Source organism: Mesorhizobium sp. M1348 (assembly GCF_040317925.1).
GTDB lineage: Bacteria > Pseudomonadota > Alphaproteobacteria > Rhizobiales > Rhizobiaceae > Mesorhizobium.
The window spans coordinates 169971-216282 of the sequence record NZ_JAMYLH010000010.1 but is presented as its reverse complement, the minus strand read 5'-3'; the positions used below and the strand labels follow the sequence as shown (position 1 = coordinate 216282).

Genomic DNA, 46312 nt, shown 5'->3' with positions numbered 1-46312 from the left:
TTCTGGCGCGAAGGCGAGGCATCGGGTATCAACCGCATCTACCGGCTATACCGCGAAGAAGGACTGGCCGTGCGCAAGCGACGCTCCAGGCGCCGAGCGGTAGGAACGCGGGCACCGATCCTGGTTCAGGCGAAGCCGAACGCGCGCTGGTCGCTGGATTTCGTCCATGATCAGTTCGCCTGCGGCCGGCGCTTCCGCGTCCTCAACATCGTCGACGACGTGACGCGCGAATGCCTGGCTGCGATCCCGGACACCTCGATCTCCGGCCGCCGGGTGGCGCGTGAACTGACGGAACTGATCGCCCGGCGCGGCAAGCCGGGCATGATCGTCTCCGACCACGGCACCGAGTTCACCTCGAACGCGATCCTCGCCTGGTCGAAGGATCATCAGGTGGAATGGCACTTCATCGCGCCGGGCAAGCCGATGCAGAACGGCTTCTGCGAAAGCTTCAACGGGCGGATGCAGGACGAGTTGCTGAACGAAACCCTGTTCTTCGGCCTCGACCATGCCCGAACAACCATCGCCGAATGGGCAGACGACTACAACCGATCGCGCCCACATTCGGCGCTCGGATACATCACGCCTGCGGCTTATGCCGCCAATCTCACCGCAACGACGATCGGCTGCGCAACCCCGACCAGCTCCGCCGATCACCCGTTGCTCAATCCGCGCCATACGGCGTAAAACCCGCCGAGGCTCTAACTGCAGCCGGATGAAAATTCAGTGGCAGGTCAAGCTCGGGCACGTCGCGCTCGATGGCACCACGATCAAGGCGAACGCGTCGAAACACAAAGCGATGAGCTATGAGCGCATGAAGAAGCGGGAAGCGGAGCTCACGGCCGAAGTCGACCGCTGGCTGGCCGCCGCCGAGGCCGCCGATGCGGAGGAGGACGAGCTGCACGGCACGAAGCGCGGCGATGAGATGCCCGATTGGGGGCCGACAAGGAGACGCGGCTTGCCAAGATCCGCGCGACAAGGCCGAGTTGGAGGCAGAAGCGAAAGCCGCCGCCGCGGCGGAGGAGCGGCGCCGAGCCGAGGCCGAGAAAAGGCGCATCACCGAAGGTCGCAAGAAGAACGGCAAGACACCAGTGCCACCCTCCGCCGCGCCCGACGCCAAAGCACAACGCAACTTTACCGATGCGGCAGCCGCATTCTTCTGACCAAGGACGGTTATATCCAGGGCTACAACGCGCAAGCCGCTGTCGACGCCAAGGCCCAGGTCATCGTCGCGCCCCGGCTCACCACCAGCATGAGCGACCACCGTCAACTGGTCGGCCTGATCGACGGCATTGAGGCCAATCTCGGCGCCAAACCGAAGAAAGCATCGGCCGATAGCGGTTATCTGAGCGAGCTGAACCTCCAGGCCTTGGCCGATCGCGAGACCAGCGCTTACATCGCAGCCGGACGAGCCAAACACCCCGCCGAAGGCAAACGAAAGATCAAGGAACCGCTCACCCAGGCCATGCGGGACAAGCTCAAGCGGGCGGGATGGCGAAGCAGGTACAGGCTCAGAAAGCAAATCGTCGAGCCAGTGTTCGGACAGATCAAGCAAGCAAGGGGGTTCAGGCAGTTCTTGTTGCGGGCATCGAGAAGGTGAGCGCCGAATGGGCGATAATCTGCACCGCCCACAACCTCACAGAGCTCGCCAACGCCGTCTAAGCCGGTTATCGTTCATGAAACGGCCCGACGCCAGGACTAACTGGACAGGCTCCTAGTCTAGCCCATCGCGGGATGCGCGCCGGGGCTCACGCACCCAAACTTCAACCTCTCCAAGATCCCAGGCCACACATCGGCTAGTCAGATGGAAACGGCGAGGAAAAGGTAGTAAGCATTCGGATGCGTCAGACAGTGGAGCCGGATCTTGAGTAAGTCATCCGAGATCACCTCGAAATCGCTTTCTGCTCGATCACTTTCCGGGCTTGCCTGGGTGTCGTCAGGGACTCTGATCTCTTCTTTCCTGCGGGTAGGGGTCGTCGCCATCTTGGCGCGCCTGCTGGCGCCGGAAAGCTTTGGTGTGGTCGCCGCGGTGCTGGTCGTTTGTGCTTTTGTCGAAGTGTTTGGACAGATCGGAGTCGCTCCCGCTCTGGTGCAGATGGACGAAGTCGGGCAGGAGGACGTTGCGACCGCGCTCGCCATCAGCCTAAGCCTTGGCCTTGCCGCCGCGGGAGCGATCATCTTCAGCGCTGCCTTGATAGGGCAAGGGTTCAATATGCCGGAGATCGTAAAGCCGCTGCGGTTGGTCGCACTGATCTTTCCGCTGCGAGCACTGGGCATGGTCTCGAGTGCGCTGGTCCAGCGTGCGCTTAAGTTCCGAGCGATGTCATTGATCGATCTTAACGGCTACGTCTTCGGCTATACGCCAGTGTCGATTGCGCTCGCCTATTATGGTTTTGGCTATTGGGCGATGATCTGGGGTTATATCGCGCAGACCGCGGTGTCGAATGTCGGCTACATCTTGAACAGCCCGCACTCCTTTCGCCTTTCCTACAGCCACGAGTCGGCGCGAAAGTTGTTGCGTTTTGGTGGCGGCATCACCCTTGCACGCATCGCCAGTTATATAGGAATGAACGTGGATTATTTCGTGGTCGGCCGTTTTCTGGGCCCCGCTGCGCTGGGCTACTATTCGCGTGCATTCTACCTAATGCAGCAGCCGACCAAGCTTATTGGCAACGCCGCTGACCAGGTTCTGTTTCCCATTTTCTCGTCGATCAAGAAGGAGGAGGCGCGGATCGTTCGCGTCTATTATCTCTGTACGGCCGTAGTCTTCGTGCTGTCTTCCCTCGCCTCGTTCAATTTGTTCTTACTCTCCAGCGAGTTTGTCAATGTATTGCTCGGTAATGCTTGGGCGAGCGTCGTACTCCCATTTCAGCTCTTCTGCCTGTCAATGCCTTTCCGCATCGCCTGGAAGACAAGTTCGACGCTCATCAGGTCCAAGGGCGCCATCCTGCAACTTGTTCTATGGCAGTTGTTTTACGCTTTTTCCGTCTTGGTCGCAGCGCTCATTGGGAGTTCTTGGGGCATCAATGGTGTCGCGATGGCAGTCAGTATCGCTATGGTACTCAACTATTGGGCGAGCGCGGCTGTACTGGCGACGCTCTATCCAGTCCGCCTCGTCAAAGAGGCCTTTGTGGTCATGAAGGCGTTGGGTGTAGCAGCTTTGGCAGCTTCCTGCACTTGGGCCATACTTTTACTGCCGGGTATTCGCGAAGCCGATGGGCTCTATCGCCTTGTCATTGGCGGGATTATGTGTGGCTTGGAATTGGTCATCGTCATGCTCTCCCTGGAACTGGTGTTTCCTGAGGAGGGACGTTGGCTCAAGGAGAGGCTCGGTATCACGAAGTACTTGCCAGCATCGCTTCGCTCTCTTGGCCTACAAAGGCGCTCTCGCTGATGGCCTCCTACCGTCGTCCCCGACAACATTTGTTTGGCTGGAACGAAAGATTTCTGACAAGATCAAAGAGGATATCCGCTTCTTGAGGTCTGATCGGCGCCCTTGCAACAATAGTGTGAGCGAGGCCTAAAGGCCGCCTTGCGCACCTCTCTAGTTGGGCAGGATGATTGCCACTCTTTCAGCGAGGTAGCCGGTGTCGTAACCTGGCGGTGCTGACCCAGAAAATCCTGGAGCAAAGCTGGCATTCTGGTGCGTTGTTTGCCTTTCGAGGCAAGCGCGGCGATCTGGTGAAGTTGCTCTGGCAGCGCGGGATCGTGCGGTATAGGCGCCTTTCGATTTGCCTTTGACGGGCTGCAGGCGATGATCTTGCGGTCTGCCAGGGCGGTTCGGAACCGGTCGGCGTCGTAGCCCCTGTCGCCGAGCAGGGCTTTGGACCTGGGCAAGGCATCGAAACGGCATGATCGGAGAGGACCACAAGATCGACGGCAGCATGGGGCCTATTTCCTGGGAAGGCTCACCGGAACCAGTATCTCACTAACCAGCATTGTCGACGAATATCGGGGCGCTCAACGCTAGTACCGGGAATCCCTAATGACTGTATGAGGACACCGTCGGGCAGCGACTTAATTTTCCCTTCCCCTTGTGCGGCTGTTTGGACTGGAAACATCGCGAACAGATGTGCGAGGACATCGCGAATAGTTTTGCGCGTTTTGCGCGAGGGGGTCGGGACGCCATTCGGAGACAACAGCGCGATGGAAAAGAAACTGGAATCGAAGCGCCACTATCGCGAAAGGTCGAACCATTTCTACTACGCCACAGGCCATCTCGTCCGCCGCGTTAAGCAGCTCTGTCCCCGTCCGCTCCATACGCCTGTGCAAGGCTGACGGCAAGTCCGTCGCCCTTGGCCCGGCTGCAACAGACGGCGTCTTCGACGGTTCAGACATCAGAAAATGGAAACCATGGACTTCAATACCCTCTCTCGATAGAATGGCAGACTGGTCGTGAGGTCCCCGAAAGGCTGTTCGCGATGTCTCCGGTCCAACATGGGCCCTCGTTTTGGGGAGGCATTAAGGGGTTGCGAGGTCTCTTAAGACGGGTAAGAACTGAGAGATCTTCCGACCTGCACCACCCTCACCACAAACGGAGGAGAATCCACACAGGGTCAGGCAGTTATTTGCGATAGTTGATACGAGGTGCAAGATAATCGGAGCGCTTCACTGTCACATGCGAATTCTTTACTTCATCAACGGATTCGATCCCGGTGGCGCCGAGCATGGGCTGCTCACCTTGCTGCAAGCAGGATTTTTCAGCGGCCACCAGCTGAAGATTCTCGCCTGTTGCCGCGGTCGCGGGTCTCTTGCCGATCAAATCGCCGCACAGATCGGAGAGCACAATCTTATCCTGACTTCGCAGAGTGAAGAGCCTTCCTTGCGCACCTTCGTGGGCACGTTCTTTGTAATATTGCGCCTCATCCGGGAGTGGCGGCCGGATATGGTTGCATTGTCGCTCAAACAGGCCAATCTCGTGGGACGGCTTGCTGCGATGTTTGCTCCTCGGCTGCGCTGCGTTTCATTCGAACACACCGCCCGCTACCGCTCCCGGCGCGCCGCAGCCGTTTATGGCCCTGTGCTCAAGGCGCTGTCCTGGCGCGTCGACGAAATCTGGGCTGATTGCGACAGTACGCTGCAGGAGACGCAAGCATACTTCCTGCCGCGCAGGCGCCGGTCGCATATCGTGCCTCTGTTTTGCTCCGATGAGGCTTCCAGCCACAAGCGCGATTACGCGCTTCACACACCCTTGCGCCTTGCTGCTGCCGGACGGCTTATCCCGCTGAAGAACTTTGACCGCCTCATCGAGGCCATCCGAATGCTCCAAGACCGCGGCGTTTCTGCAAGCCTCGATCTTTACGGCGACGGGCCGGAACGGCAGGCGCTTTCGCGCAAGGCGGATGAGCTCGGCATTGGAGATCGCGTGCATTTCCGTGGCTATGTCGCGCGCTGGTTCGAGCTAGCCTGTGATCGTGACATGTTCATCAATCTGTCCGATACGGAAGGGTTCTGCATCGTCGTCGCCGAGGCGATGCTTGCCGGCCTTCCGGTGATCGCGACCGACGTCGGCGGTATCCGGGATTACGGCAAGGATGGAGAGAATATGCTGAAGCTTACTGTTCCCTCAGCGGAGATGGCGGTGACGCAAGCACTGGTGTTCGGGGGCGATGAAACGCTCCGCAAGAAGATCGGAATGCAGGCACGACAGGATATGCTGCAGGCCTATTCGCAGGGTGCTTTGCGTGTCCGCGCTACGGCGGTGTTGGGTGGCGGAATGTAAGGACCGGAAAAGGACTGGCGACCAAGATAGCCGGGCCGATCATGAATTCTGACGGCTCCGCATCTCACCTGTTCGACATGGTTCTCGACCTGGCCCTTCTCCCAGCCCGATGCCAGCGCGCAGGCCACCGGCTGGAGGAAGCGACGATTGTATTGCTGGTCCTTGCCGACGAACACCGTACGCATACGACGAAGGCCGCATGATTGGGACACGCGCGTGCGCGCGGCGGGCTCTATGATGGCGATGCGTGAAGGTCAGGCGGCCTGCTGATCGGCGGCCTTGTCGGCTTCGCGCAGGCGCTTCCATTCCCAAGGCAGTAGTTCGTGCAGACGCGAAGCGGGAAGATCAGCAATGCGGGCCAGGACATCGGCGAGCCAGGCTTTTGGGTCGACGTCGTTGAGGCGTGCCGTGGTGATGAGGGTAAGCATAACGGCGGCGCGGTCGGCGCCGCGCTGGGAACCGGCGAAGGTCCAGTTGCGCCTTCCCAGAGCAATGCCACGCAGCGCTCTTTCGGCCGCGTTGTTGCTGAGGCAGATTCTGCCGTCGTCGATGAAGCGGGCGAAGTCGGCCCAGCGCCTGAGCATGTAATTGATTGGCTTCAGGACCTCGGAAGAGCGCGAGAGGGTATCGCGCTCGCGGAGCAACCAGGCGTGCATGTCGTCGAGAAGTGGTTTGCTCTTCTCCTGCCGCACGGCATACCGCTCGGCAGCGCTGCGGCCGTTGATGGCGCGCTCGATCTCGAACAGTGCGTCGAGGCGCCTGACCGCCTCCAGCGCGATCGGGGAGATCGGTTTGCCCTTCTTGCCATCCCGGGCCTTTTTCGCGATGTCGGCCAATTCGAAGAATCCTCGCCGCGCATGGGCGTAGCAAAAGGCCGGCGTGATCGGCTGCTCCTTCCGCTGCGGGTCGAACAGCGGCTCGAAGCCACTGTAACAGTCGCACTGAAGGATGCCGGCGAACCCGGCCAGATGCTTCTGAGGACGCTCGCCGCGCCGGTCGCTCAAGGCGTAATAGATCGCCGCCGGCGGCGCAGGCCCGGCGAAGGGACGGTCATCGCGCGTATAGGTCCATATGCGCCCGGTCGCGCACTTGCCCTTCGCCAGGATGCGAATGGTGGTGTCGTCGCCATGAAGGCGCTCGGCCGCGAGCACATGGCGCTCGATCAGCTGGAAGAGCGGCATGACGGCGAAGGTTCCGTGGCCGACCTGATCGGCCAGCGTCGACAGCGGCAGCTCGATCCCCTCGGCCTTGAAGCGCGCGCTCTGGCGGTTGAGTGGAGCATGCATGCCGAACTTGTCGAACAGGATTGTCGCCAGCAGTTGGGGACCGATGAAGCCGCGCGGCGTGACATGGAACGGCGCCGGCGGCTGGGTGATCTTCTCGCAGTCGCGGCAGGTAAACTTTTCGCGCACCGTTTCGATCAGCTTGAAGCGGCGCGGGATCTCCTCCAGCGTCTCGGTCACGTCCTCGCCCAGCTTGGACAGCCGGAATCCGCCGCAGCAGGCGCAGGCGGTGGGAGGCTCGACGACGACGCGCTCGCGTTCGATAGTCTCTGGCCAGGGCTTACGCGCACTGGTCGCTTGCGCGCGAAGGCGCGCACGCTCTGGGTCTTCGCCGCCGCAGCGGCCGCGGCAAGCTCATCCTCGCTCGCCGCGGTCACGAGGTCTTCGAGCTGAAGTTCCATCTGCTCGATCAGGCGCGCCGTGCGTTCGGAACGCTGGCCGTATTTCTCGCGCTTCAGCTTCTCGATCATAAGCTGTAGATGTGCAATCAGCGCCTCGGTGTCCGATAGTTTCGCCTGCGCGCTGGCAGCCACCGCTTCGGCTTGTCGGCGTGCTTCGCGTTCAGCCCGCAGTGCCGCCAGGGCACTCGCGAGGTCCGAAGGAAGATCATCCGGCTTCAACGTAAGACAAAACAATGCTTGCTCCACAACTAAGTCTGGTAATACTGACTATAACGTTCACTGTAAAATTCGGCACTGCCGAACTTTTGATACAGCTTGATTCTTTTGAGATCGACCTTGTTAAGCAGAACGCCAATACATTTATCCGCAAGGATCGGATTGTTGTTGAGGCTTTCGCGCACGAATGTACGAGCGGTCACGCCCCATTCAACAACCAGAATAAGGCCGTCGAGGTGCTGGACAAAGGACCTCACGTCCGCGACTGGAGCCAACGGGGGCAAATCAACGACGACGTAATTGAACGTAGAGCCCGCCTTGAGCAGAAAGTCGCCCATTTTCTCGATAGGCTGCACGGTCTTTGCGAGCTTTTGTTGGCTCTGGTTCACGCCGGGCAGGAACCGCAATGGCAATGACTGATGGGCCAGCAAATCTCTCGCGTTGAACTGTCCAGCCAACAAGTTGGCCAGGCCTCGTTCCCAGCCGTTGGCTAACATAGGGGACAAGCCCGGATTGTGGATGTCGGCATCGATCAACAGCGTCCTACAATGCTGCATAGCGAGAACCATCGCAAAATTAGCCGCGACCAGCGACTTCCCTTCTCCCGGGAGGCAGGAAACGATGCCGATCGCCTTGGTGCTCTTCCCTGGTAACTCGACATCAACGGCGACTTTCACCGTTCGCATCGTTTCAGCGAATTCCGAGCGCGGATGTTGCTCTACCCAGTTGAAAGCGCTGTTCCCCACCTCGATGAATGACGGCTCTTCGGTCGCACGATCACGCTTGTTTCGGCGAATTGGCTTTCCGTCCAGCAACGGGATCATTCCGAGCGTGTCAAGTCCGAGCTCATCGCGCACTTGACCCCTCGTGCGGAAAAAGCGCTCCCGGTACTCTCGAATTCCGCCCACACCGGCGCCAATCATGCCGCCGAGCACGACGCAGACCGCCAACGAAAGACGGCTGTTCGGAGAACTCGGGCTGCTGGGGTATGGTGCCTCCGAGATAACCCGCGCCTCCGTCAACGCCATCGAAAGGTTCTGCAGGCTCGCTTGGTACTGCTGCAGGACCTGTTCATATTGCGACTTGAGAGAGGACGCCTCAAGTTCGAGCTGGCTCAAGGTAACCAGCGTTTCCTTGGTCAGCGTATTGTCTGTTCGGAACCTGTGGACTGCGAGCTCGGCGTCGACCGATCGCTTCCGCACTGTCTCGAGCTCTTCCGCCAGTGCACTGCGAGCTCGGATAATCGACTCATCTTTGGCTCCGACTTGGTCAGAGATATAGATTTCCGCATACTTATTGGCTATTTTTTGCGCCATTTCAGCGCTAGGCGACCAAAATTGGACTTGCAGAATGTAAGAATCGCCTACACGCTCTACCGTTATATTTTCAGCCAGAATGTCAAATGCCTGCCACCGAGGATCGGGTCCTCGCGCCGCACTCGATTTCACCGGCGCTCCGCTTTCGTCGGAACTGCCGATGAATGACCGCACGACCCGAGCGACCGATCCTGTGAGACTGTTGAGCAACGAATACGGCGCTGACAAGAAAGGGCGATTGGTAGCAAGACCGAGGCTGTCAACGACCTTTAGCCCGATGCGGTCGGAACGCAACAATTCGACCTGGCTCAGCATCATCGGGTCAAGCTGGGTGGAGCTTCCGCTCTCTGTTAACTTCGTCACGACGGAGGGCTGGTTCTTGTCGATCAGGATTCTGGACGTCGACTCGTACAAGGGCACCTCGACCCGAAGATACGCCAGCCCCAGCACAAGGCCTACGAGAGCGCATGTAAGGACGAACCTCAACTGCCGTCGCGCTGCCGCCACGAGTGTTTCGAGATCAATCGTTGCCGACTGAGGATCGCCAAAAATGAAGGCAGAATCCGGGTGCTGATTTTCAACTTCGCGGAGCATAAGCCTTCAAACCCGTGGGATGAAACTGGCAGCGTATCGCTAGTGACAAATACTATACCACATTGTCTGACTGTCTCGAAATTCAGTATCGACGCCGGGGGAGTCGCTCCTCGCCAAAGACGCAAAATCTTAACCTCGGATTGCAATAAATGAAACTCACGCGGCCCATGCTGTCTGCAATTCCGCTACACGTCATGCGATCCAATTAAAGGAAGAAATCGGGTCGTATTGCCAAATGGCAAAACATCTGAGCAAGAGATTCCGGGCCTAGGTTGAGCCTGTCCTGCGGAAACAGGGACGTCGATTGGAATGACTCGTCGATCACCGCCGCGCGATATCGATCACCGTAAGAGTTCTGGGCGCATTTGGCGCCTCGCGGAACGCCTCTCAGGTGCCCGAATAAGACAGGTTGCAGTCACATTTTGTATCGTGATGTGGGGTGTCATCCTGCTGATCGTCCTAATCTAAACAGCCAGAGCCTATAAAGGCGGAGAGTGGTCCACCTTATTCACTAAGTGGCTCGGCAGTTGCTCCCTTTCGGACTCATCGCGTGGGGTATTTGGCTTCGGAATCACGGATTCTTTGGAGACCGAGCGCCACACTAGCAGCATGACAGCAACAAAGTACCCAATCTGTATCAAGACCCCACAAATTAACGTTTGGACAAACGTACTCCAGAGCGAGGCGGTAAGCAAATATATACTGATGGCGAATGCCACCAGTACTATGATAAGGCCGCGCAAAAAAAGCAAAAAGGACATCGCCGTCCCACTCGCAGCCGCTCGCGTGACGCGCTCCGTGGCTATTCAGCCCTCAGCGCGTTAACCATCATAACATATCGGAACGGGTCAGAGCGATCAAATATTAGGAGATGCGAATAAAAACGCACCCTAACCTTTGCCAGGACGCTTTCGGCGGATATGGCGGCCGCGCCTCATGCGACCAATGCCACTCAGGCCTTCCTTCTTGTGCTCGCGCAGATGGCCAGCGTTTCGACCAAATGGCCGAAGCCCTTGCTCGATGCCTGGTCGACCATGAGCAGGTAGCGCGCGACCGGTCGCTCGCTGGTCGGCGGTGTCGCTCCCGATCGGCCATGCGATGGCCACGTCAGCCATAACGCTTGCGGCTCCATGACTGCGCCAGGTTGACGATCAAGAGCATCAAGAATGACAGCACCATCATGATCGCTGCAATCGCGGTTGCCGCCGGATAGTTGTATTCCTCCAGCCGGATGATGATCAGCAGTGGCGCGATCTCGGATTTGTAGGGCAGATTGCCGGCGATGAAAATGACCGAGCCGTACTCGCCGACACCGCGTGCGAAGGCCAGTGCAAAGCCGGTGATGATGGCCGGCGCGAGGCCCGGAAACAGGATGCGGGTGATGATCTGAAAACGGCTGGCGCCAAGCGTGGCGGCGGCTTCCTCCACCTCCTTGTCGATCTCCTCCACGATCGGTTGGACAGTGCGCACTACGAAGGGCAAGCCGATGAAGACCAGCGCAATGACGATGCCGAGCGGTGTATAAGCGACCTTGATCCCGAGCGGCGCCAGCAGGCTTCCGATCCAGCCATTCGGTGCATAAAGCGTGGTCAGCGCGATGCCGGCCACCGCCGTCGGCAGCGCGAAGGGCAGGTCGACCATGGCATCGACGATGCGGCGGCCGGGAAAGCTGTAGCGCACTAGCACCCAGGCGACGATCGTGCCGAAGACGACGTTGATGGCGGCGGCAATGAAGGCTGTACCGAAGCTGATTTCAAGCGCGTTGATGGTACGGCGATCGGTGACGATCGCCCAGAAGTCGGTCCAGCCGAGCGCCGCCGAGCGCCAGATCAGCCCGGACAGGGGAATGAGGATGATGAGCGTGAGGTAGGCAAACGAGAAGCCGAGCGTCAATCCGAAACCCGGAATGACGCTCGGCTGTCTGAACCGCCACCGCGCGGCGACGGCGCGAGCGATCGTCATGATACCCTGTTGCCCATTGGGTCAGCTTGCAGATCTGGTCGAAGATGCCTTCTTCCCCCAAGTGATAGCGCCGGACGTGTGGCACTTGGCTGAAAAGCGCGGTTCATCGGTCGATGTAGCCGTGATGCGCGAGATAGTTGATAACCTGTTCGGCCAGCTCCTCCGACGCGCTCACCCCTGCCGCCAGCACAATTTCCGGCGACTCTGGCTCTTCATAGGGGCTGTCGATGCCAGTGAAATTTTTAAGTCGACCTAGACGCGCACTCTTGTACAGTCCCTTTGGATCCCGTTTCTCGGCCACGTGGAGAGGTGTACTCACGAAAATCTCGACATACTCTCCCGCAGCAAATAGCTCTCGGGCCATTTTGCGCTCGGCCCGGAACGGCGATATGAACGACGCCAAGACAATCAAGCCGGCGTCGACCATTAATTTCCCCACCTCACTGGCGCGCCGCAGGTTCTCGACACGGTCCGCATCCGTGAAACCAAGGTCACGGTTGAGGTCGTGGCGAACGTTGTCACCGTCGAGAAGATATGTGTGCCGCCCCATTGAGACGAGGCGCTTTTCTACCAGGTTAGCAATCGTTGACTTGCCCGCCCCCGAAAGACCGGTAAACCACAAGATGACCGGTTTCTGACCTTTCAGGCGCGATCGTATGGCTTTGTTTATCTCCACTGCCTGCCAATGAATATTGGATGCCCGACGCAGGGCGAAAACAATCATTCCGGCACCGACCGTCTGATTTGACAGCCGATCAATCATGATGAAGCCACCCATAACGCGGTTGGACGAATACGGCTCGAACGCGATCGGCTCCTGCGTCGACAGGTTAAGTGCGCCGATCTCGTTTAGGTGGAGCGTCTTGGCCGCCAATTTTTGAAACGTATTCACGTCGACCTTGTACTTTATCTCCATCACGCTTGCACCCACAGTGCGCGAGCCAATCTTGAGATAATAGGTCCGCCCTGGGATGAGCTCGTCGTCGCTCATCCAGATCACGTGGGCCGAAAACTGATCAGAAACCTCGGGGCGGCTGGCAGCTGCACAAATGATGTCACCACGCGAAACATCTATTTCGTGTTCCAGAACCAAGGTAATCGCTTCGCCAGCCGCCGCCCATTCGTGCTGGCCGTCATAGGTGATGATTGACCTGACCCTGGACGTGCAACCGGACTGTGCGACAACGACTGGATCCCCAACGTTGACCACGCCACATGCGATTGTTCCCGAATAACCACGGAAGTTCAAATTCGGTCTATTGACCCATTGCACCGGCAACCGGAATGGGCCGGCTGTTTCATCGCGGACCACATCGACGGTTTCGAGGTGCTCGATGAGCGTCGGCCCTTCATACCACGCCAACCTGGCGCTCCGCTCCGCCACGTTGTCGCCAAAGCGTGCCGACATCGGAATGGAGAGTATCGTTTTGAAGCCAAGGTCCGCGGCGAAAGTCTGATAGTCAGCGCCAATCCGATCAAAGGCCTTCTGGGAGTAATCCACCAGGTCGATCTTGTTGATTGCGGCAACGAGGTGCTTGATCCCAAGCAGCGACGCGATGAAAGTATGGCGGCGTGTCTGCGTGAGGACCCCCTTCCGCGCGTCAATGAGAATGACGGCAAGGTCGGCATTCGACGCCCCGGTCGCCATGTTGCGCGTGTATTGCTCATGGCCAGGCGTGTCAGCGACAATGAACTTGCGGCGATGGGTCGAAAAGAATCGATAGGCGACATCGATGGTGATGCCTTGTTCACGCTCCGCTTCCAGACCGTCCACCAGACGCGCGAAATCGATGTCATCTCCAGTTGTTCCGTGCTTACGAGAATCGCGTCTCAGACCCGCGAGCTGATCCTCAAAAAGCAGTTTGGCATCGTAAAGCAGGCGTCCGATCAGTGTCGATTTTCCGTCATCGACACTTCCGCACGTCAGGAAGCGAAGCAGGTCCTTGCTTTCATGGCGCTCCAGGTACTGGCTGATCGCTGCGGGGTCTACCGGTATCGCGTTTATCAGAAGTATCCCTCCCGCCTCTTTTTTTCCATCGCCCCTGACTCGTCGTGATCGATTAGACGCCCAGAGCGCTCGGACGTTCGAGCAAACAGCATCTCGTAGACGATCTCCGCAACCGTCGACGCATCCGATTCAATTGCGGCGGTCAGCGGGTAGCAACCCAAAGTGCGAAAGCGCACCATTCTCATTTCCGGTATTTCGCCGGGCTCAAGCGGCAGCCGGTCATCATCGACCATTATCAGCACGTCCTGGCGCCACACGACCGGACGCTTGGCCGCGAAATAGAGCGAAACGACGGGAATGTTTTCCTTCAGGATGTACTGCCAAATGTCGAGCTCGGTCCAATTGGAAAGAGGGAACACACGGATGGACTCCCCATGACGAATCCGCCCGTTGAAAACGTTCCAGAGTTCCGGGCGCTGGGTCTTCGGATCCCAGTTGTGATTTTCCGTTCGAAAGGAAAAGATGCGCTCCTTGGCTCGGCTTTTCTCCTCATCGCGTCGAGCCCCGCCAAACGCTGCGTCGAATTTGTACTTGGTTAAGGCCTGCTTGAGTGCGTCGGTTTTCATAACGTTTGTGTAAGTGGAAGAGCCGTAAGTGAACGGGTTGATCCCTTCCTTCAAGCCCTGCATGTTGGTATGGACGATCAGATCCATGCCCGCGCACTCGGCAGCATCGTCACGGAACTGAATCATCTGCTTGAACTTCCAAGTCGTATCGACGTGAAGTAGCGGAAAGGGCGGGCGCGACGGAAAGTACGCCTTGAGCGCCAAATGCAACATTACCGACGAGTCTTTGCCGATCGAATAGAGCATTACCGGGTTTTGAAATTCCGCCGCCACCTCGCGGAAAATGTGGATTGACTCTGCCTCAAGTCGCTTAAGGTGGGTCAATCTTCCGTTGGAGACGAACGGGGTTCCATTCGTGGCCACCATATCGTGCAACATCTCACGCTTTCCCTCTTCACGATCCTCCATCGACAGAGCGAGGCGTGCTTTCCATCCGCGGCGTGCTCGTGGAGCAATCGGGGACTACACCGAGCCTCTGAGCCCAATTTTTCCGACGTAGAATTCTGCGTCGCCGTAAGCGACAAGATTTGCGAAATTGACATCTGATCGTTGGCGCCCCCTTGTTGTAGGTCCCTCGAGATTAACGACGATGCCACCAGCAACTCGAAGGACTGCGTCGCCAGCCGCCATGTCCCACTCCATGGTTCTGCCTGGCCGGGGATAGGTGTCCGTCTCACCTGCCGCTACACGCCAGAGCTTCAGCGATGGCCCTGCGGGAACGGCGCTAACCATATGGTCCATTATGTCGATCCCGTCCAAACTCTTCCGCCTGTGCGACTTTTGTACCGAGCTTTACCTGCGATAAATGAGGCATATCGGCGACACTCGCTGTGACCGCGGACACAGTGAACTCGATATTTTCATGACAGGTTGGAGCAGCTGATATGCTGCTCGATCCGCAACTGCTCGATCCATTAAATGCGTTGCGACAAGGGGCTGAATTGGTTGGTTATGTGTATGACTGTCAGCCGTTCGAACACACGAGAGCGCGAATGTTGAATAGATCGGTGCGCTGGCGAGCAGGCAGCTGCGCCGCGCTCGCATGCTTGTTACTCTTGTTCGTCTACGCGAATCTGTCGAATGGCCCTGCCCTAGCACAGGAGTACAACGTCGACGAGTACCGTCTGCAGACTGGCGACGTGATCGGCTTCGCGGTCATAGGCTATCCCGAGATGCAAAAGCGAGCTGTGATCGACCAGAGCGGTATAATTGTGTTGCCGGTCTTGGGCCCCCTAAAGGTTCGCCAGAAGACAATAGAGGATGTTCGCAAGGAGGTAATCGAGGTCCTAAAACCGAAGTCCCTTCCGCAACGATCCGCTGACGGCACTGAGAATTGGACCGGGTTCTATCCAGATCAGATTATAGTCGATATTGAGGAATACCGACCGGTCTATATCGACGGGGACATTGCCTCTCCTGGGACTCAGGCCTTCCGACCAGGAATGACTGTCCGACAAGCTGTGGCTGCTGGCGGCGGCTATAAGCTCGGTCGCGGCGAGGTTGAAAACCCTGAACTGACAGTAGCGGACCTTGGCGGCCGCCTCTACGTTCTGCGCATCAAGTATCAGGAAAGCCAAATCAAGGCTGCTCGCATAGAGGCGCAGCTGAGCGGCGCCAGGGCGATCGAGGTTCCGGACGCAGAACGTGACCCGAGCCTCGAACCCCGTCGCGACGAAGCTTTGCAGCAGGAACAGAAGCATCTTGAAGCTCTTTATGTGGATCAGGAGAAGGAGCGCGCTTCAATCAAGTTGGCCACGACCAAGGCGGCGGAACGGATGGGCTACCTGAAGGAGCAGCAGAAGGCGGATCGAGCTGGCGCGGCAGCGGATGCGGCTGAACTTGATCGCCTCAAGAAGCTCTTCGAAAAAGGTCTGATCCAGATCACCATGATCAACGATGCTCAACGCGCAGTGCTCTTGTCGGCGACCCGCGCTTTGCAAACCAACGCTGAGATCTCTCGACTTGAACGCGACCAAGGGGAATTGCAGCGCAGCCTTGAGAAGCTTACTGACCAGAGTCGAATTAACCTGTTGGCTGACTTGCAGACTGAAAGCGCGGCGATGATGGAAATGCGCGCTGAGATGGATTCATTGGCCAAACAAATCGCCTACGTGAGGCAGCTGCGCAGCGACCTTTTGGCCGAAGGGGGCCGCCGGGTTATGATGGGTGTAACCCGTTCCAATGACGGAAAGGCAGCGACGATCGAGGCGACCGAAGATACTCTGCTCGCTCCGGGTGACACCATCACAATTACGCTACAGGCCCCACCAGGAGCGGCGGTCGCGAACTAACTGATTAAATATTGTTACGGCGTTCATCGTCACACCTCCCCTGCCAGACGGAGGACGAAGCCCGCGAGCTGCTGCCGGCGCCGGAGCACTTGAAGTGGACGACGGCCCGGGACTTGGTTCCACCTTTTTACGCGGAGATAGAGCCCACCGCCGTCGCTATATCGGTTTCAGCTCCTTGGCGCGAATAGTAGTTTCGGCTAATATATGCGTGAACGACCGATCCCAGCAACTCTGTGCCGAGGTTGCGGCGGATAGCAGCAACGAAGAATGCTGAAAAGCAAAGAGATTCAATGGTTTTTTTTGCGGACGCCTGCACACACCAACGGAGAAGGGTTTGGATGACACTCCGTCCGTCAATCTCTCGTCAGGTCTCTGCGAACTTCAGGCTGCCTGATTGTCTAATTGATATCTCGTCCAAAAATCATTTCTGGCCAATATGGGGGCGATCGCAATTCTCTTCCTTCGGGCGCGACTAGGGATGGCGGATTTGCCGGGCAATTCACAGCACTCTGCCCACACGCTCGTGGCGGTTATCATCCCTGCCTACAACGCGGAGCCATTCATCGAGCGTACCTTGGCGTCCGTGCTCGCCCAAACGCATGAAAATATGGAAATAATAGTCGTTGACGATGGTTCGACCGACGCAACAGCATCGATCGTTCGACGACTGGCTGATGGCGACGGGCGCATCAAATTGCTCCAACAGAAGAATGGTGGCGTCGCGTCGGCGCGGAATGCGGGGGTGCGGGCAAGCAAAGGCATCTTTATAGCGCCTGTAGACGCCGATGATCTCTGGCACCCGACCAAGCTCGAAAAGCAGCTGCGTGTTTTCGCTGCGGCTGGCAATGATCTAGGGCTTGTCTACACACTTTACCGGACGATTGACGCCGATGATATGGTGATCATCACGCCGAAGCAGACGCACCCAAATGGATGGGTGTTCATGCAGCATCTCGGAAAAAATTTCATCGGCAACGGCAGTTCGGTGATGTTTCGGCGCGATGTTCTCTTCGAAATGGGTGGCTACTCCTCGCGACTGCGCGAGAGCGGTGCAGAGGGTTGCGAGGACTTCTTCATCCAACAGAGCATTGCCTCCAAATACCGTTTCGGCGTCGTTGAGGAGCATCTTGTCGGATACCGCCGAACGCCAGGGAATATGTCGGCAGATTTCGTGCGAATGCTCATCTCGCGTCGGATGGTGCTCGAGAGCGTACTTGCCCGCTGCACAGAGGCGGTGAAGCCGGTCCTGCTGGATGCGATCTTCCGCACCGATGTCGAGATTGCCAAGCTTGGGCTGGTGACGCGCCGATTTGCTGCTGTCGCCAGGAACTGCACCAAAATGCTCTGGCGATCACCTGTGCAGTTCGCGAAACTCGTTGCCGCATTTGCGGCCATTTTCCTGCGCGAGGTGAAGCGAGCACTTCCCCAACCGGAAAGCGAGGACCGCAGCTCAGGGGAAAACGGCTCGGAGATCGGAAGAAATTTTTGGAACTACTCTATTCATGAGTTTGCGGATTCCGCCGAGAAAGCCGACTACCGCGTGGTGCTCAGCAATCTTGCTGTAATGGACGAGAAGCTTGGACCAAGCGGAGCCTATTTGACGCGGCTTCCCGAAGAAGGGACGCTTGCAATGCCCAACGAGGACACGAATTCGGACAGCCTATGTCCCCTTCGAGACATGAGATGAAGAAGCTGTTGCTGGCTGGAGGAGCAGGATTCATCGGGTCGCACCTGGTCGACCGGCTTCTCAAAAGAAACGATTTGGACATGCTGGTTGTGGTCGACAGCCTATGGACCGGCAGAGCAGAAAACGTTGGTCATATCCGAGATCAACGCCTAGTGCTGGTCCGCTCCGAGGTGGAGCATTTCAAATCCGATTTCCAATTCGACGAGATCTTTCATCTTGCCTCGCCCGCGTCGCCGCCGGTCTATATGCGGGAGCCCGAGCGTACCGTCTCAGCAAATCTAATTGGCGCTATGCGGCTCTTGAAGCTGCTCAAAAAGGATGGGCGAATCTGCTTTGCGTCGTCCTCGGAGGTTTATGGAAATCCGTTGGTCAACCCGCTGCCCGAGACGTATCGGGGGTCAGTGGACTGTACGGGCCCGCGCTCTTCCTACGACGAAGGCAAGCGCTGCACCGAGGCGCTCCTCTTCGAAAGCAACCGTGTCCGCGGCGTCGATGTGCGGGTTGCCAGGCTCTTTAACGTCTACGGCCCGCGCACCCGAGCCGATGATGGGCGTGCTGTTTCCAACTTTATCGCCAATGCGTTGGCCGGCAAGCCGATCGTTGTCCATGGTGATGGTCTCCAAACCCGCAGCTGGGGTTATGTCGACGATATTGTCGATGGGCTCGAACGGCTGTTCTGGCTGGAGAACTTCAATCATGTGGGAGCAGTCAACGTAGGAAACGACCGGGAAATTTCGGTGCTTGAGATCGCGCAGTATGTTGCGGGCCTCATTCCCGGAACGACCATTGTTCATGGTGAGCCGGCGCCGCAGGATCCGACCAACCGGCGTCCTGACCTGACCCTATGCCGAAGAATCCTGCCGGGGTGGTCGTGCAAAGTGCCCTATGAAGAGGGTCTCGTGCGCACATTGCGCTGGTTTGAGGCCAATGGTGGAATTGCGGAAATGAGGGCAACTCACGCGATCTAGAGCCAGCAATGATCGGCGTGATCTGAGATAGGCGGGCGGCATGCACTGCGGAGCGGAAGGTGAATGAGTCAACGGTTCGCGTGACCGTCCTTATTGTCACTTACAATCACGCACGCTACGTGGCGGCTGCAATCGACAGCGCTCTCATGCAAGAGGCCGATTTCGGTGTCGAGATATTGATCAGTGAAGACTTTTCGACCGACGGAACCCGGAAGATTGTCGAGCGATATGTTTCCAACCATCCTGAAAGGCTGTCGGCGATCTATTCCGGCAGTAATGTGAGATCGAACGAAGTCGTCGCGAGAGGACTCCGGATGGCGCGTGGGCGCTACGTCTCGATCCTCGATGGCGACGACCTGTGGACATCCACGACCAAGCTGAAAGATCAGGCGGCCCATCTCGACGCGCACCCGGAACTCTCCGCAATATTCTACAATGCAGTCGTGGCGGATGGCGATGAGTTCACATCGACGCGGTGGACGCGGGCGGACCAGAAACCCATCGTGACGCAAAGGGATATCTGGGAAGGCAATCCTTTCGCAACTTGCGCCGGCATGATGCGAACCGCGTGCGTTCGAAATGTGCCGTGGTGGTATGCTGATTTCTTTCCGATTACTGACTGGCCGCTGTATGTGCTTTGCGCAAGGACAGCAGATCTCGCTTTTGTCGACGAGATAGCAGGTGTCTACCGTCTGCATCCGGGCGGACTCATATCGGCACTGCCAAACCGACCCAAGCTGGACGCGATCGAAGGATTCTACCGGCGCATGGCGCAGGTCATGGACACGCAGGGGGCAAATTCTGCCCGCGGCGGCTGCTCCCGCTACTTCTATGAATGGTCAATGCGGTATCTGGTAGAAGGCGATTTGCCATCGGCCAGATCGTGCTTCCTGCGGAGCCTTCGCAGCGGTGGTATCGGACGTGACGTGGCCAAACGCGACATTGTCAGGTTGGGGCTGCACCTGCTGAAGTCCTCGGTGCTCCAGAGATGACGGCGATCCGTGACTTCGAGTATCGCGATCCGATCTCGCCGTTGCCACGGAAGGCTGCTCGCCCGAAATGGTCAGTGATGATCCCCGCCTATAACTGCGCCTGCTTTCTTGCCGCAACGCTGGAAAGTGTGCTGGCGCAGGACCCCGGCCCGGCTCAAATGCAAATCGAGGTGGTTGACGACTGTTCCTCCGATGATCCGCAAAGAGTCTTGAATGAAATCGGTGGGAACCGCGTTGGCTTTTTCCACCAGCCGCAAAATTTAGGGCATATCGGCAACTTCCATACCTGCCTGGATCGTGCCCAGGGCGAACTCGTACATCTCCTGCACGGCGACGACGCCGTCCGCCCCGGCTTCTACGAATTGCTCGGACGAGGCTTCGATGCGGACCCGAGTACAGGCGCGGCATTCTGCCGGGCGATCTTCATGGATGCCCACGGACAGGAGCTGTCGATCCCGCCTGTAATGCAGTCAAGCCCCGGACGGCTCGAGAATGCGGCGGTTCGACTGGCGTTGGAACAGCACATCATGACGCCATCAATCGTGGTGCGCCGCGCGGTCTACGAAGAACTCGGCGCCTTCGACCGGCGGCTCAAATGCAGTGAAGACTGGGAGATGTGGGTCCGCATCGCTTCTCAATTTCCTGTCTGGTACGAACCGCAGGCCCTTGCACTTTATCGGATGCACCCCCAATCGAACACAGGGCGCCATATCCGAAGTGCCGAGGACATGGCCTACACGCGAATGGCGATCGATATTTTCAAGAGCTATCTTCCAACCGAGCTTGCGGACGATGTCGCCGCGTCGGCCCGGCGGACCTATGCGCTAAGCGCTCTCGAGACTGCGCGGCGACTGTTCGGCGCCGGCGATTGGGCTGGATGCTTGGCGCAGATGAGCGAAGCGTTCCGCTTCGATCCCTCACTCAAGACAATTGGTCGTATGCTGCGGCTCGTTGCAAGACAGGGAGGCAGGATTGTCCATCCTAGTTGAAACCGAGCAGCGGCCTGCAGGACTCCGGGAAGATGAACCGGTCCGGCTCGTTTTGGCCGGATGTGGAGCCGTCACAAAGCTCTACTATGCGGAAGCGCTTTCACGCCTTCAAAGCAGAGGCCAAGTTGCAGTCGCGGGGATATTCGATCCAGATGCGAAGCAGGCCGCACTCGTTCAGGCGCGACTGCCCTCAGCCAAGGTTGCGGCCAGTTTCGACGGCCTTTTGGCTATGGACGCCGATATTGCGATCATTGCTTCGCCACCTGGATATCACGCTGATCAGTCGACACAAGCGTTGGAAGCCGGGATGCATGTTCTGTGCGAAAAGCCGATGGCCACGAGCAGCTCCGAGGCGGCTCGTATCCTTGCGGCAGCGGCAGCCAACAATCTTCATGTGGCAACAGGGCTCGTCAGAAGGCAGTTCCCTGCGACGCGGTCGATAAAGGCCATGCTGGAGGGCGGAATGATCGGACGGTTACGAAGCGTCAGTTGTTTCGAGGGCGGCTCCTTCCAGTGGCCGGTGGCTTCGATGAGCTATTTCAGCTTCGCGGAGTCCGGTGGTGGTGTGCTTCAGGATATCGGCACGCATTGCCTTGACCTCCTGACCTGGTGGTTTGGAGAACCCGACGAAATCCACTACGCCGATGACGCAATGGGCGGCGTCGAGGCGAACTGCCTTGTCCGGCTGCGTTTTGACGGCTTCGACGCGACGGTCAGGTTGAGCCGGGATTGGGCTCGCCCGAATCTGTACCGCCTTGAGGGCGAACGTGGCTCGATTTCCTGGACAGTCAATGAGACCGAGACTGTCGAGGTCGCCTTGAATGGAAGTCGCACGACAGGCTGCGTTTCCTTCACCAATGCCGACGGCCGGTCGCGCGATTTTGTCGATGCATTTTGCGATCAGATTTCGGGCTTGGTGGATGCGGTCCGAAATGGGGCCCCCCTTTCCGTGCCGGCCAGTGTTGGGCGCAATGTGGTCGATCTGGTCGAAGGATGCTATGCCAGACGGAAACTGATGGACATGCCGTGGCTCGGTCCCGAAGAATTGCTCCATGTCGCTGCTTCCGCCGGGACCAGACAATGACCGGCACTGTTGCAGTGCTTGGCGCCAACGGTTTCATAGGTTGCCGCACCGTGGAGTTGCTGCAACTTTCCGGCTGGGCGAATGTGAGGCCGATCGTTCGCAGGCCGGATGCTTTCGCCAGTCTGTCTCGCTTTGCGATTGACGCAATGGTGGCGGATGCGCGTGATATTCAGGCTCTTACCGCTGCCTTTACGGGCTGTCAGTACGTCGTACATGCAGTTGCCGGTGACGCCCGCACGATCGTCGATGCTATCGAGCCCGTCTATCGTGCAGCCACCGCTGCCGGCGTGCTTCGTCTGATCTATCTCAGCAGCGCTTCCGTTCATGGCCAATCGCCCCCGCCCGGGACGGACGAAACGAGCGCGCTGCATGACGATCAGACGATCGAGTACAACAATGCGAAGATTCATGCCGAACGCCGTCTCGGGCAACTGTCACGCGACGGCGCGGTGCAGGTAGTGGTGCTGCGGCCCGGAATTGTCTTTGGCCCACGCTCCAGTTGGACCGGTGGTTTTGCCGACGAGCTCATTGACGGTTCCGCCTACCTGGTGGATGGCGGTCGTGGCATCTGCAACAGCGCCTATGTCGACAATGTCATTCACGCGATCAAGCTCGCCATCGAAGTGCCCGAGGCCTCTGGGCGAACCTATCTGATCGGAGACCGGGAAGAGATCAGTTGGGCAGATCTTTGCCGACCGATCGCCGAGGCACTGGGGTTCGACCTGGCCGCGATTTCGGCTTCAGCGCCATTGTCATTTGCTCCGAGATGGAAACAAGGACTGAAGGAAAGCCAAGGATATCGGCGGCTTGTCCGAAGCCTGCCAAGGCCTGTTCGCAGCGGACTGAAGGCAGGCTATGCCGAGTGGCGGAAGGCAGGACGCAATGCGACCGGTGCGACTACGGCCCCAACGGTCATGGTATCGGAGGAGCGTGCACTTTTGCACCAGTGCCAGACGAAACTTCCATGGCGCAAGGCCGAGCGTGAGCTCGGATACCAGCCGGCTGTCAGCTTCGAGGAAGCATGTCGGCGATCTGTCGGCTGGTTGACCTTTGCCGGCTACCCGACCTGCCGAAACGGAGCGGGTGAGAGATGACCACCCGCCCCGCTGCATCCAGCGTTTCAGTTGTCATCACCACCTACAATCATGCGCGGTTCCTTGCCGAAGCGATCGACAGCGTCCGCAACCAGACCGTGAAGCCGGATGAGATCATCATTGTGGACGATGGGTCGTCGGACAATCCCGAAAGTGTTGTTCGTCGATATGACGACGTCCACTACATCCGCCAAAAAAACCAGGGTTTGGCCGCTGCCCGTAACACCGGGATGACGGCAGCGCGCGGCGAATTCATTGCCTTCCTGGATGCCGACGACAGGCTGCGCCCGGTAGCGCTGGCCACCAATCTTGCCTTGTTTCACGACAATCCCGATTGCGCGTTGGTCTACGGTGCCTTCCGCTACATCGACGAGGCCGGTGCAGTCAGGAATACTGTACCACTGAGGTCGGTGGGCGAGGATCCGTATGCATGCTTCCTGACCGACAACCTGATTGGAATGCATGCGACGGTGCTCTATCGCCGCAGGACATTGGAAGCCGCCGGCGGATTTGACCGGTCACTGCGGGCTTGCGAGGACTACGACGTCTACCTTCGCCTATCTCGGGCGAACAAGGTGGCCTGCATTCCGGAATACCTGGCAGATTACCGTCGGCACGCAACGAATATGTCGAACAGCAATCCGATGATGTTGCGCGCGGCGCTGAAGGTCCTTCGCCGGCAGCGGGCCGTCGCGCAGACCAATCCGGATTGGGCGGCCGCCTACCGTCAGGGTGTCGAAAAATGGAAGTGCTATTATACGGACAAGCAACTGGGACAGCTTGGTACAGCGCTTCGGTTCCGCTCTTCACTCGCCGGTCAACTCAGCAGCACGATCGCCGTTTCGCTTGCAGCGCCGTTGCAGACCGCTGTGATGCTCCGGCATCGTCTCAGGCGCCGGTCAAGTCGGCACCGCTCGAGCGCCCGGTTCGGTGACCTCGAGCGTACCGTACCCTTCAGCACGGAGTTCGGTTTTGATCGCGGCAAGCCATTGGACCGCCGCTATGTCGAGACTTTCCTCGCGTCCTGTTCGTTGAACATATCCGGAAGGGTCCTGGAGATCGGCGACAACGCCTATACGATGCGTTTCGGAGGCAGTCGGGTTACCGCAAGCGATGTTCTGAACCGTTATAACGGCCACCCGTTGACAACCTTCGTGGGTGATCTGGCGACTAGCGACGATCTGCCGTCCGAGACCTTCGATTGTATCGTACTCACCCAGACCCTGCACCTTCTTTTCGATCTACCTGCTGCAGTCGCAACCCTGTGGCGGATCCTGAAGCCGGGAGGCGTACTCCTGATTACAGTGCCTTGGGTCAGCCCGATTGACAGGGGAGAATGGGGCGAGAGCTGGTTCTGGTCGATAACTCCGGCTGCCCTAAGGCGACTTCTGTCGGACAGGTTCGGGGCGAAGAACGTCGAAGTCAGCCACTATGGAAACGCGTATTCTGCGACGGCCTTCCTCTACGGCCTGGCGGAACATGAGCTGAATTCGGCATTACTTGATGTGCACGACCCCTATTGTCCGGTAATAGTGGCGGCGCGGGCTTTCAGGCGATGAGCGGCGCCGTGACAGCGCGTCAAACTGTCAGCAAATTCCTGCGACGGGGGCGCCTGCTTGCCGGTTTCGGTCGACCTATCGTGCTGATGTATCACCGCGTCGCAGAACCGCTCGTCGATCCTTGGGAACTCGCGGTTTCGCCGCAAAATTTCGCACGCCAGATCGAACTTCTTACGAAAGCGCGGGACATTGTTCCCCTGCAATGGCTGGCGCAACGGCTTGGCGAGAGACGGTCACCGAGAAATGCGGTGGCAATCACCTTTGACGACGGCTACGCGGATGTCCTCCAAAACGCCGTGCCGATCATGCGGCGTATGAACTGTCCTGCGACTGTCTTCGTCACCACCCATGCGATCACCGATCCCTCAGTGTTCTGGTGGGACATTCTATCCCGCATCATTTTGGAGATGCCTGCTCTCCCGAACACTCTGGAGATCGAGATCGCTGGCCGAAACTATGACTGGCGCGTTTGGGAGGACGCAATGCCGGCGGACTCCAATAACGCGATCAACCGCACGACACTCCATTTCGACTTGCACGCACTGCTGAAGCCGTTGAGTGCACACGAACGCGAGAAGGCCCTGGAGCGGCTGGCAAGATGGGCAGGAACCGACGCCAGTCCCCGAGGGCGCGATCGCGCCATGACGCATTCGGAGCTGCGGCAGCTCGCCGACACCGATGGCGTTTCGATCGGCGCCCACACCTGTACGCACCCATCCTTGCCGCTACTGAAACGGGACGATCTTGAACGCGAGATTTCAGGCAGCCGCCAAAAATGCGAGGAGATTACAGGACGGCGGGTGGTGGGATTCGCATACCCGTTTGGAGATTTCGATGGCAGCACCGCCAACGCCGTAAGGTCTGCCGGCATGGACTATGCAGTAACTACCCTGCCGCGCGAAGCTGGGCCTCGCGTCGACCCTTTCCGATTGCCGCGCGTTACGGTCGCCGATTGGGGTGAAGCTGACTTTCGGCGCATGGTGCTATGCCATGGCTGACAATTCAGGCGGACAGCCGCGTGTCACGGCAATTATAGTCGTGTTCAATGGTGAGAGTTATCTCCGGGAAGCTGTTGACAGCATTGTAGGTCAAAGCTTCACCGACTGGGAACTCCTCGTTGTCGACGATGGCTCGACTGACCAGTCGTCCGCCATCATACGCGGTTATGAGCAGCGGCTGCCGGGCAAGGTGCGACTATTGTCTCACCATGACAATGGCAATCACGGTATCAGCGCCTCGCGCAACCGTGGACTGACGGAAGCGCGCGGCGCCTATGTCGCATTTCTCGACGCAGACGATGCATGGCTGCCCGAAAAGCTTTCCGAACAGGTCTCCATCATGGAAAGCGATCCGGCGCTAGGCATGATCTATGGCCGGACTCTGATCTGGCATAGCTGGCAAGAGGCTGCTGACCGCGCGGACTTCTACTACCCGCTCGGCGTCGAACCAGACACCCGATACGAGCCGCCCATGCTGTTTGAGCTGCTGCTTCAGAACGAGGCCCAGACGCCGACACCTTGCAATGCCCTGATGCGTTCAAGCTTATTCGCAACGCTTGGGGGGTTCGAGAACAGCTTTCGCCTGATGTTCGAGGACCAGACGTTCTTTGCCAAGGCGCTCGCATTCGCGCCCGCCTATGTGTCCGGCCGGACCTGGGCAAAATACCGCCAGCATTCTGAAAGTTGCTCTGTTGCCTGCGCTGAGGCAGGCACTGTCGAGGCCGCGCGTATCACGTTTCTCAAATGGCTAAATCGCACAATGGCGGATAAGGGCGCCTCTTTCCGCATTCGTTCAGCAATCTGGAAAGCGCTTGCGCGCGAGCGCCGCAAGGTGATCAAGCGAAGTATCAAAGGATGGCTTCGGCGATGACTTCCCTACCGCGAGTGACGATCATAACCCCCTTCCTCAATGCGGAGGCAACTCTGGGCGAAGCGATCGCTAGCGTCCAAGCCCAGACAGTTGCGGACTGGGAGCTTTTGCTGGTCGACGATGGCTCGACGGATGACAGTGTCAGGATCGCCAATGATGTTGCAGCAACCGATCCTCGGATCAAGGTGCTGAACAGGCCTCCCGGATCCAAGCGTGGCGCGGCGGCAGCGAGAAACGCCGGAATAGAGGCCGGCAGCGGCGATTTGCTTGCCTTCCTGGATGCAGACGATCTGTACGAACCGCATATGCTCCGGACGGTTCTGGCGGCAGCCGATGCCAACCCGGAAGCCGCAATGATCTTCGGGCCGACGAGATGGTGGTATCCAGACGGTGAGCGCCCCGACTGGATCGAGCCGACGGACGGGCTTGCCGGCCGTTTGCATCAGCCCCCGCGGCTTCTAAGGCGACTTCTGCTGATCCAGAACGGTCACGTTCCGTGTACCTGTTCGGTGCTCTTGCGGAGGAGCGCGGTCAGCACGGTCGGCGGCTTTGAGGAGCGCTTCGATCTCTATGAAGACCAAGCTCTGTGGGCGAAGCTATTCCTGCGTCTTCCCGTCTTTGTTACGCCTGTAACTCTGGCACGCTACCGGCAGTATTCCGGTTCGACATCGGCGGCGGCGGCTGAGCGAGGGGTCTACGACCACATGGGGAAACACCCTGCCCGCGCTGCATTCCTCGACTGGGTCGCGCAACATTTGCAGGAAAGTGGACTGCGAGGCTTCCACGTCCGATGGACGCTGCGGCTGGCGCGTGCGCCCTACGTCGCGCCGCCGACGATTGGAAGCAGGGCCGACCGGCTTATCCTGAAGATCATGATGTGGACAGCAAAGCAACGGCGCCGGATTCGGCGTAAACTCGTGCGTGCTTCAGTTTGAAAACAAGCGTCAACGCCTAGTCACCCATCGGTGCGGAAAGCTGACACTGCCGAAGCCGGGTTGGGCGGTAACCGGTCGGTTGTCGAGCAAGCCGGGCATGACATCGAACACGGCGGCGGTCTCGACGTGGTCTTCGACCACCCTGTCGTCCGCCACTAGCGCCACATCAATCCTGTAGCGCCCTGGTCTCAGCATAAGGCTCTCTACATGCACCGTGTAGACTTCGCCCTGACGATCATGCTCGGAGTGCTCCATCGTGTCGAATGACGTCACAGGATCGCCGAGGTCGTCAATAATGGTAATAACGCATTGTGCAAGTTCGCGCGGCCCATCGACCTGAAGCCGAAAAACCGCCGGCTGCCCCGACGCGACGGGACCCGTTTTGTTGAAAACCTCGATGCCGACGACGCGCAGGCGGCCTCGCCCGGTGCGCGTCGTTCGTGTACTCAGATCGGTGCTCGCTCGCGCTTCCAGTGTCTGCAGATAATTCCGGACCAGGTCGCCCGTCGGGCCGTCGGCCAGGATCGTCCCGCCGTCGATAAGAATTGCGCGGTTGCAAAGCCGCTGCAGAACCGACATCTGGTGGCTAACGATCAGCACTGTGCGGCCCGTTCCGGCAACGCTTTCGGCCTTGGCAATGCATTTCTTCTGGAATGCGGCGTCGCCAACGGCCAATATCTCATCGATCACCAGAATATCGGGATCGACATGCGCGGCAATCGCGAAGGCCAAGCGTAAGTACATGCCGCTTGAGTAACGCTTGACGGGCGTGTCGAGAAACGGCTCGACGCCGGAGAAATCGACGATTTCATCGAGCTTGGATCTGATCTCGGCGCGCCGCATGCCGAGTATCGCTCCGTTGAGATAGATGTTCTCGCGGCCGGTCAGCTCCGCGTGGAACCCCGTGCCGACCTCCAGCAAAGCTCCCAGCCGTCCGCGTATCGTCGCGCGACCGGAAGTCGGCTCCACAATCTGCGCCAATATCTTGAGAATGGTGCTCTTTCCCGCGCCGTTGGGTCCGATCACGGCAAGGACGTCGCCTGCGCGCACCTGGAAGGAGACGTTCCTCAGGGCCCAGAATTGATCGTCTCCACCGTTGCGTCGACCCAAAGCGGGCTTCCTGTGAAGGATTCGCCTTGCGCCGCTGGCCAGCGCGTCCCGCAAGGTAGGGAAGCTATTGTTCGCCACCCCCAGTCTGTAGGCCTTGGAGAGATTGGTGGCTTCAATCACTGTGTCGGTCATTGCTCAGATCAGGTCCGGAAACGCGCGTTCGGACTTTGAGAAAATAGCCAGTCCGGCAACGAGAAGGGCCAGCGAGGAGAGAGTCGATATCGAGATCATGACCCAATCGGCGGGCGTGCCCAGTACGCTCCAGCGCATGGCTTCGACTATCCCCACCATAGGGTTCAGGCTGTAGAGCGGCCGCCAAAAGTGCGGCACGAGATTGCCCGGATAGACAACCGGAGTCATGAACAGAACTATCTGAAGGCTGAACGGCACGAGATATCCCACATCGCGAAAGCGGACATTGATCGCAGATAGTGCCACTCCCAGCCCCGTCGCCGACGCAGCCATGACGAGCACGAACAGTGGCAGGAAGATCACCTGTGGTGCCGGCCAGATTCCGAATGCCAGCAGCGCCGCGAACAAAAGAGTGAGGCCGACGATCATATCGGTCAGGCACGTGGCCATAGCGGATATGGGAATGATCAGACGCGGAAAATAGACGCGCTTCACAAGTTCCTGGTTGCTGACAAGGCTGCCCGTCATGCTGCCAACCGCCCGCGAAAAAAAATTCCACGGCACGAGCCCACACAGGACAAACAGCGGGTATGGCGCTCCGTTCGATGAGATGCCCACGAGTCGGCCAAACAAGACGCTGAAGACCGACATGGCAACGAGCGGCTGCAACATTGCCCAGAGCACACCCAGATAAGTCTGGCGGTATTTGACCTTGAAATCGCGCCAGGCCAGGAAGAACACAACTTCCCGATATCGCCAAAGTTCGGAAAGGTCGATCAGCCGCCGCTTGCGGGACGGATCGATCACTGTCTCAACAGCTAAAGGTTGCGGGTCTGTCCGTACCGACACTATGATGGCGTCCGCCCTCCCTTGACGGCCCCATTGAGGCCTACATTTCCGCGCAGTGCAATCAGGACTTTCTCGGAAGTCTATTCTCGGGGAACGCTCGAATGCCTGGACTATTGTTTCAGCCTCCGCCAGCCGGCTCTGCGACAACAGCCACCGCGGTGATTCCGGATCAGAAACAGGAGCCCTAAGACCCCTGCGCCGAAACTGCCGAGGCAAAACGCCCAGCGCCACGCGTCGAGCCCAATGGCTGGAGCGGCGCAAGCCAGCGGGCGATGAAGATTGTAGCAGTGGGGGCCAAGGGCGGCGGTGGTGCTGACGAGAAGGATCAGCATGCCACGGCGTCTGGGCGGCAGGATTTCCGTCAGGTAGGAAATGACCAGAGGTGGAAGGCCCCAAGAGCGATGCCCGAATGCCACGCAGCACTGTAAGGGATTGGATGTCTCGGCTAAACGCGGCAAGGAGCGAGACCACAGTGAGGAACAGCAACACGCCAGAGAGCACGAACTTTCGCCCGTAACGATCGGCGAGCCATTTCGGTAAGAAATTACGAACGTCGTGCCCCGCCGCGTACACTCCAGGCTTTCCTTCAGCCACGGCAAGCGATTCCAGCAGACCGAGTGTTGAGCCTCCAATCGCAATTCGATCGGCTCCTACGTCAGCCCGCTGGACAACCTTCTGGACATGACTCCTGCGCAACGTACCGTCCTGCCGGCGAAGGCCCTCCCTGACCTGCCACTGAATTTTCATCCGGCTGCAGTTAGAGCCTCGGCGGGTTTTACGCCGCCGCAACTCCACTCGGATTGAGGTTGCCTGCCGAGCGCATCTGGCTTCGGCAAGGGAAACACTGATGCGCTGCTCACAGGATTTGATTAAACGAGCACCAATGCATGACGAAATGCTTCTGATCCCTGGGACGCAAACTCAGCGTGATGCAGATGCTTTATGATCCGAAGCCGAATTGGCGGTGACAAGTTTCCTCTGCAGCAAGGGAACCGACGCAGCCTTTTGGATGCGCCGGAGCAAAGGTCTACGCGTGGCGGATTTCCGTCCCCAGCACCTTCAGGCATTCGCGGATGAACGCTGCAAGCGCCGTCCAGCCTTTTGCCGAAACCATCGTCCCATCCACATAAGCCTCCGTTGGAGACAGGTCGATATAGGTGCCGCCCGCAAGCGTCACTTCGGGCTCACATGCCGCCAGTGCGCCGACCTTCTTGCCACGCACGACGCCGTCTACCGCGATCAGGATTTGCACGCCGTGGCAAATTGTGAAGATCGGCTTCTTCGTTTCGTGAAAATGGCGCACCATCGCCTGCACACGCTTGTTCGTGCGGATGTACTCGGGACCACGACCGCCGGCGCAGTAAACAGCGTGGTATTGCTCCAGCTGCTTCTCAGCGTCGGAAAAGGTCTTGTTGATCAGTGCATAGTGGCCGAGCTTTTCGGTGTAGGTCTGATCGCCCTCGAAATCGTGCAGCGACGTTTTGATCAGGTCTCCGGCGCTTTTGTCTGGGCACACGACATGAACAGTGTGGCCCACCGCTTCCATCGCCTGCTGGTAGACGAAGATTTCGTATTCCTCGGTGAATTCACCGGTCAGCATCAGGATCTTTTTGCCTGGCATGGTACTTCCTTTCCTGTGACAACGGCCGGGCGAGACCTGTACTCGCCCGGTGGGTTTGAGTTTCTAGAAGGTGAATCGGGGAGGTAGTATTCGTTGGCACTGGCCTGCGTGATGATCGTCGACGACGGGTACGGGGACATCGGGACAAGTCTCAGTCGAACGCCAGCAACAAACGGTCGCGGGAATGCTCGATATGACGACGCATCGCCTGCTCGGCAGCGGCAGGATCGGCCGCAGCGAAAGCGGCCAGGATGGCCTCATGCTCGTCAAGCGCCTCTTCGGTGACGCGCGAATGGAACATCAGGCGAAAGATGTGGAAGTGGGTATGCTGGTGCGCCAGCGTCTCGCGCACGAGTTCGTTGTCGGCGAATTCCATGACCCTGTCGTGGAAAACAGCGTCCTGGCGGGCGAAGTTGGAATACCGCAGGCGCTCGTCCTTGCCCTCACGGCGCGCCATGACGCCTGCGGATTCCTGAAGTACGGCAAGTTTCGCCTCGTCCATGAGCGCCGCTGCCTTGGCCGCTGCATGAGGCTCGAGCAACAGGCGAAGCTCGTAGAGTTCGTCAAACCGTCGTTTCGTGATCTGCGGCGCAGCGCGGTAACCGATCAGATGCGTCTTCAGTACAAGGCCTTCGCCTTCGAGCCGGCCGAGCGCCTCGCGGATCGGCGTGTGGGAGACGTTGAATTCCTTGACAAGACTGTCGACCGTGATGCGCGAGCCCGGCGCAATCTTCAGCGACATGAGTTGCGCAAAAATCGCTTCGTAGACGTCCTCAACCAGGCTGCTGGAGCGCTGGATACGCCCGCCGGCGAGGTTCGCTCCGTCTACACTGGGTAAGTTCATGGCCTGCACGTTTTGCCTCTTGACACATTGAGTCGCTAACACGATGCTCCGACCAATGCAATCCTATATCATATACGATTTTATAGAGGATATAATTTGAGGCTGTTTCGCACGAAGCAATGGCACTTGCAAAGGCCCTGCTGGAACAGCGTGCCGCCCTGGCAGCCCGTGCTTCCTCACCTGCGGAACCTGAACGGACCGCCAGCGTTGCGGGCGATGGTTCGGCGCGTCGATACGCAACCGCGCTGCAAGTGGAGTTTGACGTCAAACCCAGCCTTTGGGCCGAGTTGAACGCCCTTCCGTATCCCAATCCAGACATCATCACAGGATGCAGGTCATGAGCCTTTTCGCTGCCATAAGGCTGCCGCGCGAAATTCTTTTCGGGAAAGGCCAACGCCACGTCATCCCGGTTGTCGCGGCCAGGCTCGGGCGTCGAGTGCTCGTCTGCACCGATGAACGTTTTGCCGCAACGGGCCCGTTCGCAGAGATTGTCGCGGCGCTGCGAGCCGCCTCGATAGACGTACTGGTGCATGACCGTGTGCTACCCGACGTCCCCCGGGACACGGTTGCCGTCTGCGTCGAGGAAGCGCGGCAGTTCGCGCCCGACGTGGTGATCGGCATTGGCGGCGGCAGTTGTCTCGACATGGCCAAATGCGCGGCGTTGCTCATCAGTCACGGCGGTCAGCTCCAGGATTACTACGGTGAGTTCAAGGTGCCCGGCCCGACACTGCCGCTGATCGCGGTGCCGACGACAGCCGGCACCGGCTCTGAAGTCACCCCGGTTGCCGTGATCGCGGATCCGGATCGCACGTTGAAGGTCGGCATCTCCAGCCCGTACCTGATCGCGGCCGCGGCCATCTGCGATCCTGAACTGACGATGACATGCCCGCCGGCATTGACAGCGATCGCAGGCGCCGATGCGCTGACGCATGCAATCGAGGCCTTCACCGCCGTCAGGCGTGGGACCGATCCCGGCCTTCCCCAGAAACATGTCTTTATCGGCAAAACCGCTTTGACCGATCATTTCGCCCTGCTGGCGATCAAGCTGCTTGGCCGAAGCCTTGAAACGGCATACCGCCAGCCGTCTGACGAGGACGCCCGGGCCGACGTCATGATGGGTGCACTTGCAGCCGGCTGCGCGTTCGGAACGGCCGGTACGGCGGCAGCGCACGCAGTGCAATACCCGGTTGGCGCGATAACCCACACCCCTCACGGAATGGGTGTCGCCACCATGCTGCCGTACGTCATGAAGTACAACAGAACCGCCGCAGCGACCGAGATGGCCGAGATCGCCAGCGCGCTCTGCCTCGATGGAAAAGGCCGGAGGCCCGAAGAGTTGGCCGACGCGACCATTGGCGAGGTCAGTCGGCTGTTTGGGGCAATCGGGATCATCCCCACGTTGGCCGAGCTAGGGCTGCCTGCCGACAAGCTCGATTGGACGGCGGAACAAGCGATCGGTATCGAGCGCCTCATCAAGAACAATCCGCGGCCATTCGATTTGGGATCCATGCGACGCCTGGTCCAGGCCGCCTTTGATGGCGACCTCGCCAGCTGCGTCATGTAAACAATCGGGAATATCGAGATGAACACGTTTTCACAGGTTCTGTCGGATGATCAGGGCGTCAGCGACTTCCACACGATTTCGCACGGGCTGTATATTGACGGCCAATGGCGGCAGTCCGCGGATGGCAGGGTAATTCCGGTCATCGATCCTTCGACGGAAGCCGTCATCGCTGCCGTACCCGATGCGACCTTGGAGGACGCGGCCGCCGCCGTTGACGCCGCTGCCAAGGCGGCCCATGGCTGGCGGACAACGTCGCCGCGAAAGCGTTCCGAGATCCTCAGACGCTGCTTTGAGTTGATGACGGAACGATCGGAGGCACTGGCTACTCTCATCGCATTGGAAAACGGCAAGGCCCTGCGGGATGCCCGAGGCGAGATCGCTTACGCCGCGGAATTTTTCCGCTGGAATGCCGAGGAGGCCGTTCGCATTACCGGTGAATTCGGTACTGCGCCTTCCGGCACCAATCGCATTGTGGTCGACTACGAACCAATCGGCATCTGCGTCCTGATCACGCCCTGGAATTTTCCTGCCGCGATGGCGACGCGCAAGATCGCGCCGGCACTTGCCGCTGGATGCACGGTGATCCTGAAGCCGGCCAGTGAGACCCCGCTTACCGCCTACGCGCTAGCCGCGCTCTACCAGGACGCAGGCGTTCCGCCGGGGGTGGTCAACGTCCTGACAACCTCCAGTCCCGGGCCTTTGACAGCCGCCATGCTGGCCGATCCGCGGGTGCGCAAACTCTCCTTCACCGGTTCGACGGGTGTGGGTCGCGCTCTGCTGGCAGAGGCTGCCAGGCATGTGGTCTCGTGTTCCATGGAACTCGGCGGCAACGCACCGTTCATTGTGTTCGACGACGCCGATCTCGAAGCAGCGCTCGATGGCGCAATGGTGGCCAAGATGCGCAACGCCGGCGAGGCCTGCACGGCTGCAAACCGCCTCTACGTGCAATCTGGCATCTACGAAGCCTTCTCCGAGGGCCTCGAGAAGCGGATGTCGTCGCTCAAGGTCGGCGCCGGCACCGACCCGGACACGGAATGCGGGCCCATGATCACGAAGAAGGCGGTCGAGAAGATAGACCGCCTTGTCGTCGACGCGGTCGCACGAGGCGCGCGGGTCTTGTGCGGTGGCTCAGTGCTGTCCGGACGCGGTTTCTTCTATCCTCCGACGGTGCTTCGCGACGTGCCGGGCGACGCAAAGATGGCGCATGAGGAGATATTCGGGCCGGTGGCGCCAATCTCGAGCTTCGAAGCCGAGGCCGAGGTCATCGAGCGCGCCAATGACACCGAATATGGGCTTGCTGCCTACATATACACGCGCGATCTGGCGCGCGGCATGCGGGTGGCCTCCCGGATCGAGGCCGGGATGATCGCTCTCAATCGCGGGCTGATGTCCGATCCTGCAGCTCCCTTCGGCGGCGTCAAGCAGAGTGGGCTTGGCCGCGAGGGAGGGCAGCATCACGGCATTGCCGAGTTCATGGAGGCGAAATACCTCGCCGTCAGCATGTGAGCAGAAGAAGAATGCAAGGCGATCCCTTTCGCATCCGCGACCACGTTGCTGACTTTGACCAAATCGTGCAGGACATTGTTGACCGCAGCGAGGCCGCCCGCGCCGCCATTGCGATGGCCGCAGACGTGGCCTACGGACCAGATCCGACCGAGACGATGGACCTGTTCTTTCCCGCGTGCAAAAGAACGGCGCTTCCGGTGCACATCTTTGTCCATGGCGGCTACTGGAGAATGTTCTCCAAGCGCGACTATTCATACATGGCGACGACGATAACCCAGGCCGGGGCCATTGCCGTCATCCTCGATTATGCTCTGATGCCCAAGGTCAGAATGGCGACGATCGTCGACCAGGTGCGCCGCGCCAAGCAGTGGATCCTGGCCAACATCGCCGCTCATGGCGGAAACCCGGCGGCCCTGACTGTCAGTGGTCATTCGGCAGGAGCACATCTTGCAACGTTCCTGTTCGACGGCGCGCATACCTCCTCGAATGTGAGGGCAGCCCTTCTGCTGAGCGGGCTCTACGATTTGAAACCGCTCCAGGATTCCTTTCTCGCCAACGAGATTGGAATAACCGACGAGGAAGTCGCCATGTTCACGCCGCTCGCCTGTCGGCATGATCCTCAAACCAAGGCGACGGTTCTGGTCGGAGCCAATGAGACGCCACCCTTCCATCAGCAAGCCGATCGGTTCAAAGCAAGCTTGCTGCGGCAGGGATCGTTGGTAAGGTCGCATGTGCTCCCGAACCGCAACCACATGGATAGCGTCAGAGATCTCGGCGTGCCGGGGACCGAGGCTGCCGATTGCCTGGCAAAACTGATCGCCAAGGCCTGCTGACTAACTCGGGTTCTCCAGGCGGTTTGTTTTGCGCCACTCCTCGTACTCCCCGCGGGCATCGTCATGCAGCGGATAGTAGCGTTGCAACGGGCCGCCCTCCATGAGCTTCCCTCGTGAGAATTCCTCCCAATCATGATGCTTCTGTGATTCTTCGATCACCTTCGGGGCCATCACGACGGGAAGCACCACCACGCCGTCGTCGTCGGCGACGATGATGTCGCCGGGGATCACCGTGACACCGCCGCAGGCAATCGGAACGTTGACGGCATTGGGATAGATGCTGGTCTGCACGTGATAATTTGGCGTCCAGCCGCGCAGCCATAGGGGCAGATCGAGCTTTTCGACATTGGGCCGGTCGCGCATGCACCCATCGATGACGATACCCGCCCCGCCCCTGCCCTTGAAATACGTCGACATCATATCGCCGAAGACGCCCGAGCTCATGTCGCCGCGCGCGTCGACCACGACCACATCGCCCTCCTGCGCGTGATAGAGCACGTGCCGGTGCAGTTGCGTCTCCGGATCGGCATATTCTCCTTCGGTGAAGAGGTCCGGCCGCTGCGGCAGGAACTGCAGCGTCAGCGCCGGCCCCACGATCGACTTCCCGTGGTTTTGCGCCACCGGACCAACCATGTGCGGATTGCGGAAGCCCATGTGGCCAAGCGTGCCGGCAACCGTCGCGGCGCCGATCTCCCTTAGCGCGTCGATCAGGTCTTTAGGCGGCCGCGTAATGTCGGACGTATGCGTCATTGTGGACTCCGATTGAATGGAACTACCAGTTCGTAACAGAACCGTCGCGGCGCGTAAGGTGAGGCGCTTCCCAGAAACGCAAACTCTGCGCCTGGACCGCCACTTCGTTGACCTCGACGCCGAGCCCCGGCAGATCGCCGACCGGGTAATCGGTCCCGTCGAGCCGTGGTTGCACGGGGAAGAAGTCGGAATTGTCGAAGCCCAGCTTTATTTCGGGCGCCCTGGTCTCGAGCCACGCAAAGTTGGGTACCGCAGCGGCGAGATGCACGGTCGCGGCCGTGCACACGGGACCAAGGGGATTGTGCGGCATCAGGTCCACATAATGCGCCTCGCTCCAGCCAGCGACCTTCATCGCCTCGGTGAGCCCGCCGACATTGCAAACATCGATCCGGTTGAACTGATGGATGCCGCGCTCGATGTAGGGCAGGAACTGCCATTTGCTGGCAAATTCCTCGCCTATGGCAAAGGGGATTTCGGTCATCGTGCGCAGCGCTTCGTAGGCCTCCGGCGTTTCGGCCCGTATCGGCTCCTCGAGGAAATCAAGCACGCCGCGGCCGAGCTTGTTGCAGAAGCTCGCCGCCTCTGCCACCGACAGCCGATGATGATAGTCGAGGCCGAGGACCACGTCGCCGCCCAGCGCCTCGCGCGCCTTGTTCAGCATACCCGCGGTAGCGCCGATGGACTCGCGCGGCTCGAAGATGTCCTTGCTGTTTTGCCCGAAGGGGAAGAAGCGGATCGCCTGCCACCCCTGTGCGCGTAGTTCGCGGGCCCGTTCGATGGCAACATCGCCCTCGGCCTCGTCGCCGGTCGAGGCAAAGGTGGGGACGCGGTCGCGCTGCTTGCCGCCTAGCAGCTCATAGACCGGCACCCCCAGTGCCTTGCCCTTGATGTCGTGAAGGGCGATGTCGATGGCGGAAATTGCCGCCTGAAGGACTCGCCCGCCTTCGAAGTACTGGCTGCGGTAAACCTCCTGCCAGATCCGCCCGATCTGCATCGGGTCGCGGCCGATGAGAAACTCGCGATAGTGCTCGACCGCGCCGGCCACGGCCCTCTCGCGACCGCTCAAGCCGCTCTCGCCCCAGCCGAAGATGCCCTGGTCGGTCTCGACCTTGACGAGCATCTGGTTGCGCGTTCCTACCCACACCGGATAGGGCTTGATCGCGGTGATCTTAAGCTTCTCAGTCATCCGCGCCCACGTTTCATGCGCATTCGCCCTATCTCAGTTGGCCTTGAGGGCCATTTCAGTTTCGCCGTCGAACAGATGCATCCGCTCCTGGTCGAACTCGAGCCAGATCTGCTCGTCGGGCGCGACGGCAATGTTTGGCGGCACGCTGACGTTGACGATGGCGCCGGACAGGAACGCCTGCACGAAGGTGACGTCTCCGGTCGGCTCCACCGTATAGGCCTTGGCCGGGACGCTGCCTGGCACCGCACTCTTGTGGAGCTTGATCGTCGAGTGACGTGCGCCGAGCACGACTTTCCTGGTCGTTGCTTTCGCCACCTTCTGGGCATTGCGCGGCGAGAGCTCAAGGCGCCAGCCCTCCGCGCCGGTCAACACCGTGTTGCCGTTTGCCGTCGAGGCCTCCAGCGGAATAAGGCTCATCGCCGGGCTGCCGATGAAGCTGGCGACGAACATGTTCACCGGATGGGCAAAGACCTGCGCCGGTGAATCGTATTGCTGCAGGTAGCCGCCATTCATCACCGCCATCTTGTCAGCCATGGTCACGGCTTCGAGCTGGTCGTGCGTCACATAGATGATCGTCGCCTTGAGGTCCTGGTGGAAGCGCTTGATCTCCGACCGCATCTGCACGCGCAGTTTGGCATCGAGGTTAGACAGTGGCTCGTCCATGAGGAACACGGCCGGGTCGCGAACGAGGGCACGGCCAAGGGCCACACGCTGCTGCTGCCCGCCCGAAAGTTCGCGCGGCTTGCGCTCGAGCAGGTGCGTCATGTCGAGCACTCGCGCCGCTTCCTTGACCTTCTTGTCGATCTCGTCCCTGGGGAGTTTGCGCATCTGAAGCGGGAACGCCAGATTCTTGTAGACCGATTTCTGCGGGTAGAGCGCGTAGTTCTGGAACACCATTGCGATGTCCCGGTCCTTGGGGTCGAGGTCGTTGACCACCCGCTCCCCGATGATGATGTCGCCCGATGTGATCGGGGTCAGCCCGGCGACGAGATTGAGCGTGGTTGTCTTGCCGCAGCCTGAAGGGCCGACGAGCGCAACGAACTCGCCGTCATTGACCGTCAGCGAGACGTGGTTGACAGCTTTGAAGCTGCCATAGCTCTTGACGAGATCTTGGAGGACCACGTGGGCCATCGGCAACTCCCTAGTGCTTGACCGCGCCTTCTGTAAGGGCGCGTACAAAGTATCGTTGCAGGACCAGGAACAGCACCACGACGGGCACGCTCATCATGAAGCTGGCCGCCATCAGGCCCGGAAAGTCCGTCGTATTTTCCGAGAAGAAGCGCTGGATGCCAACCGGCAGGGTCAGCTGCTCGTTCTTGGAGAGGAAGGTGTAGGCGTAGATGTATTCGTTCCAGGCGCCGATGAAGGAATAGATTGCGGTGGCGATGATCCCCGGCGTCGAGAGCGGCATCACGATCATGATGAAGGCCTGGAACCGTGTTGCGCCATCGATGCGCGCCGCCTGCTCAAGCTGCACCGGGATGTTGTCGTAAAAGCCCTTGAGCAGCCAGATCGCCAGCGGCAGGCCGAAGGTGAGATAGGTGAGGATCAGCGAGCCATGCGTGTTTATCAGACCGATGGCGCGCATCAGGATGAAGAGCGGTACGAGAAAGATCACCGCCGGGAACATATTGCGCAGCAGCACGGCAAAGAACAGGAAATTCCGGCCGGGGAAACTGAAGCGCGAAAACGCGTAGGCCGCAGGGACAGCCACGATCACCGAAAGGATTGTCGTGACGGTCGACACGAAAAGGCTGTTCCAGAAGAAGCGGAGGAAGTCCTGGCCGACGCTGTTCTGCGGATCGAGCAGTTTCTGGTAGCTGGCGAGGGTAGGCTCGTCCGGCCACCATTGCGGCGGGAATTGCGTCGCCGCGAACCCGGACTTGATCGAGGTGATCAGCATCCAGATCATCGGCAACGCAGTATAAAGCAGCATGAACACGAGGAATATGCGCCCGGCCCACCGCCATCCGTCGACGCGCATGCGGCGACGGGTCTGGGCTCGAGGTGCTGTCTCGGCAATCGTGCTCATGCGCTCCCCTCTTTCCGCTCGTTGCCGCTTAACGCACGGACGTAGAAGTAGCCCAGCGTCATCAGTGTGAGGAACAGGAGCACCGAATAGGCCGATGCCACGCCCCAGCGCTGCCGTCCGAAGGCGAGCTCATAAATGTGGGTTATCCAGATGTGCGATGCGTTCGACGGCCCACCGCCGGTCATGATCCAGGGGATGATGAAGGAATTGAAGTTGGCCACCGCGAGCAGCAGCATCGTCACCACCGAAACGTTGCGCAAGTGCGGGAAGGTGACGTGCCAGAAGCGCTGCCATGCATTGGCACCGTCGACTTTTGCGGCGCGCAGCAATTGGTCGGGGACTGTCTGCAGGCCGGCCATCATCATGATCATGGCAAACGGAAACTCGCGCCAGATATTGACGACGATCAGGGAGGGCAGCACCGTGCTGACATTGTCGATGAAATTCGGCGGCTGGTCGGCCATTCCGAGGCCCACCAGCACCGCGCCGATGATCCCGAAGTCCGAATGGTAGATCCACTTCCAGATATAGGAGGCGGCGACTGCGCTGATGACCCAAGGGATGATCAGGATAGCGCGCAAGACACCACGGCCGATGAAGTCGCGGTGGAGCGCCAGCGCTGTGGCAAACCCCAGGACAAAGGAGATGAAAGTTGACCCCAGTGTCCAGATCAGTGTGTTCCAGGTGACTTTCCAGAACACCTGACTGGTGAGGATGGTCGTGTAGTTGTCAAAGCCGATGAAGCTCTTGTCACGGAGCTGCAGACCAGGCGGTGTCTTAAAGAACGACAGCTCGATCGTGTAGTAGATCGGATAGGCGATGACGATGAGCATCACGGCGATCGCTGGGAGCACGTACGCGTAGTCCGCGCGATGCGCCCAGATCTTCCGCAGCGCGCCGGACCTGCCAGGTTGCAATTTTCGGCGAGCCTCGGCCTTGCCGGTCACGATCGTCACTTGTGGCGTGCCCTTATTCTTCGGAACGAGGCGGCTGCGCCAGCGGCGCAGCCGGTCAGGTCGTAGGTCAGGCCTGGACTAGAGTCCGCCCATCACGTCTTTTACCTTCTTGGCCGCGTCGTCCGCTGCCTCGTCGACGGTCATCGCTCCGGTCAGGGCATTCTGCAGCATGTCCGGGATGATGATGTTCATGATCTCGGGGGCCTGCGGCAGCGCTGGGAACGGGATGCCGTATGGCAGCATCGAGGTGGTGACGTCGAGGAACTTGATGTTGTCCAGACGTTCCTTCATCCACTTGGTCTTGAAGCCGTTGAGGTTGCCCGGGTTTGATCCGGCGTAGGCCATCTTCAGCGACCATTCAGGGCTCGTCCACATGCAGATGATAGCTTTCGCAGCCGGCTCGTCTACCTTGCCGCCCTCGACATATTCGGGCTTCAGGATGTGAATGTTCGAGCCGCCGAACACGACGGCGCGCTTGCCGTCGGGACCAGTCGGGATCAGGCCGTAGCGCATGTTGTCGATGACAGTCTGCGCCTTGTCCTTGTCGGTGCCCGTCGCCTTTTTCTGCAGGTCGAGCATGACGTTGTAATCGGACGGGTGCGAGATCATCATGCCGAGTTGGCCGGCTACGAACAGGGGCTGGTTATCGGCCTGCTGGTTGGTGAGTGCCGAAACCGGAACCGACTTGTCGCGAACATACATGTCGTAGGAGGCTTGCAGCGCTGCCTTGCTCTGCGGACTATCGAGCTGGACCTGCTCATAGGTCGGGTTTGCCGTGGCTTCGTCGAAGACGCCGCCGCCATAGGCCCATAGCTGTGGCATGAAGCGGTACGGCGTATTGCCGGCATTCTTGCGAGCCACGAGACCGTAGCCGGCAATGCCGAGCTTGTCGTGGATCTGCTTGGAATATTTGACGACGTCTTCCCAGGTTGCCGGAGCCTTGTCCGGATCGAGGCCCGCACGCTTGAAGATGTCGGCGTTCCAGATGAACGCCATCGTCTCGTTGTTGGTCGGAATGCCGTAGGTCACGCCCTCCCAGGTCACTGCCTTCATGGCGCCGGGCCAGAAATCCTCGGTCGAATACCCCACGTCCTCTGGCTTGAGCGGCTGCAGATAGCCCTTTGAGGCGAATTCGGTACCACCCAGGATTTGCAGGCGGACCGCCATAGGCGCGGCATTGCCCAGGAGCGCGGTGCGGAACTTGTCGAGAAGGTCGTTATAGGTGAGGGCTTGTTCCTCGAGCTGGATGTTCGGATATGTCTTGCGGAAGGTCTCGAAGAATTCCTTGTAGTACTGGCGCAGGAGGTCGGGGTCGCCCTCGAACACGCCCTGATACCAGAAAGTCAGTCGCCCCTTGTAGTCGAGCGGGGTGACTTTGGCGCAATCGGCCGCCGTGTCAAAATCCTGTGTGCCCGCAATCGAGCGTACATATTCCGGCGACCACTTGCTCAGGTCAACCGGCGGTGCACCCAGCGCCGATGTAGACGTCAGGGATGCCATCAAAGCAGTGGCGACAGTGCCGCGCAGGACGGCACTGCCGAGCGCAATTCTCGTCATAGGTATCCTCCCTGGTTCTCCCATGCCGCCCTGCGCCAAAGCAAAGCGGTCCTTGCTCGTTTCGATCGCGAGGATGCTTCTTTCAGCTCAGTGTATCCTCTCGATCGCTTGGTACGTTTTCAGATCATGGATTGCCTGTCAACGCGCCAGATCGTACATTGTTTGCGAAAGCCGTGTGTGATATCGGGCAAGGTATGTATTAAATTGGGGAGCCGACCTTGGCCGAAATAAGCGACTTCAAAGCGATGCCACCGGTGGGGACCGATCCCATCGGGGCCTCCAGCGAGGGCGCCTCGCTTTATGAATTGATCAGGGAAGACATCATCGAAGGACGGCTCGCCGCCAACGAACGGCTTGTGGTCACCGATCTCGCCCGGCGTCACGGCACTTCGACCAATCCTGTGCGCGAGGCCCTGCAGCTGTTGCGCGGCGAAGGCTTTGTCACCTTTGTCGCCAACCGCGGGGCGCGCGTCCGACCCATTGATCAGGATTTTGTCCGGGATATCTACGAGATCGGTGTTCTGATCGAGCCAGCCCTGACACGATGGTTTGTGAATATGGCTACCGGCGAGGACATTGCCGAACTCGAACGTCTCCAGGGCCTGATCGAAGAGAACAACTTCGCCGACACATTCAGGCACAGTGAGCTGGATACCGCTTTCCACACGGTGATGTACCAGCGGCACTATAACCGCCACGCCGCCGAGCTTTGGTGGAAGCATCGCGAAGTGCTGCGAGCCGTGAGCCGGCGTTTCAATTTCACGCTGGCGCGACGTGCCGCGATCATGCGCGAGCACCGCGAACTCATCGCGCTTGTGAAGGCGGGAGAGGCCGACAAGGCGGCCGAACTCGTTTCCCGCCATGTCGAGGGTTCGGGCAGGCATATTCTGGAACAGATGCGAGCGCGCAACGCCGCTCGGGCCGGATAGAATATCCAGTCCAGAACATCGTTAGCTGACCATTTTCAGGCAAAGGTAGTTGAGATGAAAATCACGAGCATTCGGCCGTGGCTGTTCAAGTCCGATGCTTCTTACTGGGGAGAGTTCCTGTTCGTCGAAGTGACGACCGACGAGGGAGTGAGTGGCTGGGGAGAGATCACCACCACGACAAGGCTCGCCAACCGCGCTCTCTGCACGATCCTGCGGCAGATCGGCGTCGCCGTGACAGGCGAGGATCCGGCGCGTATCGAGCATCTCTGGCACAAGATCTTCCGCAGCTTCACCTACATGGGAAGCCGCGGCGCCGCGGTCGAATGCGTGAGCGCCATCGACATAGCCCTCTGGGACATCAGGGGCAAAGTCCTCGGCAAGCCGATTTACGAGCTGCTGGGCGGACCAGTACGCGATGAAATCGCGCTCTACACCCATCCCAACCAGGCCAAATTCACCAGCAAAGAGGCTGTGGTCCGCGAAATTCTAGACATTGTCGAGTCCGGACACACTGCGCTCAAGTTCGATCCTTACCCCCACCAGGGCCGCAGCGCCGATGGCCTGCCCCGCGAACAGCGGGACGGCTACCTCGATGGCAGCATGACCCGCAAGGACGAGCGCGAAGCCGCCGAACTCACGGCTCTGATCCGCGAAACGGCAGGACCCGATGTCGACATTCTCATCGATGCGCATGGCCGCTTCGACGTTCCCACCGCCATTCGCCTCTGTCGGAGCCTCGAGGAGGCCGGCCAGATCGACTGGTTTGAGGAGCCCTGCCCGCCCGAGAGCCTTAACGCCCTCAAGCAGGTGCGTGAGAAGGTCAATACCGCCATCTCGTGGGGCGAGCGCGGCCACACGAAATGGGATTTCGTGCCGGTACTCGAGAACAAGCTCGCCGACTACATCATGCCCGACGTTACCTGGACCGGCGGCATTACCGAACTCAAGAAGATTTCTGCGCTGTGCGAAGCCTACTACGTCCCGGTCTCGCCGCATGACGCCGCGGGACCGATCAACGTGGTTGCGGGAGCGCAGGTGATGATGACCGTTCCCAACTTCTACAAACTCGAAACATCGGAGTGGAACCTCGGCAAATACGATCACCTGATCGACAGACCACTCGACATTTCGAACGGCAGCCTCAAGCTGACGTCGAAGCCTGGTCTCGGCATTGAGATGGATCGCGACTACCTGCAGGCCCACGAGATTGAGCTGGGCTAGCAACACTCTGTGCCGGCCCAGGGTGCGGGGCGACAAGCCGAAACGAGGATAAGTCATGGCAAAGACAGATGGCGCCGACGAAGCGCTCAATCGGGTGAACGCGAACTCCAAGCCATCCCAGCTTCGCATCACCGACATGCGGGTAGCCGAAATCGTCGGCGCGCCGTTCACCTCGACCCTGCTCAAGATTTACACCAACCAGGGCATCGTCGGGCTTGGCGAGGTGCGCGACGGCGCCAGTGCCACCTACGCGCTGATGCTGAAGAGCCGGCTGCTTGGCGAGAACCCTTGCGACATCGACCGCCTGTTTCGCCGGATCAAGCAGTTCGGTGGCCACGGCCGGCAAGGCGGCGGCGTCTCGGCGGTCGAGATCGCGTTGTGGGATCTCGCCGGCAAGGCCTATGGCGTGCCCATCTACCAGATGCTCGGCGGCCGGTTTCGGGAGAAGGTGCGCGTCTATTGCGACACCGACGCTACCGTGCCGAGCGGCACCGAGACAGGCAAGCGCCTCAAGCAGCGCATGGAGCTCGGCTTCACCTTCCTCAAGATGGATCTGGGGCTGATGCAGATCGCGGATGTACCCGGTGCGGTCGTCTCCCCTGCCGGTTCACTTGAAGGGTACCGCGTCCATCCCGGCCGCGGCCCGGTCAAAACCCTTGAAGAGCGACGCGCCCGCAACGCCGCGTACGATTTGCACAACATTGCCCACCCGTTTACCGGCCTCCATTTTTCCGACAAGGGCCTCGACCTGCTTGAGCAGTATATTGCCGAGGTTCGCGATGTTATCGGCATGGATATTCCGCTCGCCATTGACCATGTCGGCCACATCTCGCTGCAGAACGGTATTCGCCTCGCCAGGCGGATTGAGAAATACGTGCCGGCCTGGCTCGAGGATGTGATCCCATGGCAGTACACCGAGCAGTACCGGCAACTGCAGGCCGCCACCACGGTGCCGATCTGCACCGGCGAGGATATCTACCTTACGGAGGGCTTCGAGCCCCTGCTCAAAAGCGGCGGCCTCTCCATTATCCACCCGGACCTGCTCACCAGCGGGGGCATCCTCGAGACCAAGAAGATCGGCGACATGGCGCAGGACCACGGCGTCGCAATGGCCATCCATATGGCCGAAAGTCCAATCGCCGCAATGGCCGCGGCACATGTCGCGACCGCGACCGAAAACTTCATGGCGCTCGAATACCACTCTGCCGATGTCGACTGGTGGGACGATATCGTCACCGGCGTTCCCAAGCCGCTCGTGAAGGACGGCTTTATCACTGTTCCGGACAAACCTGGCCTGGGGATCGACGACGTCGTCGACGAGGTGATCTCGCAGCATCTGCAGCCGGGTGTCACCGGCATCTGGCAGCCCACGGATCACTGGGACAACGAGTATTCCTGGGACCGCACCTGGAGCTGAGGCGAAAAGAACCGAAGATGAAGATCACCGACCTCCGCTGCGCCGTCATCGGCAAACATCCCATCGTCCGCATCGTTACCGACGAGGGCCTCTATGGCCTTGGCGAAGTCGAGTTCACCAAGACCTATCTCAAGCCTTGGGTGCTGCATTTCCGCGAGGCGCTGATCGGCGAGGACCCTACCGACGTCGAGCGGGTGATGCTGAAGATCCGCCAACGCGGCTCTTTCAAGCCCTATGGCGCGGCGGTAAGCGCTATCGAGCATGCGCTGTGG

Annotated in this window: 41 protein-coding genes and 1 pseudogene (1 of these 42 running past the window's edge); 23 read left to right on the top strand and 19 right to left on the bottom strand. The window is 59.5% G+C overall.

Features of this window, described 5'->3' with window-relative positions:
* Together NKH13_RS19130 and NKH13_RS19125 are read left to right on the top strand one after the other, a co-directional pair.
* Nucleotides 1-716, top strand: a pseudogene (locus NKH13_RS19130) (IS3 family transposase); the annotation flags it as partial.
* A complete protein-coding gene (locus NKH13_RS19125; protein WP_352913694.1) occupies nt 713-1597 on the top strand; it encodes a transposase in 885 nt (294 codons plus the stop codon). The pseudogene NKH13_RS19130 and the gene NKH13_RS19125, both read left to right, overlap by 4 nt.
* A 114-nt stretch (nt 1598-1711) precedes the next feature.
* Here the strand turns inward: NKH13_RS19125 and NKH13_RS19120 are convergent, their stop codons facing one another.
* Nucleotides 1712-1849, bottom strand: a complete 138-nt coding sequence (locus NKH13_RS19120; RefSeq protein ID WP_502909204.1) for a helix-turn-helix transcriptional regulator — start codon at nt 1847-1849, stop codon at nt 1712-1714.
* A gap of 12 nt (nt 1850-1861) precedes the next feature.
* Here NKH13_RS19120 and NKH13_RS19115 point away from each other — a divergent pair, with 12 nt between their 5' ends.
* Both NKH13_RS19115 and NKH13_RS19110 read left to right on the top strand, forming a co-directional pair.
* Nucleotides 1862-3391 (top strand): lipopolysaccharide biosynthesis protein, encoded by a 1530-nt coding sequence (locus tag NKH13_RS19115; RefSeq protein ID WP_352718896.1) that lies wholly within the window; start codon nt 1862-1864, stop codon nt 3389-3391.
* A 209-nt stretch (nt 3392-3600) separates the two neighbouring features.
* Nucleotides 3601-3738 carry a hypothetical protein gene (locus tag NKH13_RS19110; RefSeq protein WP_352718895.1) on the top strand — a complete coding sequence of 46 codons (138 nt, stop codon included), beginning with the start codon at nt 3601-3603 and terminating at the stop codon, nt 3736-3738.
* Between the two features lie 823 nt (nt 3739-4561).
* On the opposite strand, the gene NKH13_RS19105 is transcribed toward NKH13_RS19110, so the two are convergent.
* Nucleotides 4562-4783, bottom strand: coding sequence for a hypothetical protein (locus NKH13_RS19105; RefSeq protein WP_352718905.1), 222 nt, complete (start codon nt 4781-4783; stop codon nt 4562-4564).
* Between NKH13_RS19105 and NKH13_RS19100 the strand changes: the two genes are divergently transcribed.
* Complete coding sequence (locus NKH13_RS19100) at nt 4679-5719, top strand: glycosyltransferase (RefSeq protein ID WP_352718904.1); 1041 nt, start codon at nt 4679-4681, stop codon at nt 5717-5719. The genes NKH13_RS19105 and NKH13_RS19100 overlap by 105 nt on opposite strands.
* Nucleotides 5720-5973: 254 nt before the next feature.
* Here NKH13_RS19100 and tnpC read toward each other — a convergent pair.
* The 7 genes from tnpC to NKH13_RS19065 all read right to left on the bottom strand — a co-directional run bounded on the left by tnpC (nt 5974) and on the right by NKH13_RS19065 (nt 14797).
* Nucleotides 5974-7637 (bottom strand): IS66 family transposase gene (tnpC, locus tag NKH13_RS19095; protein WP_352718894.1). Its coding sequence is split into 2 segments (ribosomal slippage): nt 5974-7287 and nt 7290-7637, totalling 1662 coding nucleotides; the frame shifts between segments, so codons are not numbered across the junction.
* Nucleotides 7638-7651: 14 nt separating this feature from the next.
* Nucleotides 7652-9529, bottom strand: a complete 1878-nt coding sequence (locus tag NKH13_RS19090) for a Wzz/FepE/Etk N-terminal domain-containing protein (protein WP_352913669.1) — start codon at nt 9527-9529, stop codon at nt 7652-7654.
* Between the two features lie 479 nt (nt 9530-10008).
* Nucleotides 10009-10290: an exopolysaccharide production repressor protein gene (locus tag NKH13_RS19085; protein ID WP_352718892.1), complete on the bottom strand. Its 282-nt coding sequence runs from the start codon at nt 10288-10290 to the stop codon at nt 10009-10011.
* A gap of 346 nt (nt 10291-10636) precedes the next feature.
* A complete protein-coding gene (gene cysT, locus NKH13_RS19080) occupies nt 10637-11491 on the bottom strand; it encodes a sulfate ABC transporter permease subunit CysT (RefSeq protein WP_352913666.1) in 855 nt (284 codons plus the stop codon).
* A 103-nt stretch (nt 11492-11594) separates the two neighbouring features.
* Entirely contained in the window at nt 11595-13496 is a 1902-nt protein-coding gene (gene cysN / locus NKH13_RS19075) for a sulfate adenylyltransferase subunit CysN (RefSeq protein ID WP_352913690.1), read from the bottom strand.
* Complete coding sequence (gene cysD, locus NKH13_RS19070; protein WP_352718889.1) at nt 13496-14443, bottom strand: sulfate adenylyltransferase subunit CysD; 948 nt, start codon at nt 14441-14443, stop codon at nt 13496-13498. The genes cysN and cysD overlap by 1 nt, the downstream gene beginning before the upstream one ends.
* A gap of 84 nt (nt 14444-14527) precedes the next feature.
* Complete coding sequence (locus NKH13_RS19065; RefSeq protein WP_352718902.1) at nt 14528-14797, bottom strand: inositol monophosphatase family protein; 270 nt, start codon at nt 14795-14797, stop codon at nt 14528-14530.
* Between the two features lie 152 nt (nt 14798-14949).
* On the opposite strand from NKH13_RS19065, the gene NKH13_RS19060 reads away from it, so the two are divergent.
* From NKH13_RS19060 to NKH13_RS19010, 11 genes are all read left to right on the top strand, one after another.
* Nucleotides 14950-16356 (top strand): polysaccharide biosynthesis/export family protein, encoded by a 1407-nt coding sequence (locus tag NKH13_RS19060; protein WP_352718888.1) that lies wholly within the window; start codon nt 14950-14952, stop codon nt 16354-16356.
* Nucleotides 16357-16792: 436 nt separating this feature from the next.
* Entirely contained in the window at nt 16793-18043 is a 1251-nt protein-coding gene (locus tag NKH13_RS19055; protein ID WP_502909201.1) for a glycosyltransferase family 2 protein, read from the top strand.
* The gene (locus NKH13_RS19050; protein WP_352706280.1) at nt 18040-19011 is read left to right on the top strand and encodes an NAD-dependent epimerase/dehydratase family protein; all 972 of its coding nucleotides are present in this window, start codon (nt 18040-18042) and stop codon (nt 19009-19011) included. The genes NKH13_RS19055 and NKH13_RS19050 overlap by 4 nt, the downstream gene beginning before the upstream one ends.
* Nucleotides 19012-19070: 59 nt before the next feature.
* Nucleotides 19071-20003, top strand: coding sequence for a glycosyltransferase family 2 protein (locus NKH13_RS19045; protein WP_352718886.1), 933 nt, complete (start codon nt 19071-19073; stop codon nt 20001-20003).
* Nucleotides 20000-20992, top strand: a complete 993-nt coding sequence (locus NKH13_RS19040; RefSeq protein WP_352718885.1) for a glycosyltransferase family 2 protein — start codon at nt 20000-20002, stop codon at nt 20990-20992. Before NKH13_RS19045 ends, NKH13_RS19040 begins: the two co-directional genes overlap by 4 nt.
* Nucleotides 20976-22076 carry a Gfo/Idh/MocA family protein gene (locus NKH13_RS19035; RefSeq protein ID WP_352718884.1) on the top strand — a complete coding sequence of 367 codons (1101 nt, stop codon included), beginning with the start codon at nt 20976-20978 and terminating at the stop codon, nt 22074-22076. The genes NKH13_RS19040 and NKH13_RS19035 overlap by 17 nt, the downstream gene beginning before the upstream one ends.
* Nucleotides 21986-23170, top strand: a complete 1185-nt coding sequence (locus NKH13_RS19030; protein WP_352913687.1) for an NAD-dependent epimerase/dehydratase family protein — start codon at nt 21986-21988, stop codon at nt 23168-23170. The genes NKH13_RS19035 and NKH13_RS19030 overlap by 91 nt, the downstream gene beginning before the upstream one ends.
* A complete protein-coding gene (locus NKH13_RS19025; RefSeq protein ID WP_352718882.1) occupies nt 23167-24729 on the top strand; it encodes a glycosyltransferase in 1563 nt (520 codons plus the stop codon). The genes NKH13_RS19030 and NKH13_RS19025 overlap by 4 nt, the downstream gene beginning before the upstream one ends.
* A complete protein-coding gene (locus tag NKH13_RS19020; RefSeq protein ID WP_352718881.1) occupies nt 24726-25727 on the top strand; it encodes a polysaccharide deacetylase family protein in 1002 nt (333 codons plus the stop codon). The genes NKH13_RS19025 and NKH13_RS19020 overlap by 4 nt, the downstream gene beginning before the upstream one ends.
* On the top strand, nt 25720-26598 hold the full coding sequence (locus NKH13_RS19015; protein WP_352718880.1) for a glycosyltransferase family 2 protein: 879 nt from the start codon (nt 25720-25722) through the stop codon (nt 26596-26598). The genes NKH13_RS19020 and NKH13_RS19015 overlap by 8 nt, the downstream gene beginning before the upstream one ends.
* Nucleotides 26595-27533, top strand: coding sequence for a glycosyltransferase (locus NKH13_RS19010; protein WP_352913660.1), 939 nt, complete (start codon nt 26595-26597; stop codon nt 27531-27533). Before NKH13_RS19015 ends, NKH13_RS19010 begins: the two co-directional genes overlap by 4 nt.
* A gap of 9 nt (nt 27534-27542) precedes the next feature.
* On the opposite strand, the gene NKH13_RS19005 is transcribed toward NKH13_RS19010, so the two are convergent.
* The 4 genes from NKH13_RS19005 to NKH13_RS18990 all read right to left on the bottom strand — a co-directional run bounded on the left by NKH13_RS19005 (nt 27543) and on the right by NKH13_RS18990 (nt 32089).
* Nucleotides 27543-28775 carry an ABC transporter ATP-binding protein gene (locus NKH13_RS19005; RefSeq protein ID WP_352718878.1) on the bottom strand — a complete coding sequence of 411 codons (1233 nt, stop codon included), beginning with the start codon at nt 28773-28775 and terminating at the stop codon, nt 27543-27545.
* Between the two features lie 3 nt (nt 28776-28778).
* Nucleotides 28779-29582, bottom strand: a complete 804-nt coding sequence (locus tag NKH13_RS19000) for an ABC transporter permease (RefSeq protein WP_352718877.1) — start codon at nt 29580-29582, stop codon at nt 28779-28781.
* Between the two features lie 1069 nt (nt 29583-30651).
* On the bottom strand, nt 30652-31245 hold the full coding sequence (locus NKH13_RS18995) for a DJ-1/PfpI family protein (protein ID WP_352718876.1): 594 nt from the start codon (nt 31243-31245) through the stop codon (nt 30652-30654).
* Between the two features lie 151 nt (nt 31246-31396).
* Nucleotides 31397-32089, bottom strand: a complete 693-nt coding sequence (locus NKH13_RS18990; RefSeq protein WP_352718875.1) for a GntR family transcriptional regulator — start codon at nt 32087-32089, stop codon at nt 31397-31399.
* Between the two features lie 337 nt (nt 32090-32426).
* Here NKH13_RS18990 and NKH13_RS18985 point away from each other — a divergent pair, with 337 nt between their 5' ends.
* Genes NKH13_RS18985 through NKH13_RS18975 form a run of 3 tightly spaced genes read left to right on the top strand, consistent with a single transcriptional unit; the run spans nt 32427 to nt 35992 of the window.
* Nucleotides 32427-33653 (top strand): iron-containing alcohol dehydrogenase, encoded by a 1227-nt coding sequence (locus tag NKH13_RS18985; protein ID WP_352718874.1) that lies wholly within the window; start codon nt 32427-32429, stop codon nt 33651-33653.
* 18 nt (nt 33654-33671) lie between these two features.
* The gene (locus NKH13_RS18980; protein ID WP_352718873.1) at nt 33672-35159 is read left to right on the top strand and encodes an NAD-dependent succinate-semialdehyde dehydrogenase; all 1488 of its coding nucleotides are present in this window, start codon (nt 33672-33674) and stop codon (nt 35157-35159) included.
* Nucleotides 35160-35170: 11 nt separating this feature from the next.
* Nucleotides 35171-35992 (top strand): alpha/beta hydrolase, encoded by an 822-nt coding sequence (locus NKH13_RS18975; RefSeq protein WP_352718872.1) that lies wholly within the window; start codon nt 35171-35173, stop codon nt 35990-35992.
* Here the strand turns inward: NKH13_RS18975 and NKH13_RS18970 are convergent, their stop codons facing one another.
* The 6 genes from NKH13_RS18970 to NKH13_RS18945 all read right to left on the bottom strand — a co-directional run bounded on the left by NKH13_RS18970 (nt 35993) and on the right by NKH13_RS18945 (nt 42473).
* Nucleotides 35993-36742, bottom strand: a complete 750-nt coding sequence (locus NKH13_RS18970; RefSeq protein ID WP_352718871.1) for a ribonuclease activity regulator RraA — start codon at nt 36740-36742, stop codon at nt 35993-35995.
* A 22-nt stretch (nt 36743-36764) separates the two neighbouring features.
* A complete protein-coding gene (locus NKH13_RS18965; protein ID WP_352718870.1) occupies nt 36765-37928 on the bottom strand; it encodes a mandelate racemase/muconate lactonizing enzyme family protein in 1164 nt (387 codons plus the stop codon).
* Between the two features lie 33 nt (nt 37929-37961).
* Nucleotides 37962-39059, bottom strand: a complete 1098-nt coding sequence (locus NKH13_RS18960) for an ABC transporter ATP-binding protein (RefSeq protein ID WP_352595570.1) — start codon at nt 39057-39059, stop codon at nt 37962-37964.
* Between the two features lie 10 nt (nt 39060-39069).
* Nucleotides 39070-39960: a carbohydrate ABC transporter permease gene (locus NKH13_RS18955; RefSeq protein WP_023679256.1), complete on the bottom strand. Its 891-nt coding sequence runs from the start codon at nt 39958-39960 to the stop codon at nt 39070-39072.
* Entirely contained in the window at nt 39957-40916 is a 960-nt protein-coding gene (locus NKH13_RS18950; RefSeq protein ID WP_352718869.1) for a carbohydrate ABC transporter permease, read from the bottom strand. The genes NKH13_RS18955 and NKH13_RS18950 overlap by 4 nt, the downstream gene beginning before the upstream one ends.
* Before the next feature lie 78 nt (nt 40917-40994).
* Complete coding sequence (locus NKH13_RS18945; protein ID WP_352718868.1) at nt 40995-42473, bottom strand: ABC transporter substrate-binding protein; 1479 nt, start codon at nt 42471-42473, stop codon at nt 40995-40997.
* Nucleotides 42474-42691: 218 nt separating this feature from the next.
* Between NKH13_RS18945 and NKH13_RS18940 the strand changes: the two genes are divergently transcribed.
* The 4 genes in view from NKH13_RS18940 to NKH13_RS18925 are tightly spaced (at most 55 nt apart) and all read left to right on the top strand, a layout consistent with a single transcriptional unit that may run on beyond the window.
* The gene (locus NKH13_RS18940) at nt 42692-43402 is read left to right on the top strand and encodes a GntR family transcriptional regulator (protein WP_023679253.1); all 711 of its coding nucleotides are present in this window, start codon (nt 42692-42694) and stop codon (nt 43400-43402) included.
* Between the two features lie 54 nt (nt 43403-43456).
* A complete protein-coding gene (locus NKH13_RS18935; RefSeq protein WP_352718867.1) occupies nt 43457-44623 on the top strand; it encodes a mandelate racemase/muconate lactonizing enzyme family protein in 1167 nt (388 codons plus the stop codon).
* A gap of 55 nt (nt 44624-44678) precedes the next feature.
* Entirely contained in the window at nt 44679-46040 is a 1362-nt protein-coding gene (locus NKH13_RS18930) for a mandelate racemase/muconate lactonizing enzyme family protein (RefSeq protein WP_352718866.1), read from the top strand.
* A 17-nt stretch (nt 46041-46057) separates the two neighbouring features.
* Nucleotides 46058-46312 carry the 5' portion of a mandelate racemase/muconate lactonizing enzyme family protein gene (locus NKH13_RS18925; RefSeq protein WP_352913652.1) on the top strand. 945 nt of this gene lie beyond the right edge of the window, so only the first 255 of its 1200 coding nucleotides appear in the window; it begins with the start codon at nt 46058-46060; its stop codon lies beyond the right edge, outside the window.

Bases quoted from the DNA above. Each gene is read 5' to 3' on its own strand.
- NKH13_RS19125 (WP_352913694.1), top strand. From the start codon at position 713: ATGAAAATTCAGTGGCAGGTCAAGCTCGGGCACGTCGCGCTCGATGGC.
- NKH13_RS19090 (WP_352913669.1), bottom strand. From the start codon at position 9,529: ATGCTCCGCGAAGTTGAAAATCAGCACCCGGATTCTGCCTTCATTTTT.
- NKH13_RS19085 (WP_352718892.1), bottom strand. From the start codon at position 10,290: ATGTCCTTTTTGCTTTTTTTGCGCGGCCTTATCATAGTACTGGTGGCA.
- cysT (WP_352913666.1), bottom strand. From the start codon at position 11,491: ATGACGATCGCTCGCGCCGTCGCCGCGCGGTGGCGGTTCAGACAGCCG.
- cysD (WP_352718889.1), bottom strand. From the start codon at position 14,443: ATGTTGCACGATATGGTGGCCACGAATGGAACCCCGTTCGTCTCCAAC.
- NKH13_RS19065 (WP_352718902.1), bottom strand. From the start codon at position 14,797: ATGGTTAGCGCCGTTCCCGCAGGGCCATCGCTGAAGCTCTGGCGTGTA.
- NKH13_RS19060 (WP_352718888.1), top strand. From the start codon at position 14,950: ATGCTGCTCGATCCGCAACTGCTCGATCCATTAAATGCGTTGCGACAA.
- NKH13_RS19055 (WP_502909201.1), top strand. From the start codon at position 16,793: ATGGGGGCGATCGCAATTCTCTTCCTTCGGGCGCGACTAGGGATGGCG.
- NKH13_RS19050 (WP_352706280.1), top strand. From the start codon at position 18,040: ATGAAGAAGCTGTTGCTGGCTGGAGGAGCAGGATTCATCGGGTCGCAC.
- NKH13_RS19040 (WP_352718885.1), top strand. From the start codon at position 20,000: ATGACGGCGATCCGTGACTTCGAGTATCGCGATCCGATCTCGCCGTTG.
- NKH13_RS19030 (WP_352913687.1), top strand. From the start codon at position 21,986: ATGCTATGCCAGACGGAAACTGATGGACATGCCGTGGCTCGGTCCCGA.
- NKH13_RS19025 (WP_352718882.1), top strand. From the start codon at position 23,167: ATGACCACCCGCCCCGCTGCATCCAGCGTTTCAGTTGTCATCACCACC.
- NKH13_RS19020 (WP_352718881.1), top strand. From the start codon at position 24,726: ATGAGCGGCGCCGTGACAGCGCGTCAAACTGTCAGCAAATTCCTGCGA.
- NKH13_RS19015 (WP_352718880.1), top strand. From the start codon at position 25,720: ATGGCTGACAATTCAGGCGGACAGCCGCGTGTCACGGCAATTATAGTC.
- NKH13_RS19010 (WP_352913660.1), top strand. From the start codon at position 26,595: ATGACTTCCCTACCGCGAGTGACGATCATAACCCCCTTCCTCAATGCG.
- NKH13_RS19005 (WP_352718878.1), bottom strand. From the start codon at position 28,775: ATGACCGACACAGTGATTGAAGCCACCAATCTCTCCAAGGCCTACAGA.
- NKH13_RS18995 (WP_352718876.1), bottom strand. From the start codon at position 31,245: ATGCCAGGCAAAAAGATCCTGATGCTGACCGGTGAATTCACCGAGGAA.
- NKH13_RS18990 (WP_352718875.1), bottom strand. From the start codon at position 32,089: ATGAACTTACCCAGTGTAGACGGAGCGAACCTCGCCGGCGGGCGTATC.
- NKH13_RS18985 (WP_352718874.1), top strand. From the start codon at position 32,427: ATGAGCCTTTTCGCTGCCATAAGGCTGCCGCGCGAAATTCTTTTCGGG.
- NKH13_RS18980 (WP_352718873.1), top strand. From the start codon at position 33,672: ATGAACACGTTTTCACAGGTTCTGTCGGATGATCAGGGCGTCAGCGAC.
- NKH13_RS18975 (WP_352718872.1), top strand. From the start codon at position 35,171: ATGCAAGGCGATCCCTTTCGCATCCGCGACCACGTTGCTGACTTTGAC.
- NKH13_RS18970 (WP_352718871.1), bottom strand. From the start codon at position 36,742: ATGACGCATACGTCCGACATTACGCGGCCGCCTAAAGACCTGATCGAC.
- NKH13_RS18965 (WP_352718870.1), bottom strand. From the start codon at position 37,928: ATGACTGAGAAGCTTAAGATCACCGCGATCAAGCCCTATCCGGTGTGG.
- NKH13_RS18960 (WP_352595570.1), bottom strand. From the start codon at position 39,059: ATGGCCCACGTGGTCCTCCAAGATCTCGTCAAGAGCTATGGCAGCTTC.
- NKH13_RS18955 (WP_023679256.1), bottom strand. From the start codon at position 39,960: ATGAGCACGATTGCCGAGACAGCACCTCGAGCCCAGACCCGTCGCCGC.
- NKH13_RS18945 (WP_352718868.1), bottom strand. From the start codon at position 42,473: ATGACGAGAATTGCGCTCGGCAGTGCCGTCCTGCGCGGCACTGTCGCC.
- NKH13_RS18935 (WP_352718867.1), top strand. From the start codon at position 43,457: ATGAAAATCACGAGCATTCGGCCGTGGCTGTTCAAGTCCGATGCTTCT.
- NKH13_RS18930 (WP_352718866.1), top strand. From the start codon at position 44,679: ATGGCAAAGACAGATGGCGCCGACGAAGCGCTCAATCGGGTGAACGCG.